This is a genomic window from Streptomyces sp. NPDC006235 (assembly GCF_040613735.1).
Taxonomy (GTDB): Bacteria; Actinomycetota; Actinomycetes; order Streptomycetales; family Streptomycetaceae; genus Streptomyces.
This window is the reverse complement of the sequence record NZ_JBEXSR010000030.1, coordinates 1-57671: the sequence shown is the minus strand read 5'-3', so window position 1 is coordinate 57671 and position 57671 is coordinate 1. Positions and strand designations below refer to the sequence as shown.

Annotated in this window: 44 protein-coding genes and 1 pseudogene (1 of these 45 running past the window's edge); 17 read left to right on the top strand and 28 right to left on the bottom strand. The window is 67.4% G+C overall.

The window, feature by feature from the left end; genetic code table 11:
- Positions 1–631: the 3' portion of a nucleotide kinase domain-containing protein gene (locus tag ABZ192_RS29035; protein WP_356927434.1), read on the top strand. The gene continues 401 nt to the left of window position 1, outside the view; 631 of the gene's 1032 nt are visible here — the last part of the coding sequence; its start codon lies beyond the left edge, outside the window; its stop codon occupies positions 629–631.
- A gap of 36 nt (positions 632–667) precedes the next feature.
- Here ABZ192_RS29035 and ABZ192_RS29030 read toward each other — a convergent pair whose 3' ends face one another.
- Genes ABZ192_RS29030 through ABZ192_RS29015 form a run of 4 tightly spaced genes read right to left on the bottom strand, consistent with a single transcriptional unit; the run spans position 668 to position 3057 of the window.
- Positions 668–1456 (bottom strand): hypothetical protein, encoded by a 789-nt coding sequence (locus ABZ192_RS29030; RefSeq protein ID WP_356927433.1) that lies wholly within the window; start codon positions 1454–1456, stop codon positions 668–670.
- A gap of 43 nt (positions 1457–1499) precedes the next feature.
- The gene (locus ABZ192_RS29025; protein WP_356927432.1) at positions 1500–2396 is read right to left on the bottom strand and encodes an ImmA/IrrE family metallo-endopeptidase; all 897 of its coding nucleotides are present in this window, start codon (positions 2394–2396) and stop codon (positions 1500–1502) included.
- Positions 2393–2800, bottom strand: coding sequence for a helix-turn-helix transcriptional regulator (locus tag ABZ192_RS29020; RefSeq protein ID WP_356927431.1), 408 nt, complete (start codon positions 2798–2800; stop codon positions 2393–2395). Before ABZ192_RS29020 ends, ABZ192_RS29025 begins: the two co-directional genes overlap by 4 nt.
- The gene (locus ABZ192_RS29015; RefSeq protein ID WP_356927430.1) at positions 2797–3057 is read right to left on the bottom strand and encodes a phosphopantetheine-binding protein; all 261 of its coding nucleotides are present in this window, start codon (positions 3055–3057) and stop codon (positions 2797–2799) included. The genes ABZ192_RS29020 and ABZ192_RS29015 overlap by 4 nt, the downstream gene beginning before the upstream one ends.
- A 117-nt stretch (positions 3058–3174) precedes the next feature.
- Here ABZ192_RS29015 and ABZ192_RS29010 point away from each other — a divergent pair, with 117 nt between their 5' ends.
- On the top strand, positions 3175–4059 hold the full coding sequence (locus tag ABZ192_RS29010; protein ID WP_356927429.1) for a nucleoside triphosphate pyrophosphohydrolase family protein: 885 nt from the start codon (positions 3175–3177) through the stop codon (positions 4057–4059).
- Positions 4060–4477: 418 nt separating this feature from the next.
- On the opposite strand, the gene ABZ192_RS29005 is transcribed toward ABZ192_RS29010, so the two are convergent.
- The 5 genes from ABZ192_RS29005 to ABZ192_RS28985 all read right to left on the bottom strand — a co-directional run bounded on the left by ABZ192_RS29005 (position 4478) and on the right by ABZ192_RS28985 (position 10483).
- Positions 4478–5398: a hypothetical protein gene (locus ABZ192_RS29005; protein WP_356927428.1), complete on the bottom strand. Its 921-nt coding sequence runs from the start codon at positions 5396–5398 to the stop codon at positions 4478–4480.
- Positions 5399–5610: 212 nt separating this feature from the next.
- Positions 5611–6285: a hypothetical protein gene (locus ABZ192_RS29000; protein WP_356927427.1), complete on the bottom strand. Its 675-nt coding sequence runs from the start codon at positions 6283–6285 to the stop codon at positions 5611–5613.
- Between the two features lie 150 nt (positions 6286–6435).
- Complete coding sequence (locus tag ABZ192_RS28995; protein ID WP_356927426.1) at positions 6436–7464, bottom strand: ATP/GTP-binding protein; 1029 nt, start codon at positions 7462–7464, stop codon at positions 6436–6438.
- 74 nt (positions 7465–7538) lie between these two features.
- Positions 7539–9764: a Mu transposase C-terminal domain-containing protein gene (locus ABZ192_RS28990; RefSeq protein ID WP_356927425.1), complete on the bottom strand. Its 2226-nt coding sequence runs from the start codon at positions 9762–9764 to the stop codon at positions 7539–7541.
- Complete coding sequence (locus tag ABZ192_RS28985; protein ID WP_356927424.1) at positions 9764–10483, bottom strand: hypothetical protein; 720 nt, start codon at positions 10481–10483, stop codon at positions 9764–9766. The genes ABZ192_RS28990 and ABZ192_RS28985 overlap by 1 nt, the downstream gene beginning before the upstream one ends.
- A gap of 429 nt (positions 10484–10912) precedes the next feature.
- Between ABZ192_RS28985 and ABZ192_RS28980 the strand changes: the two genes are divergently transcribed.
- Positions 10913–13081 carry a helix-turn-helix transcriptional regulator gene (locus ABZ192_RS28980; RefSeq protein WP_356927423.1) on the top strand — a complete coding sequence of 723 codons (2169 nt, stop codon included), beginning with the start codon at positions 10913–10915 and terminating at the stop codon, positions 13079–13081.
- A gap of 53 nt (positions 13082–13134) precedes the next feature.
- On the opposite strand, the gene ABZ192_RS28975 is transcribed toward ABZ192_RS28980, so the two are convergent.
- Positions 13135–14187 (bottom strand): TniQ family protein, encoded by a 1053-nt coding sequence (locus ABZ192_RS28975; RefSeq protein WP_356927422.1) that lies wholly within the window; start codon positions 14185–14187, stop codon positions 13135–13137.
- Between the two features lie 103 nt (positions 14188–14290).
- On the opposite strand from ABZ192_RS28975, the gene ABZ192_RS28970 reads away from it, so the two are divergent.
- From ABZ192_RS28970 to ABZ192_RS28950, 5 genes are all read left to right on the top strand, one after another.
- Positions 14291–14860 (top strand): hypothetical protein, encoded by a 570-nt coding sequence (locus tag ABZ192_RS28970; protein ID WP_356927421.1) that lies wholly within the window; start codon positions 14291–14293, stop codon positions 14858–14860.
- Between the two features lie 19 nt (positions 14861–14879).
- Complete coding sequence (locus ABZ192_RS28965) at positions 14880–15848, top strand: hypothetical protein (protein ID WP_356927420.1); 969 nt, start codon at positions 14880–14882, stop codon at positions 15846–15848.
- Positions 15849–15945: 97 nt separating this feature from the next.
- Positions 15946–16569: a DNA-binding protein gene (locus ABZ192_RS28960; protein WP_356927419.1), complete on the top strand. Its 624-nt coding sequence runs from the start codon at positions 15946–15948 to the stop codon at positions 16567–16569.
- Positions 16569–18614 (top strand): hypothetical protein, encoded by a 2046-nt coding sequence (locus tag ABZ192_RS28955; RefSeq protein ID WP_356927418.1) that lies wholly within the window; start codon positions 16569–16571, stop codon positions 18612–18614. The genes ABZ192_RS28960 and ABZ192_RS28955 overlap by 1 nt, the downstream gene beginning before the upstream one ends.
- Positions 18614–19366 carry a helix-turn-helix domain containing protein gene (locus tag ABZ192_RS28950; RefSeq protein WP_356927417.1) on the top strand — a complete coding sequence of 251 codons (753 nt, stop codon included), beginning with the start codon at positions 18614–18616 and terminating at the stop codon, positions 19364–19366. The genes ABZ192_RS28955 and ABZ192_RS28950 overlap by 1 nt, the downstream gene beginning before the upstream one ends.
- Before the next feature lie 1241 nt (positions 19367–20607).
- Here ABZ192_RS28950 and ABZ192_RS28945 read toward each other — a convergent pair.
- The 4 genes from ABZ192_RS28945 to ABZ192_RS28930 form a co-directional block, all read right to left on the bottom strand.
- Complete coding sequence (locus ABZ192_RS28945) at positions 20608–21267, bottom strand: HNH endonuclease family protein (protein WP_356927416.1); 660 nt, start codon at positions 21265–21267, stop codon at positions 20608–20610.
- 145 nt (positions 21268–21412) lie between these two features.
- Entirely contained in the window at positions 21413–22483 is a 1071-nt protein-coding gene (locus ABZ192_RS28940) for a Dyp-type peroxidase (RefSeq protein ID WP_356927415.1), read from the bottom strand.
- Between the two features lie 336 nt (positions 22484–22819).
- Complete coding sequence (locus ABZ192_RS28935; protein WP_356927413.1) at positions 22820–23323, bottom strand: SUKH-3 domain-containing protein; 504 nt, start codon at positions 23321–23323, stop codon at positions 22820–22822.
- Positions 23324–23328: 5 nt separating this feature from the next.
- Positions 23329–30345, bottom strand: a complete 7017-nt coding sequence (locus ABZ192_RS28930) for an RHS repeat-associated core domain-containing protein (protein ID WP_356927412.1) — start codon at positions 30343–30345, stop codon at positions 23329–23331.
- Between the two features lie 931 nt (positions 30346–31276).
- Here ABZ192_RS28930 and ABZ192_RS28925 point away from each other — a divergent pair.
- From ABZ192_RS28925 to ABZ192_RS28910, 4 genes are all read left to right on the top strand, one after another.
- Positions 31277–31543, top strand: coding sequence for a hypothetical protein (locus ABZ192_RS28925; RefSeq protein WP_356927411.1), 267 nt, complete (start codon positions 31277–31279; stop codon positions 31541–31543).
- Positions 31544–31841: 298 nt separating this feature from the next.
- A complete protein-coding gene (locus ABZ192_RS28920) occupies positions 31842–32834 on the top strand; it encodes a helix-turn-helix transcriptional regulator (protein WP_356927410.1) in 993 nt (330 codons plus the stop codon).
- Between the two features lie 32 nt (positions 32835–32866).
- The gene (locus ABZ192_RS28915; RefSeq protein WP_356927409.1) at positions 32867–33409 is read left to right on the top strand and encodes a hypothetical protein; all 543 of its coding nucleotides are present in this window, start codon (positions 32867–32869) and stop codon (positions 33407–33409) included.
- Between the two features lie 179 nt (positions 33410–33588).
- Positions 33589–34401, top strand: coding sequence for an SAM-dependent methyltransferase (locus ABZ192_RS28910; protein ID WP_356927408.1), 813 nt, complete (start codon positions 33589–33591; stop codon positions 34399–34401).
- Positions 34402–34417: 16 nt separating this feature from the next.
- Here ABZ192_RS28910 and ABZ192_RS28905 read toward each other — a convergent pair whose 3' ends face one another.
- Entirely contained in the window at positions 34418–35326 is a 909-nt protein-coding gene (locus ABZ192_RS28905; protein ID WP_356927407.1) for a helix-turn-helix transcriptional regulator, read from the bottom strand.
- 91 nt (positions 35327–35417) lie between these two features.
- The gene (locus ABZ192_RS28900; RefSeq protein ID WP_356927406.1) at positions 35418–35654 is read right to left on the bottom strand and encodes a DUF397 domain-containing protein; all 237 of its coding nucleotides are present in this window, start codon (positions 35652–35654) and stop codon (positions 35418–35420) included.
- Between the two features lie 218 nt (positions 35655–35872).
- Here ABZ192_RS28900 and ABZ192_RS28895 point away from each other — a divergent pair, with 218 nt between their 5' ends.
- Entirely contained in the window at positions 35873–36415 is a 543-nt protein-coding gene (locus tag ABZ192_RS28895; protein WP_356927480.1) for an ATP-binding protein, read from the top strand.
- Between the two features lie 690 nt (positions 36416–37105).
- Positions 37106–38347: an IS110 family transposase gene (locus ABZ192_RS28890; RefSeq protein WP_356927479.1), complete on the top strand. Its 1242-nt coding sequence runs from the start codon at positions 37106–37108 to the stop codon at positions 38345–38347.
- 5 nt (positions 38348–38352) lie between these two features.
- Here ABZ192_RS28890 and ABZ192_RS28885 read toward each other — a convergent pair whose 3' ends face one another.
- The 7 genes and pseudogenes from ABZ192_RS28885 to ABZ192_RS28855 all read right to left on the bottom strand — a co-directional run bounded on the left by ABZ192_RS28885 (position 38353) and on the right by ABZ192_RS28855 (position 44334).
- The gene (locus ABZ192_RS28885; protein WP_356927405.1) at positions 38353–39054 is read right to left on the bottom strand and encodes a hypothetical protein; all 702 of its coding nucleotides are present in this window, start codon (positions 39052–39054) and stop codon (positions 38353–38355) included.
- Between the two features lie 89 nt (positions 39055–39143).
- Entirely contained in the window at positions 39144–39359 is a 216-nt protein-coding gene (locus ABZ192_RS28880) for a DUF6207 family protein (protein WP_356927478.1), read from the bottom strand.
- On the bottom strand, positions 39292–39447 hold the full coding sequence (locus ABZ192_RS28875) for a DUF6207 family protein (RefSeq protein WP_356927404.1): 156 nt from the start codon (positions 39445–39447) through the stop codon (positions 39292–39294). The genes ABZ192_RS28880 and ABZ192_RS28875 overlap by 68 nt, the downstream gene beginning before the upstream one ends.
- Positions 39448–39679: 232 nt before the next feature.
- A pseudogene (locus tag ABZ192_RS28870) lies at positions 39680–40920 on the bottom strand (IS3 family transposase).
- A gap of 76 nt (positions 40921–40996) precedes the next feature.
- Positions 40997–43054 carry a hypothetical protein gene (locus ABZ192_RS28865; RefSeq protein ID WP_356927403.1) on the bottom strand — a complete coding sequence of 686 codons (2058 nt, stop codon included), beginning with the start codon at positions 43052–43054 and terminating at the stop codon, positions 40997–40999.
- A 143-nt stretch (positions 43055–43197) separates the two neighbouring features.
- Complete coding sequence (locus ABZ192_RS28860) at positions 43198–43887, bottom strand: ABC transporter ATP-binding protein (protein ID WP_356927402.1); 690 nt, start codon at positions 43885–43887, stop codon at positions 43198–43200.
- Between the two features lie 81 nt (positions 43888–43968).
- A complete protein-coding gene (locus ABZ192_RS28855; RefSeq protein WP_356927401.1) occupies positions 43969–44334 on the bottom strand; it encodes a hypothetical protein in 366 nt (121 codons plus the stop codon).
- Positions 44335–45881: 1547 nt separating this feature from the next.
- Here ABZ192_RS28855 and ABZ192_RS28850 point away from each other — a divergent pair.
- Both ABZ192_RS28850 and ABZ192_RS28845 read left to right on the top strand, forming a co-directional pair.
- Entirely contained in the window at positions 45882–50960 is a 5079-nt protein-coding gene (locus ABZ192_RS28850) for a DUF6531 domain-containing protein (RefSeq protein ID WP_356927400.1), read from the top strand.
- Positions 50957–51472, top strand: a complete 516-nt coding sequence (locus ABZ192_RS28845; protein ID WP_356927399.1) for a hypothetical protein — start codon at positions 50957–50959, stop codon at positions 51470–51472. Before ABZ192_RS28850 ends, ABZ192_RS28845 begins: the two co-directional genes overlap by 4 nt.
- 307 nt (positions 51473–51779) lie before the next feature.
- Here the strand turns inward: ABZ192_RS28845 and ABZ192_RS28840 are convergent, their stop codons facing one another.
- The 5 genes from ABZ192_RS28840 to ABZ192_RS28820 all read right to left on the bottom strand — a co-directional run bounded on the left by ABZ192_RS28840 (position 51780) and on the right by ABZ192_RS28820 (position 56257).
- Positions 51780–52415 (bottom strand): hypothetical protein, encoded by a 636-nt coding sequence (locus ABZ192_RS28840; RefSeq protein WP_356927398.1) that lies wholly within the window; start codon positions 52413–52415, stop codon positions 51780–51782.
- 487 nt (positions 52416–52902) lie between these two features.
- Positions 52903–54372 (bottom strand): UvrD-helicase domain-containing protein, encoded by a 1470-nt coding sequence (locus ABZ192_RS28835; RefSeq protein ID WP_356927397.1) that lies wholly within the window; start codon positions 54370–54372, stop codon positions 52903–52905.
- 91 nt (positions 54373–54463) lie between these two features.
- Positions 54464–54952, bottom strand: coding sequence for a hypothetical protein (locus ABZ192_RS28830; protein WP_356927396.1), 489 nt, complete (start codon positions 54950–54952; stop codon positions 54464–54466).
- Positions 54949–55833, bottom strand: coding sequence for a DUF6083 domain-containing protein (locus ABZ192_RS28825; RefSeq protein WP_356927395.1), 885 nt, complete (start codon positions 55831–55833; stop codon positions 54949–54951). Before ABZ192_RS28825 ends, ABZ192_RS28830 begins: the two co-directional genes overlap by 4 nt.
- Before the next feature lie 160 nt (positions 55834–55993).
- On the bottom strand, positions 55994–56257 hold the full coding sequence (locus tag ABZ192_RS28820) for a helix-turn-helix transcriptional regulator (RefSeq protein WP_356927394.1): 264 nt from the start codon (positions 56255–56257) through the stop codon (positions 55994–55996).
- Positions 56258–56877: 620 nt separating this feature from the next.
- Between ABZ192_RS28820 and ABZ192_RS28815 the strand changes: the two genes are divergently transcribed.
- The gene (locus ABZ192_RS28815) at positions 56878–57498 is read left to right on the top strand and encodes a hypothetical protein (RefSeq protein ID WP_356927393.1); all 621 of its coding nucleotides are present in this window, start codon (positions 56878–56880) and stop codon (positions 57496–57498) included.
- Positions 57499–57671: the final 173 nt, after the last annotated feature.

Below are 57671 nucleotides of genomic sequence, written 5' to 3'. Positions count from 1 at the left end.
GGCCTTTGACCGGGTGCTCTCCACGGCCTTCACCGCGGGGCAGCGGTTGTACTCGGCCGCCTACATCGTGCCCCCGCCGCAGCTCGGCCAGCAGCGCAAGCACCAGAACCATCTGCGGCTGCTGGAGATGATGATGACCGCAAACGCGCCGCAGCGTGTGCTCTCCGCGCCGACGCTGCAGGACGCCTACCAGGTCCTGCTGGGCTTCCCGGCGATCGGCCCATTCTTGGCCTACCAGTTCGTGATCGACCTCAACTACGCGGCCGAGATGCCATTTTCGGAGATGGACTTCGTCGTCCCCGGGCCCGGGGCTCGCGACGGGATCCGCAAGTGCTTCGGGCCGGCCGCCGACGGCATCGAGGCGGACGTCATCCGCTACATGGCCGACACCCAGGACGAGCACTTCACCCGCCTGGGTCTTTCCTTCGCGGGACTGTGCGGGCGGCCGCTGCAGCTCATCGACTGCCAGAACCTGTTCTGCGAGGTCGACAAGTACGCCCGGGTCGCCCACCCGGACATCGCCGGGATCAGCGGCCGCAGCCGCATCAAGCAGACCTACCGGCAGCAGGCCGATGCGATGCCGGCCTGGTTCCCGCCCAAGTGGCAGCTCAACGGCCCGCCCGGGCACTGACGTTGCCGCAACCACCGCCCGCCGTGCGGACGCCCGTCATGCCGCGAGGCGGCCGGTGCCCGTCAGCAGGGGGCGCAGCTGGGTGATGGGGCCGTCCAGTCGGGCGTGGCCGGCCACCACGGTCAGTGTCCCGCAGGCCAGTTCGGCCTGCCGGGCGACGTAGGCCAGCAGACGGCCCAGGCCGAGGTAGTTGCCGTAGGCGCGCTCGAACATGAAGTGGCTGCGGTACAGGACCGCCGCGTGCACACGCCGGTCACGGTCCAGCTGGAGGGAGATGTGGCTCAGGCAAGGGAAGCCGATGTAGCTGTTGTCCTTGCCGGCCGTGTGCACCAGCAGGTCCGCACCGGCCTCCTCCGCGTCCGTAGCTGTGGCCACGTCGATCTCGTAGGCGGCGGCTATCTTGGTGCCCGCGGTCTGGGCCCGCAGTCGGCTGATGACCGTGCCGAGCTGGTCGACGTCGCTCTTCGACGCCGCAGGGTAGGACACCAGTCGGCCAAAGTATGTGCCGCGGTGGTTCCCCGGATACCGCTTGATCACCGGGTACATCTGCCGGTAGCGCTTGGCAAGGTCATCCGGACCGGCGCACCGTGCCGCCAGGGCCGTGGGGAAGAGCGTGCTGGCCACGGTCTCCAGCGGCCACAGTCCGCGAGCGGTGCGCAGCCGGTCCAGTTCGGCGCGGAACACCGGGTCGTCGCTCGTCGGGTCGGCAATGCGCACCACGGTGTGCAGGCCGGTCCGGTCAGGGTTGTCCTTGCGGTCCAGCTTGTTGCAGGCGGCGACCCAGGCCTGAGTGACGTCGCGTTCGGTCACGGTGAAGGTGTGCATCAGTCCTCCTGACACATGCAGTGTGATCCCGGGGTCCCTGTGCTTACAGGGGCCAGGTGTCGTCGACCCCGGCACGCGGGGCTTCGCGCACCACTGTCAGCCGCAGCGCGGCGTCATGCATCGGCAGCGCGACCTCGATCAGGCCCTGCTCGCCCGGGGGGAGTTCGTCGGTCACCACGGCGCTCGCCAGCGGCGTCGTGCCATCACTGGTCCATCGCTCCAGTCCCTTGGGCAGCACGTCGAAGACTGCGTTGGCCAGGTGCAGCACCAGCACATCGCCCGCGTCGGCGTACACCGTCTGCCCCTCGGAAGCCGTCGTGATCACGTGCACCTGGGCCTGCCCGGGCAGAGAGGCCCCTCCCGCAAGCGAGCTACGCAGACCGGCAGGAGGGATCTTGGCCCACCGGCCGGCTCGGCCGGCATCCAGCAGCCGGAGATTCACCAGGTGACGTACCGTCCCGGCGTACGACGTACCCAGCTCGCGCGCCACCCGGTAGACGTGCTCGGGAGACGACGGGCGGCCGCCACAAATCCTTTCCAGGGCCGCCCGCACCGCCGGCAGAGGCATCAGGAACCACGCCGCGAACGCCTCCGCCGCCTTCTCCTCCTCGGGCCAGCTGCCGTTGCCCCAACGCAACGCGGGATCGAGCTCCTGGTCCGCCGCCGTGCGATGGCCCAGCCGGTGATGCCCCAACTCATGTGCGGCCGTGTGCCGCTGGGTGACCGCGTTCAGCGAGGCATTCAGCATCACGGCCGGCCCCCGATCGGCGGGGGAGAAGTACACGCCGAACAGCCGCGGCATCGGCTGCGCCATCCCGATCACGTCCGCCGCTGCCAGCGCCCGGTGCACGTGAACGTATTGCGTGCGGTCGATGCCCAGGTCGCGGTGTGCCTGGACGGCTGCGATCGACGCGATCCGGTGTGCTAAGCCCCAGTTCACGCCGTCGGACTCCCGCCGTCGGCGTCCTGTTCCTCGCGTTCTGCCGCGCGTCGGAGCGTGAGGTATTCGGCGAACTCCAGCACGGTCTTGGCATCCCCGTCGGTGAGTTGGGCCAGCGCGCGCGGCAGACCCGCCAGCGAGTACTCGCTGGCGTCGGCGTCCTTCTCCTCGGCCAGGAAATAGGCGACCGGCTGCCGGTACAGGCGCGCCAGTTTCTTCAGCTCCAGGCTGTCCACACGCCGCTCGCCGCGCTCGATGTCACTGATGGCCGAACGGGGGATGCCGGTGGAGTCCGAGACGAACTGCTGGGACATGTTCAAGTAGTCGCGGGTCTTCTTCAGTCGTTCACCGAGCCGCACCAGCTCGGGATCGCGGTCACGGGTATCGGAAGGGGGAGGGGTCATGACTGCTGCCTTTCTTCGATCGCGTCCAGGACCGCCGCGGCGAATGCCTGCACCGACCCGGTCGCCTGGGCCGCTTCCCGGTCTGCGGGAATGGCGACCTGGTAGCGCTCCTCGATGCGTGTGAGAATCTCGACCACCAGAAGCGAATCCACGGGCAACTCCCGGCCGCCCTCCTCCAGTTCGGAGCGGAGCTCGTCTGGCGACACGCCCTCATGCTCGGCGAGGAAGCCGATGACGACCGAGGTGATGTCGTCCATGCTTGGTGTGCCTGTGTTCGACAACTCTCCCCAATCGTCTGCATTTCCAACGACGCTGTCGTAGCATACGACACGCTGTCGGGAAAGCCAACGGGGTTGTCCCAAGATCAGACAGGTATGAGTGTGGATTTCAAGCGCTACCAGGAAGCGGCCCTCAAAACCCTCCAGCCGCCGGCGGACGGCACCGATCCCGTCCTCGTCCCCCTCCTCGGCCTCGCCGGTGAAGTCGGATCCCTGACCACCGCCTACAAGAAGTTCCTGCGCGACGGGCCCGCCTTCGAGCAGGGCAAACACCAGTTACGCGAAGAACTCGGCGACGTCCTGTGGTACGTCGCCGCGCTCGCCCATCGCTTCGGACTCGACCTCGACGACGTCGCCGCGGCCAACCTGGAAAAGACCAAGGACCGCTGGCGCCCCACCCCCCGCGACGAGCACACCCCCTTCGACGCCAGCTTTCCCGCCCACGAGCAACTCCCCCGGCAGACCTCACTCACCTTCACGCCCACCAAGACCGACGCCGGCCGCACCGTCATCATCCTCACCCGGGAAGACGGAACCCCCGCCGGTGACCCGCTCACCAGCGCATCCCACGTCGAAGACGACTACCGCTTCCACGACATCTTCCACCTCGCCCACGCCACCGTGCTGGGCTGGTCCCCCGTCACCCGCTTCCTGCTGGGCCGCAAACGCAAAAGCAACCCCCGCACCGACGAAGCCGAAGACGGCGGCCGCGCCATCGCCATCGAAGAAGGCATCTCAGCCCTCGTCTTCTCCTACGCCGCCCGCCACCGCTACCTCGCCGACATCAAGCACATCGACCACGAACTCCTCGCCACCATCGGCCACATGACCGCCCACCTGGAGGCCAGTACCTGCCGCGCCGCGGACTGGGAGCACGCCATCCTCACCGGCTACACCGCCTGGCGCCAGCTGCGCGAGCAGAACGGCGGCGTCGTCCACCTCGACCTTGACCAGCGCACCCTGACCGTCACTCGGAACTGACGGCACGGCAATGGGGAACGCCCCGGTCGAGGGCGTTCCCCACACGAGCGCCGGGCGGCGCGATAGCGCGCGGGCGCTGTCGTTGCCCAGCCGACGGCAGTACAGCCAGCGACGCCCACTCGGACTCGTCAGTTGCGCCCCGGTGAGGTGCAACGGCCAAACAGATCGTCGAAGGAGAACGTGCCAGCGGGGGCACCGGAACGCCCGATGGCCCTCTCTCCGGCTCGCGGCTCCTCAACGATCTTCGTGATCACCGAATCCCAGCAGGGGCGGCACAAGCAGCCGTCTTCTTGCCGGTGCTCCCCGCCAGCACGATCCGCAGCTTCCCGCACGCGCTCGGCCAGCGCATCGAACCTTGCCTGCCTGTAACGACCCGCCGGCATGGGGCGGCACGACCTACTGAGCAGGGGGATTCGCCCTACTGGTGGTCGTGCTGACGCGCGGCCCTGGGTGGCTGCAGCAAACAGGGTGCCTGCGCCAGGGACGGTTTGGGAGTGATCCGTACCTGGCCCCATTGAGCGGGATCCGTCGGGGCCAGGTCGGACGCCGTCGCCGGGCGGCCGCCGCAGGTGACTGCGTAGTGCTCGGCCAGGAGCTGCAACAGCGCTTCGGCGTCGCGTACGCCGTCCTTGTACCCCCACCAGTCGTCGTCTTCGCAGTTTTCGTACCCGTAGTGGCCGTCGCTGCGGCACATCTCCTCGTAGTTGATTTCCTGCTGGAATGAGGTCCGCAGCAGGACAAGGACAGAGTTGGTCCTATCGACCATCACTGCTGCCCGATCCTCCGGGTCCTCCCAGCCGGCGATGACGGCGCGGGCGGCCTGGGCCAGCCGGTCAGCCTCGAACAGGGCGTGGATTTCGGCGGCTTCGATCCGTCCAGCGGTCTCACGGATGAGCTCGTCCGCAGCGACACCCGCCTGGTATGCCCGCAGCAGCCGCCAGCGCAGATCGTCCCGTACGTCGTCGTAGCCGCTGAGAGCTGACTTCAGATACGCCCGGGCTTCCTGCTCGGGGGACGGGGTGTACACGGCAATGACCTTGTCAGGGCTGCCGCCGGAGCCTTCTTCCACGAGCCGGACACGCACATCCATCGGACCATCGCGTACCACGCGCGCGAGATACTGCTCGTCGATGACGGTGTCGAGAGCCTCGTTGAGATCGTCCTGGGCACATTCCTGGACAGTGCCCGGAAGCCACTGACTGTCGTCCTCATACAGCTGCTCGCTGCGGGGGGCCTGCGAGTAGTAGGGATCCATCACCTGGTCGTAGCGCTGCCAGGGGCCGTCCTGGCCGCCGTCATCTCGGAAACGCACTTCCAACCATGTGCGGTACTGCTCCATCAGGCATTCCCTGTTCTGAGGTGGGGCGCGGCACGCCAGTGCGGCGCGCTGCGCCGGGGGGAAGGGAAGAGAGACATGAGGGGGGCGTTGTCCGGCCCGGGGCCTAACGGGCCGCAGCCCCACCGGGGGACCGACCTGATCGGCAGGCAGCACGGCCGGCCTGCGCGCTACCGCGACTCGCGAGGACAGGCTGGGCGGCTGTCCGGGTCCATTCAGTGCTCCTTGAGGAGCGGGGTGCGGCGCAGGAATTGGCTGCGCAGCCCCGTGATGACCGTCTCTGCCTGCTGCTGGGTGGGCAGGACGACCGGGTGGCGCGGCCAGGGGAGGGAGGACCATTCGCGGTGCGCCGCGGCGAGCCGCTGCACTGGGTCGGCTGTGGCGGCCAGCGGGCTATGCCGTGCCCGGTCGGCGGCCTGCCGGAACACTGGGGCCAGCCGGTGGAGTTGCAGCGGGTCGAAGATGAGCAGGTGAGGGGTGGCCGCGTAGGGCGGAGCTGCGACGACGGCGACGTGTCCGACGTAGTCCATGAAGAACAGACGATCGCTCCGCTGGCCCAGTACCCGCCGCATCTCCTGCTGCCAGGGCTGGGAAAGAAGCCACGTCTCCTTGGCTCTTGCCAACTCGGTGCTGTCCTCACTGGCGGCCCCAGCTCGGAAGGCGGGCAGAAGGCCCCAGTACTCCTCTTCTGCTGCGCAGGCTGCCTTTTGCAAGGTCGACACGAACGAGTCGACGGTCTCGGCGGGCAGGGTGAGGACCGTGGGGGTTTTGGTGAGGGGACCAGTTCTAACGATGAGGACGCCTGGCGAGGTTCCGATCTCGGTTGCGTCCGCTACCACGATGGTGGGCGCCTGGCGGGGGCGGGCGGCTTTGGCTTTGCGCTTGGCCACGGGGAGAAGGTTCCTTCGGGGAAGTGGCGGCAGGTCGGCCGCCGACGGGGGCGGGGTGTCTAGCAGAGCGCGGCTGCCGGGGCCTGTCGCGCTGCCGTAAGCGGTGCCTGACATGGAGTGCAACGAGCGGATGATCTGAACGGATGCGTGTCAGATCTGCAGAATCGGATCATCATTGAAGCGGCCCACCAGTTGGCTGTCGAGCAGCTCCTCGGTGATGGCCTCGATGCCGGTCTCGATGGCCTCCTGCGCGGCCTGGCACACCAGGTACGACAGCGGCTTCATGTAGCCGCCGGTACGACGGTGCAGGTGGGCGGCGAGCTTGAGCAGGTCGCCCGGACGGTGCTGGTGCAGGCGCAGGTCCTGATCGAGGGCCTTGACGACCTGGTGGAACAACTCGTAGTCGTCGGCGCTGTAGGGGATCGGGGTGACAGCCAGGGTGGGGATGCCGCCTGCACCGCCGTCGGGCGGTGCGGGTCGTTTGCCGCGCCGGGCCTCGTTGACGATCTCGCGGGCGCCGGGCCCGCAGTAGACGAAGGAGACGTTGCACTCGGCGGCGAGGTAGCCGAAGTAGTCGAAGGCCGTCTTCAGTTCGCAGTTGTCCAGCCGGTCGATGCCGTCGACGAGGACCAGGCGGGTGCCGCGGGTCTTCATGACGTGGCAGACGGGTCCGGTCATGTCGGTGCTGCGCTGGCTGGTCTCGGGGTCTTTGGTGTGCTTGTGGCCCAGGAACTCGGCGAACGGGACCGACATGTCCAGCCTGCTGCTGGGGGCCAGCGGGGTGTTGATGTGGATGACAGGGATCCGTTTGGGGTCGGCGGGCAGCCGGTCGCGGATGAGGCCCTCGTAGGCCCGGCCGATCTGCCGCAGCACCGTGGTCATCCCGGTCTCGCCCGGTCCGTCGACGGCCAGGTGCAGCGGCCCCTCGCTGCGGGGGCCGCCCACCAGCCACAGTCGCCGTGCGACGGCGACCGCTTTCGTCAGTGCCGGTGTCTGCACGGTGCGCATGGTGGCGTGGTAGAGGATGCGTGGGTCGTCGAGCCCGAGAGGGTGTTCCGTTTGCGGGCAGGCTGCCAGGTCGGGCGGGTCGATGACACGGTCGAGCTGGTCCAGCCAGCCCGGGTGGGTCGTCGCCGGCAGGAACCGGCCGGTGGCGTCAGGGGTTTGGGGGAAAGCCATGGCATGCGTCCTTGAAGACAGTCGGCGGTGGCCGGCGCTCGGTACCTGCGCCGGCAACCGCTCACAGACGGGGACTAGGACCGTTCGGCGGATGGGCAGTCGTGGCCGTGGTCATCGCTCGGCTGGGGTGGACCCGACGGGCTGGCCGGCAGCGCGAGACGCATGGCCGGCGCGTACAGCTCGCGCGGGTCGACGTCCATGACGGGCAGGCTGGCCACGCTGTGGTAGGCGGGGGCGGGGATGCCGCGATAGGGGTCCTGCAGCGGCGCCGGTGAGACCTGCATGCCGCGCTCGACGGGGGCCGGCTCCGGTGCGGCGGTGCGGGAGGGGCCGCGGCCGGCGCGCTCCAGCAGGGAGCGCACCAGGCGGGCGATGGCGGTCTCGTCCCGGGTGTGGCCGCCCTTGTCGAGGTGGGCGGCGGTGGCCTGGTCCCAGATGTGTTCGGTCCAGGCGTCGCCGATCAGCCGCTGGTAGACGAATTCGGCTTCCGCCCAGGCGCCGTTGTGGTGGTCTTCGAGCCAGACCTTTTCCGGCTGGTGGGGGTGGTAGCGCACCGGCCACCGCTGTCCCTTGCCCGGCCAGCCGGAGCGGGCGTTGCGGTAGCCGTTCAGGGCGCGGCTGTCGTAGGTGCGGTTGTTCAGGCGGATTCCCTTGTCGGTGACCTGCGCCCAGGCGGTGGGCAGCAGCCGCAGCCGGTCCTCGGCGCTGAGACGCAGGGGGACGTAGCCACTGCTGGCGACGTGGGCGGCGAACATCTGGTTGGGGGTGCGCGGCGGCATGGACGGCAGGAACGGGTTACGCAGTTCGCTGTGCGGGCGCTGCTGCCAGCCCAGGGCGATCCACTGCTGCAGGAAGTCGTTGATCTGGTCGATGCGCCACAGCCGTTCCTTGGCGACGTTCTTGCCGCGGTGGGTGAGGTCCTTGCCGGTGTAGCCGGGCAGGAACTGGCTGAAGAGGCTTTTGATCGAGCCGAAGGTCCGCTCGATGATCGCCTTGTGGGTGGGGGAGTAGGCGCAGGCCGGACGTACGGAGATGCCGAGCTGGGCGCAGGCGTCCATGAAGGCACGCCCGGCGAACACCTTCCCGTTGTCCATGATGATCATCTCCGGGATGATCACCGGCCGGGCGGCCGCGCCCTCCATCCGCTCGTCGGCCTCCACCAGCTGGGCGTAGGGCAGGTCGGATTCCTTGGCGCCCGCCTTGAGCGACCAGTGCGGGCGCATCGGCTGCGGGGTGCACATCTCGGCCAGCAGGAACAGGGCGTCCACGGCCTTGGTGGCCCGCCCGCCGTGACGGCGGGAGGTGGTACCGGTCTTGGTGCCGCTGGACTTGGGCCGGATGACCGCGGCCAGGACCGACCGGCTGGCCACGTCGATGGCCGCGGTCAGCTCCAAGGAGACGATGCGGCCGGTCTCGTCCACGCCCAGCATGTCCAGCGAGGTGGTGTCGATCTGCACCTGCTCGCCCGGCGCCGTGGCCATAGCCAGCGTGAACGGCGGTTCGGGGCGGTGGCTGCCGTCGCCGCGCCGGGCGGCGGCCTGCTTTCCGCAGACGATCCCGAGCCGGTCCAGCAGCCGGTAGAACGTCGCCCGGGAGGGCATCAGCTGCTCCGCCTTCTTCTTGAACTTGCGCACGCATGCCCTCCTGAGCAGCTCAAACAGCCGTGACCTGGTCCCGATGGACTTCTTCTCGTGCCGCTTGTGCACCTTGCGCAGCAGCTTGACGACCTGTTCGTCGACGCGGCCGTGCCGGCTTGGGCCGCGCACCCGCCTCTTGTCGACCAGCCCCCACACGCCCTGTTCCAGCCAGGCCAGCCGCTTGCGTTCCACCGTGGCCGCCGACACCTGGTGATGCGCGGCGCGCAGTTCGGCGGCCTTGGTCGCATACCGGTCCCGCAGGGTGGTGTGCTCGGGGTCGTAGCAGGGGCGCGGAAGCGTGCCCGGGGCGGCGAATCCGGGCAGTCCCGTGTGCACTTCCAGTACATGGTCGAGCCAGAAGTCGACCTCCGTGCGGGCCTCCTTCGTCAGCCCCTCCAGCAGCTCCGCGCCGCCCAAGGGCCGGCGCGCGGACGCCGACGGCGGGGCAGGGCCGTCGTCTGAGGCCGGCGCGTCCAGCACGCGGAAGCCAGGGGAGCGGTGCAGCGTGTCCAGCAGCACGACGGCGTCCTCGCCGTCGGCGTGCTGGCTGAGCAGGTGCACTTTGCTGCCCTGCAGCGCCGTCACCAGATACGTCTCGCCGTGCCAGTGCACGGCGCTGCCCACCGCCACGACCCCGGGCCGGCCCGGTGTGTGCACCGCCATCAGCGCACCCCCTGCGGCGACCACACCAGGGAGCGCGCCGGCACGAACGGGGTGCTCCAGTCGATGAGAAGCTCGCGCATCCAGACCAGATGCAACGCCCGTGCCACCGTGGCCAGTTCGGGCAGGGCACTCGCTGTCACCCCGTCGGTGAACGGGCGCGGCCGGGCGAACACCTGGTGCAGGACGCGCGCGGTGTCCGCATCGGCCAGCCGCGCATGCCGGTAGCGGGCCAGCCGCTGCCGATTCGTGGCCGCGGCCGTGTCATCGGCGCCCGGATGCACCCGCACCTCCCAGCCGGCCTGCTCGCCGGCCGCCTCCAGGAGCCTCGATGCCTCCTCCCCGCCGCCCGCGGCCCGCTGCGAGGTCTGGCACACCAGCAGCCGCGCGCGCCCGTCGGCCAGCCGGGCGAAGAAGTCCGGCACGTACCCCTGCTCACTGTCCGCCCAGGCCAGCCGCACCGGCCAGCCCGTGAACGACACCACCTGCTGATCGAACTCCAAGGACAGCGCCGCCTCCAGGGCACCCAGGGTGGCGCAGCCCGCCAGGCGGGCCTGCCCGGACAGCCGCCACCAGGTGGCGATCGCCCGCCGGCCCCGGTACCGCGTCGGTCTCCACACCTCGGCCCGCTCCTCCAGCCGCTCCTGACGGACCTGCCTCACGGGTCTTTTCAGCAGCCGCCCAGCGGGGGACAGGAACTGCGCCCACACCACCTCAGCCACGTTCAACACCTCTCACAACGCGACAGCACGGATATCGCCCGTGTGATCGATCGGGGCGATGCCGATCACCGTGGCCGCCCACTGCGCCTGGAGAAAGCGATCCGGGTCGAACACCCTCGAACGAGCGAGCGCGCGCCGCGCCCGCGCGCCGTTCGATCACACGGGCGAACCGGCCGTTGTGCCAGGTGAACCCGTACCGACAAGGCCGGGAAAGGGGGGCGCAGGACAACATCCGGCGCGCGCCTCGCTCGAACGGAGCAGATCTCCGGCCCACTTCCGCGGCATCTGTGCAGGTCGGCGTCCAACGGAACGTTCTTGCGTGTGACGCATGTCCTTTGCGGATTCCTGCATGCTGCGCTGCCAAGCGCATCTGCAGTGACCAGCAGTGCCGCATCCGGACCAAGCACCAGTGGGGGAGCCGACCCAACCGTGGACGGACTGTTCGACCTCGACGCCATCTCAGAGCCCGGGCAGCCGCCCGGCGGCCTGCCCCTGCCAGCGCAACGGCGCAGACTGCGCTGCCAGTCCGGACTCTCCCTGCATCAGATCGCCGACGCCTGCGGCGTGAGCGAGGACACCGTCCGCGCCTGGGAACAGGGCCGTACCACCCCACGCGGCGACACCGCGGCCATCTACAGCCATCTGCTGGCTGCCCTGGAAGCCCGGCAGGAAGGTACTGCCGGGCCTCACCCCCAGCCGGCCCAGGCACCCGACTGGGCCGCGCTGGGCGTTCTCCGGCACGAGATCCCCACCCAGGCGGCAGCCCACGCACCGTGCCGCCGCTGCCAGCAGCCCACGCAACACCGTGTCGGCGGCCACCCCCAGCACCTGGGCACCAGATGCCCCGCACCCGACACCGACCGGGCCCTGCCGGCCTCACCCGCATCCCGGCCAACGCCTGCATGGCCAGGAGCCAGCACTCCTGCGCCACCGCAGCAGCAGCGGCAACCGCTCGAGGCCCGCCCCACGGTGCGGCTGGCCTATCCGCCGATCAAGGCCAGAGGCATGTCCGACGGCCCCCTGACCGTCCTCGAAGCCGGCCCGTCGGGGCTGATCGCCCACCTCGCCGACGGCCGCACCCGAACCTGTCCCGCCGATGACCTGCACGGGCTGCTGGCCTGGGCAGTGAACACCCCGCTCGGCGCCGCCCCCGTCCGCCGCGAATCCCTGCCACCCGGCCCGCTGCTGGTGCTCACCGCCACCGCCCGCGCCCGCCTGACGCTGCCCGCCGGCCTACCCGACCTGCCCGCACGGCATCCGCGCAGCGACCACCCGCTGCTGCAGCAGGCCCGCACGATCGGCTGGCAGACCGACGCCGACGGCCTGGGCCCCTGGACGCGGCTGCACCCCAGCGCCGGTGACCCCGCCTGCGACAGCATCCACCTCGCCATCACCGACTGGGGCGCCCTGCACCACGACGCCTGGAACCTGCCCGAACGGCTCACCCCCGGCGAACTCGCCGCCACCCTTGGCCAGTACGCCTCGCTCGTGCGCACTCCACTGGGCCCCCCGGGCGCCTGCGGCCACCAGCTCATGCGCGACCTGCGCCCGCCCGCCCACCGCCACACCGCCACCGGCGCCCAGCTGACCGCGGGCGTGCGCGGAGCCCTGACGATGCCCGTCGACCCGGCCCCCTGCGAGGCCCCGCCCGGACACCAACTGGCCAGCCACCGCGCCGAGCAAGACGCCCTCGCCGACGCCGACATCGACTGGTGGCGCCATCCCGCCCCCGACGAAGCCGACCGCGCATACGTGGTGTGCCTGGCGGTGAACCTGCTCCACCTCGCCGGCAGCAACGAGATCCGAGTCGCCGACGGGCCGGCCCACCACGTCCACCACCCGCCCTTCGACCCCAAACGACCCGGCAGCTGGCTCGTCGACCTCTCCGCCGTCCCCCAACACCCCCTGCTGCCCCCGGCCTTCGCCGACACCGGCCTCGCCTGGCACACCACACCCGCTGTCGCCTACGCCGCCCTACGGATGGGCGCAGCACAGCTACAACCCGTCCAGGGCTGGCTGCGCCCCGGGCCGACCGGCCCCTACCTGGCCCCCTGGTACGACCACCTGCGCTTGGCCCGCCTGACCGTCCTGGAACGCCTCGGCATCACCGCCACCCTGGAGATCCCCGGCCTTCTGGCCGCCCTCACCGACCTGCCTCGGGCCGACCCTCTGCAGCGGTCCCTGCTGCACGTCCTGCACACCACCGCCCAGGACGCCTTCGAGGCCCTGGCCCAGCCGCCCGCCCAGCCCGACCAGGCCGCACTGGCCGCCTGGCCAAGCCCCAAAGAGCCCTCCTGGCGTCCCGACCTGCGCGCCGCAGCCGTCGCCAACGCTCGCGCCAACCTCCACCGCAAGCTCGCCCGAACATCCCGCAGCGGCTACTGGCCCCTCGCGGTCGCCGGCGGCCACATCGTCTACGCCACCCGCACCCCGCACCTGACCGAGATCACCGACACCCCTTACAGCGACTTCCGGATCGGCATCTCGCCCGGCCACGTCCTTCCCGTCGCGGTGCGCCCGCTGCACTGGTACACGGCCCGCTGCGCCGAGGGCACCAACCCCGCCCAGCTGTTGAAGGACACCTGCCTGTCATGGTGAGCGCCCAGCCTGCCCACGGCGCCCCGTGCCCGCACCGGGCGGGCGCCTCCTTCTCACTCCGCGGCAGACACCGGCCGGCCCAGCCGCCAGTCAAGGCACGAGGCGTCCTCCAGCGCCCCTCGTTCCGGCAGGCCGCGATGCGGGTCCATCACCGGCAGACGCTCCCTCCGGTAGCCGGGCGGCGGCGCCGGCTGGGCCAGCCGGTCCACCACCGGTGCGGTGATGCGATGCTGCAGCGTCCACTGGCGCAGCATCCGGTAGCCACCGTGCTCCATCGGGCCGGGCATACCCAACCGCTCGCCCACGAAGGCGATCCAGCGCTTCGAAACCCAGCCCGGTGCACCGCCTGCGAACTCCCGGCCCCAGTGCCGCTGGCGCTCGTACGCAGCCATGGCCTCGGCCACGATGACGGCCTCCGGGTAGACGACCAGCGGCACCGCCCACCGCTGCCGCCCCGTGCCCAGCACCGCCTCCCGGTCGGCCCAGAGCGTGTCCGAGCCCATCTGACGAACCTGCCACCAGGCCGCGGCCACCTGCAGCGCATCGGCCAGCAGCGCCCGCGCGTACGGTCCCACCCGCCGCTGCAGCCGCACCCGGCGCCGATGCGCCCGCACCACCTCCTCAAGCCCGGCCAGAGAGACCTGGGCCGGGCCACCGTCGCCAGGGCTGCGCAGCCACCGGCCGTGGCGCACGCACACCTGCCACGGATCGCCGCCGGCCAGCACCACCGGGGTCACGAGGTCATCGTGCCGGGTCAGGCACGCCGCGCACGGCTCGAGCGGCGTCCATTGCCCGGGCCAGGGCTCCACCCGCACCGACGGGCGGCGGCCGCCACCGGTGCCGGCGGCCAGCGTGGGCAGAGCGCGGCACAGCTCCCGCGGCGTGCGCCAGGCCATCACCGCCAGCCGCGCGGCGGCCTGTTCACCAAGGAACACCTCCTGCGCCCACGGATCCAGCTCCCCAGGCGGCCGGTGCGCTCCCGCCTCCCGCAGCACCTCCTTCACAGGCAGCTCGTTGAGGTGGGCCAGCCGCCGGATGAAGGAGGCCGCCGCCTCACCCGGCACCGGCTGCACCCCTACGAGTTTCGGCACCGCCTCCGTGTCCATGCCCGCCTTCCACACCCCCGGACCGGGCCCCCGCCTGGCCCCTTCACCGCGGACAACGACCAGCCCCGACCCCGGTAACCCCCGGCAGGAGACCACCCCCACCGTGCCGCTGCCTAACACCTCCATCGCCCACGCGCTCGACCTGGCCGACGCCCGGCACTGGACACGACAACCCCCCAAGCGCCCCGCCACACGCCTGCGTCACCTTCTGCGCCAGACCACCCCCAGCGCCCTGGCGCTACGCCTGTTCGCCTATCCCCACACTCTCACCAGATGGGCCGAGGGCGACCTCGACGGCCTCACACCCGCCCAGGCCACCCTCATAGAGCGCGAGATCTACCGCACCTGGCAGCCGGAGGTCCGCCGCCGCGCGCACCAGCAGATCCTCGACCACGGCGGCTGCGTGACCGCCCAACTCCACGCCCGTTTCGCCTACACCACCCGCAGTGGCGAATTCCACGACCCCCGCCTGCTGAACGTGATCGAGGACCTTCCCGCCCTCCACGCCCGCCATCTCTTCGACGCCCGCCATCGCGACGCCGCAGATGACGAGCTGCGCCGCATCCTCGCCGACGGCATCGGCGAAGCCTACTTCTTCTGTGCCCTGCCTCCAGATCAGCAGCAGGCCGCCCTGACCATCAGTGACCTGCACCTCATCCACTTCCACTACTGACCTTTCCCGGAGCCCTCCCGTGACCCTCATCTACGCCTTCCAGGACATCAGCGGACGCTGGCACGGCGATCCTGACACCGTGCTGCTCAACACCAGCGAAGAACCTGGCCGCGGAACTCTCACCTACCAGCCCGTGCCCGGCACTCCCGAAGCTCATAGCCCCTTCGCCGGGCAGCAGCTGACCGTCCTGTACGGCGTCACCGACCTCGACCCAGGCCCCGTCACCTACCAACTCGACACCGGCGGCCACTTCCAGGCCACCTGGCATGTCCACACCCTCCTCGCTCTGCCCATGGGCACCGCCCCTCTGCCTGCCTCGCCCGAGGCGCCGGCGTCAACCGCCCCCGCACCGATGCCTTGCCTGGAGTCCGCCTTTACTGAAGCCGGCCGCCGCTACGTCCTGACCGGAACCCGATGCGACAATGGACAGCTCACCCTGGAAGTCACCATCAGCAGCAGGCAGGGCGCCGTCCAAGGAGACCTCTGCGGCGCAGTCACCGATGACGACATCGAACCCCTGGCACGCCTTTTGGACGCCGCCGCCCGCACCCTCGCTAGCTCTGCGCGCATCCCGCCGCCCCGCCAGGGCACCGCATGGGCACCGGCGGACAGTGCCCGACTCGCGTCCCGCTTCCGCCAGGAACGCGACTTCGGCGTCCTGTCCGCAGAGTTCGGCTGCACCCGTGGCTCCATCTACCAAGAACTCCAACGCCAAGGGCTGATCCGCACACCGGGTTCCGAGCACACCACGCCCGCCAACCGACCCCTCTCCGAGGCCATGCAGCAACGACGCATGGTCCACCGCAACTCCCACATTCGCTGGAATGACGAAGAGGAACGACAACTGGCCCGGCGTTGCGCCGAAGGGGTGCTGACCCCTGAACTCAGCACAGAGTTCGGCCGTAGCGAGCAGGCCATCGAAAGCCGGCTGCTGAAGATCGCAGCGGTGGGACCTGCGGCTGACGAAGCCCGACTCAACGCCCTCTGACTCCAGCTATGCAAGCCCGATCAGATATCTGATCGGGCTTGCATAGATAGGCGGTGAATCGCTAACGTCCACCACGACGCCGATCGAGGAGAGGCTCATGGCCGTGCTGTTGACCACGGGGCAGGCCGCCGCCGAACTGGACTGCGCCATCACCACCCTGCGCCGCCTCATCCGTGCCAATGTCCTGCCCGGACTGACCCACCGCGGCGTCCGCGTCATGATCCCTCTGCACGTCGTCCAAGCACTCCACCAACGCGCGCACGCCCCCCTGCACCGCCTCAACACCACCGAAATCGCCGTCCTGCGCGTCGACGCAGCACGCCGCGTCGACGAGGCCGACCGAGCATGGATCGGCTACGCCCCCCACCTCGGCGCCGACAACCTCCTCAAAAGCCTGCGCGGCTGGTGGCGCTGCGACCCCGACAGCATTACCGCCGCAGGCATACTTCCCGTCACCCTCTCCGGCTACGTCGTGGCAGTCCTGACCGGCCTGGACACCTGGCAACGCAACGACAAAGGCCGCTACGCCTTCCCCGACGCCCGCCTGGCCGGCTACATCACCGACCTCGCCGCCCCCACCATGGAACTGCCCTCCGCCCGACAAGACGACCGCGCCCTGGCCACCCCACTGCTCGGAACCAGACTTCAATCCCACTCCGGCGGAGCCATCGCCTACGTCACCCCGACACCACCAGCTGACGACGGCCACGAGGAACCCTGATGGACGCACAGACCTACACCGACGGCCTCGCCAAGCTGCGCACACTGCGCGACGACATCAAGAAAACCGCCGCCGCACTGACCCGGATGGAAACGCAACGGGACAAGGCCGTCACAAGCCTGGCCGCCCACAACAAGGCCACAGCCGAGCGGATCGCCCCCGCCGCCGGGCTCAGCATCGCCGAAGTCGTCGCCCTCGCACCCCAGCTCGCCCCCCAGGACATCGCCACCACCCCCGACCCGCACCCGGCCCCCCAAGCCGCCGAGCAGTGCCCCTCGGCCCCCCAACCCGCCACCCCCACACCGGACCCCACACCTCCTGCGCCGCTCAAGCAGCCAGCCGATCCCGGCACACCCCGCGAACTTCCCTCCCTGCCCGCAGAGACCGACAACCGACGCTGGCTCACCCCCACCCCGGGCCTGGCCTCCCAGTACCCCAACTTCATCCAGCAGGCCCGACCCACCGTCTTCCTGGACACCGCCACCGGGATCCTCGTCCACCGCGACCAGACCGTCCGCCTCGACCTGGGTGACCGGTCGGCCGCAGCCATCCTGACCGCCGTCTTCCACACTGTCCCCGACAGCGTCCAGCGCATCTACATCACCGCCGGTGCCCCTTGGCACCGCGACGCCGACCGCTACCCCTACCTCAAAGATGCCGTCGCCGCCTGGCTGAACGCACCCACTCCCGGCTGGCGCACCGACACCGGCCGCGGCCGCGACCGGATGGCCGGACATTTCGTCCACGCCCGCAACCCCGTCGCCCGCTACCAACGCGACAACGGCGACCACCACGTCGAAATCCGCAGCGTGGGGGAGTGGTTCGACCTCGATGACACGGACCATCCCGGCATCGTCCGCGACGCCTTCCGCCTGCTGTGGGAGGAACTGCGCCGCCACTTCAGCGACGCCGTCATCATGGGCTCACCCTCCCAGACCGGCCGCGACCTGTGGACCCGCACCATCCCGCGCAAAGGCAAACACGCCGACGGCTTCCCCGTGCTGTCCGAGGAACTGCGCGGACTGCTCCACGCCACCGCAGGACAGGGACGCAACGAACTCATCACCCCACCCCGCGTTCCCGAGCAACTGCCCGCACTGATCGAATACGACCGCACTTTCGCCTACGCCAAACACACCTGGAAGTCCCCGATCGGCGCACCCCGCCGCGTCACCGGCACCACCTTCGCCTCCTGGTCGGCAAAAGAACAGCACGACGCCCTCTACGGCTGCGGCCACTGGCACATCCGCGTCACCGTGCCCGACGGCTGGAACCACATCGGCCTCCTGCCCGCCCCCGCCCCCGGCGAGCGCGCCTGGCACTACCCCCACACACCCGGAACCACCTTCACCACCTGGGCCGGAGGACCCGAAGTCCACGCCGCCCTCACCAATCCCATCCAGCCGTGGAAAGTAGAAATCCTCGACGGCATCCTCTGGGAAGCAGGCAAACCCCTCGACGAATGGTCCAAAAAACTCAAAGAAGCTTGGACCAGCCTCTCCGCCCAAGCCCACTTCCACGGTGACGCCCAGCAGGCCCGCGCCGCCCACCTCGCCTCCCGCGCGGTGCGCTCCATCCTGCTCTACGGCATCGGCTCCTTCGCCCAACGTCCCCGCATGGTCACCGGCACCACCCCCCGCACCATGGAACGAGACGTCCCGCCAGACGCTGAAATCATCGGCTTCGACGACGAACTGATCACCTGGCAACGCCCCACCGGCTTCGCCCGCGACCCCAACGCCCACCCAGAATGGGCCGCTGCCATCTGGTCCGCAGCCCGCGCCGCCCTGCTCACCCAGTACCACCGCGACGACGACACCTACGCCGGAGCCCTGCACACACCTCCAGGCACCGTCGTCGCCTTTCGCACCGACGCCGTCTACCTCACCACACCGCAGAACTGGCCCTACCGCCACCGGCCCGGCGACTACCTCATGAAGGGCCACCTCCCCGGCCCCGTCGAAGCCCCCACCGACGAAGAACAACTCCTGACACTGCGCGACGCCGGCCGCCAGGCCCCGAACAGCACACCGGAAGAGACCTGATGCCGCCCCGCCGCCGACCCGCCCCCCAGAACGCACTCAACGAAGCTGCCCAACTCGCCGACCGAATCCAGCAAGCCGGTTACACCAAACGCGACATCGCCCGCATCATCAACCGCGACCCCTCCCTGGTCTCGCAGTTCTACACCAAGAACAAAGGCGCCGCCTTCGTCACCGCACTACGCGAAGTCCTCACCGCCATCGAAACCGCAGGCATCACCGAACTGCCCGAACTCGCCGCCATCGCAGCCCGCCACACCCAAAGGCGCACCACCACCTCCGGCTCCCGCGCCCGGGTCCGCGGCAAAGCCGTCCTCATCACACCCAGCGGATCCGGCACCGGCCGAGCCGGCGCCCAAGCCATCGCCTCCGGCTCCGCCCGCCTGCGCCCACTGATCGCCGAGGCCGCCCGCCGCGGTCTGCGCCTGGCCTTCACCGTCCGCCTGGCCAAGACCGGCTACCTGCTCCCCTCCGGCAGCCGCACCGACTCACCCGGCATCCGCCGCGACGTCATCCAACGCGCCGACCACACTGAAGAGCGCTCCTACGGATCCGCCCAGACCGGCGGCTTCGACGCCGCCGACTTCGCTCGCCGCGTCAACGCCGCAGCCGGCGACGTCACCGCAGCCGTCCACCAATGGCTCGTGGAAACCGGGCGCATCCGCGCGGACGCCCACATCCTCCACCTCGAAATCCGCACCTGGCGCCCCGCCAACCGACCCCGAGACACCGCACCGGGCCCCATCCGGGCGTGACCTAGTGCGGACGCACCCTGGCACGGACAGCGGTAGGTTAAACGCCATGGTGTTGTCGTCGGGGGAACGAGTACAGGCCGCGATCGCCGCACTCGTGCGGATGACAGGGGAAACGCAAGCCGACCTCGCCGCCGCGCTCGGAATGAGCCAAGCACAGGTCAGCCGACGCCAATCCGGCACGGCAGCATGGCCCCTGAAGGACTGCGACCGCGTGGCAGCGCACTACGCCATCGATGTACTCGACCTCATCGCCGGGCCCACCCGCGCATGCGAACGCCTCCCACCAACCCGCCGACGTACCCCGCAGCGCCAGTAGATACTGCTCAGCTGAGACGCCCGGCATCCGCGACGGCAGCGACGTTACCGCCGACGCAGCAGCGATGGCCTACTTTGCGGAGCACGGAAATCCTCCGGAGGCGGGGCAGCACGCGAACCGACCTCGTGATGCAGCAGCTGCACGGCCGCCCGTCAATGAGCAGGCACTGCTGCAAGGCATGATCACGGCGGAGAAAGCAGGAGCGGGCTTGCTGGTCTGCTGCACCGCTTGCACTCGCTTCCGGCGCGGTGCCCCGCTGATCCCGCTAACCGGGTTCTCCACCTCGACCTCCCCCCGGACCACGTGAACCTCACCTCGGGAAGGCCAGTGGTGATCGACTGGCGCAACACCAAGAAAGGGCCACCTGGACTGGGCTCGGGGACGTCGGCTCCTGGGGCAGGTCGCTGCCGGCGACACAGCCGGACGGCGCCGGACCAGCATCCGGCATCCTTCCATCCGAAACGCCCATAGAAGCCGGCCAGGCCGACGCCACCGCGGGCGACAAGTCGGAGTCGTTCCAGGCCTATCTCTGCCCTCGCGACCCTGCACGCCTCCTCCGGGGGAGAGCGCGCCCGATGCCGAGCCATCGGGGGCCAGTTCGGGTCTGGAGATGGTGTGAGCCCGTGCGCCGCCCCGGCGAGACGGTGGTCCGAGACCGCTCCTCTCCGTGTGCTGGACGCAGGTAGACACCGTGAAGATCGCCGACTCGCCGACGTACGGACTAACACGACCTATGGGAGCCCTCCCCGAACTGCTCCACACCACCGACAGCCGCATCTGACCTCCGCGTAGGGCGAGTCCGACACGGTTCCGGTCCGGACCCTGGGACACGGCAGCCCCGACGGAGCTCGTCGGGGCTGCCGCACAGCCACGTCGTCCCCTCGCTACCAATGCCCTGCGATGGCACAACTAGCAGGCCGGTGGGCTAGGCGGCGGGTGTGTAGGCGACGGTCTGGTCGGGGCAGGCGGCGGCGAGGTCGTTCAGGGCGGTGCGTTCGGTGTCGTCCACGGTGAGGTTCCAGCGGAGCTTGGTGCCGGTCCATTCGGCCGCGTACCGGCAGTGGACGTCGGAGGCGGGGGGCATCCACTGGGCGGGGTCCTGGTCGGCTTTGCTGCGGTTGGAGCGGGCGGTGACCGCGACCAGGCTGGCCTCGGCCCCCTGGTCATTCGCGTAGGCCTCGCGGCGTTGTGCGGTCCAGGCCGAGGCGCCGCTGTCCCAGGCTTCGGCCAGGGGCACCATATGGTCGATGTCCAGGCCGGAGGCGGACGTCACCGCGGTCTGGTCGTAATACGACCACCAGCTGCCGCCGGTGATCCGGCACCTGGGCCCCACGGCGGGCGCTTCGACGGCTTCAGCGATGAGGACTTCGTTGCGGGTGGTGCAGCTGTCGGCCGGATCATCGCCGGCATTCCAGTGCTTGAACGCCTCGCGGGTGTAGCCCTCGCGGGACTCGTTGGCCAGCGGCAGCCTCGCGACGGCGTCGGCGAGCGGCACGGTCTCAGCCGCGTGCACGGGCGTAGCGGTGGCGAGGGACAGGACGGTGAGGAGCACGGCGGGCAGGCCGCGCAGCAGAGCGGTACGCATGTACCTCTTGGTAGCGGCCGGTCTGGGGCGCACGTGCCGGAGACGGCGGTTGCGCCCCTCGTGTGAGTGCAATGGTCGTACCAGAAAAACGACACAGCTCGGCGGCAGCTCACGAGTGCAGTCCAGTGCGCTGCTGGGCGGAGAATCAGCTCTTCGTCAGCGCGTCGAGCCAGGAATCGCCGGGCGGCGGGACGAAGAAGTAGCCGCCTCCCGTGGTGAGGGTGTACTTGGCCATGGCCTCGCCCTGGAGCCTGCGCTGTACCGCCTCGAAACCCTTCTCCAAATCACTCTGGAAGCAGCAGAAGATCAGCCCTTGGCCGTCCGGGGCCCGGTGGTAGTTGTAGCTGCGCCGGACCATCGGGGGAGGGGTGCGCGGGTTTGGTGCTGCTCTGCGGACATGTGCGTCTAGTGGGGTGATCTTGCCGTGAGGGTCAGTGGTGAAAACGGCTCGTTCGGTGCTGGGGGTGCCGTCCAGCCACCGGCCGTTCCGGCGTCGGCCGGTGATGCGTTCCTGTTCGTCGAGGGTGTCCCGGTCCCAGAAGTCGGTGGCAAGCCGGATAATGCGGATCACCTGGTAGCTGCCGCCTATAGCCCAGGAAGGTTCGCCCTGACCGCTCTTGATGGTCGCTCGTTCGGTGGTCTCGGCCGCCGTGGCGGGGTTTCCGTGCCCTTCGGTGAAGTGGAACGGGTTGCGGGACAGACCTCGGCCGTCCTCGGTGCGGTTCTCGGGACGGGTGCCGTCCATGCGCCAACGCACCTGCTGTTGTGGCAGCGCGCGAAGTGCCTGCTCGGCGGCCTGCCGTACGGCGCGGGCTGAGGATCCGGTGATGTGGAGTAACAGGTCGCCATGTGACTGGACAGGATCCAGTACGTCACCTGCAAACGATGGCATCTCTCTGAGCTGACTAGGCTTGTCTGCACGGGAGGGGAAGGCGCCTTCGCCGAGTGCCAGCCAGGCGGCGACGCTACCGCCGTCGATCGCCATGATGGCTTGATGTGCGGCGCGCAACGTGTCCGTGCGTTCGCTGCCCAAGGCGAGGTCGAGGCAGACAAACTGCGCGTACGGCAGCGGCGCCGCTCCGCGTAAGTGGGCTGGTGCTTTCTCCTGCAGTTCCGGTGAGCCGTTGCGCATGACTGTCGCGCCGACAGCAGTGAGACCGCCGGCCCCAGCGGCCATTGCCGCCGAGGTGGTCAGGAGTCTGCGTCTAGTGGTCATCGTCCTAAGGCACCTTCTGGCGTGGCGGAGCACAGGTTCGAGGTGTCTTGCCGTGGTCCGTGTCCAAGAACAGTCGAGTTGGCTTGCTGGCCTGGGGGACAGCGGCAGACGCTGTTACCTCGAAGGCCTTCCGGTCCCCAGGAAAGCGGTATTGAGGAGTCGATCGAACCAGCCACAGCGAAGCCATAACCTGTGATGGAGCAACTCGACAAGATACCGGGCTGGTCCGGGTCGTGTGCCACACCGCTGGCGTCGAGATTCACCGCCAGCCGGATGGCAACGTCTGCTATCAATCCGACGGGCCCCTCAAACCCATACTCGGAGAGCCGGGATTCGCTATCGGGCATCAGCTGGCGGCCAGGGAGCGAGTCCTGGATCGGAGTACAGGCAGATCAATGGGCGGTTCGCGCAGACCGCGAGCTCCAGAGACTCTTCAAACGTTGAGCCAAGCTCCCAGATCCAGCCCATACCAGCAGCGACCACCCTTCCGCCAGATTCGATGAAGACGCTTGAGTAACTGAGCCACTCGCCGATGGGGAAGTATTCTCCACCCAGAACTCTCTCTACCTCCGCAGCCAGTTGGCGCTGCCCTGCCCCAGCCGCGAAGGGATCGAAATTATAGGGCTCGTCATTGCTGAAGTTCGGGCCAACTCGATTGATCGGCTCGATTGAGAGCCCTCCCAGCGTCGTGAGGACTTCTTCGGCCCATGGGTGGCACCGGTACCCTTCCCTCTCCAACGGATCCACCCATTGACCAGCAGCAACCGATCTCTCTGCGCTCCATCCGGACGCTGCAAGAGCACCAAGTAGCTCCTGACTGAGTGAGTCGAATCGGATCATGGGCATCAGCCGATTCCCAGGTCGTCCAACAACCGGCTGCAACGGCCGCAGGGGTGGGCCGGATCGCCATGTCCAGCCGTATTCGACGTCGGCATAGAATTGTTCCGTGTCTTTACCGTACGCATGGTTCCTCCCCTGATGGCCTCGACGCCCTCCGCTATCTGCGCTTGAATCAGGCAGTGAACCTCCGCGCATCCTCCATGGTGACCTGCCCGTTGGAGTGCATCTGCCAACGGCCCTTCCGCCTGCTGCCCATGCTTATTGCGACCGTAGTACTTCGCGCCTGAAGGGGATGTGTACTCGGAGACGAACTTCACTCCGGGGTCGTTGCGCACCCTGTCGGCGTAGTCTGCGAGGCCGCAGTTGTGAACCAGGACCGGGGTTGCCCCCGCCAGGGCATAGTACGTGTGCAGGCCTTCGACGGTGAGGTTGTAAACCGAGTCGGACCGCGTGCGGTGGTGGATGGAAGCGACCTGGACCCAGGTGCCGGCGCTGGTCTGCAGCCATTGGCCGGCTTCGAGGTCGCCGGCTTCGGTCCACTTGCCGAGTTGGGGAACCCAGAAGGGGTGGCCGTCTGTGGAGGTGAGTACGCTGGTTGCGCTGCCGGTGATGCCGTCGGTGTCGACGGTGACGTCAACCAGGCGTTTATCGCCGCTGCCCTGAATCAGGGTGGTGACCTTGCGCGGTCCGCTCTCGCCGGTTTCGGGGTCGGAGGCGATGACGGTGTCGCCGACGTTCACGTCCTTGATGGGTTTGCGGGTGCCGTCGGCCATGAGGACGGGGGTGTCGCCGGTGAAGCTGTTGGGGGAGGTGCAGCCGACTCGGCTGCCTACCTTGGCGCCGATGCCCGCGCCGAGCATGCCGCCGAGGCAGCCGAGGGCTGCGGATTGGCCGACTTGGCCCCAGTTGACTTTGCGGCCGGACAGGCGCTGGGTGAGCCAGTCGAGTCCGCCGTCGACGACGCCGCCGATGATGCAGCCGGCGATCAGGGGATTGTTGCCGGAGGGGTCGGTATAGGTGGTGGGGGAGGACAGTGCGTACTGGTAGAGGTTGGTGCCACCGGCGTGGCCGATGGGGTCCTGGGAGATGAAGCGGCCGGTCTGGGGGTCGTAGTAGCGGTTGCGGTAGTAGAGCAGGCCGGTGCCGTCGTCTTCGCGGCCGGTGAAGGTGTAGGGGTTGGAGGTGGCGGTGCCGGAGGCGGTGGGGGTGCCGTTCGGGTCGTAGGCGTAGGTGGTGGCGATGGTGCCGTCGGTGTTGGCCAGGCCCACGACGGTGCCGAGCGCGTCGGTGAGGTAGACCTGCGTCTTGCCGCCTTCGGTACGGGTGAGGAACTCATCCAGGCCCGAGGTGGCCACGCTGGCTGTCGTTGCCCCGGAGGCGTTCTGTTCGACCAGGGGGTTGGTGCCGTCGGTCAGGTACCGGCTGGTGGCGGTGCCGGTCGTCTTGGAGACACGGCCGCCGAGCGGGTCGTAGCCGAACGAAGAGGCGGTGCCTGCCTTGGCCAGGCCGGTGAGTTCCCCGCGGGCGTTCCAGGTGTAGGTGCGCAGACCGTCGCTCTTGAGCTGGCCGACATCGTCGTAAGTGAAGGTGCGGCCGCCATAGGTGCTGATGCGGTTGTCCTTGCCGAACTGCGTGCCGCTCTCCGCAGCGGGCAGAGCCACCTTCGTCAGTGAGCCGGTCAGGCCGGCCTGCAGGCCCCGGACGTCCCTGGTGTACGTCAAGTCACCGACAGCCTTTGTGCCTTGGGCGTAGCCGATGGACTTGATGACGCCGGTGGTGTCATAGCCGGTGGTGCGGGTGATGCCGCCGGGCAGGGAGGCGGTCTTCTCCCGGCCCACTGCGTCCAGGCCGAAGACGACTTCCTGGGTGCCGGTCTTGACCGACTTCAGGATGCTGGACTTGTCATAGCCGTAGCTGGTGCTGGTTCCAGCCGCGGTCATCAGAGTGCGACGGTCGGCGTCGTCGTAGTCGTAAGCGACCTTGCCCGTGGGGCCGGTGGTGGAGTCCAGGCGGTCGTGGACGTCGTAGGTGAAAGTCTGATTGCCGGCCTTGCTGTCGGTGATCTGCTTGAGCAGGTCACGGGTGTCGTAGTCGTAGGTGACGGTGGATTCGGCCTGGCCAGCAGCGTCCACGCCGTATTTGGTGTTCTTGGGCCGGCCGAGCAGGTCGTACTCGGCGACGGCGGCCTTGCGGGATCTGCTGGTGGCCTTCCTCAGGAACCCGGCCGCGTCGTATTCGAACAATGCCTGCGCGCCCAGTGGGTCGGTCGCTGTTTTGGGGCGGTCGGCGTTGTCGTAGTCCCACTTGGTGGTGTTCAGGCGGGCGTCGGTCAGCGTGGTGAGATTGCCGTTCTCGTCGTAGCCGAGCACGGTAGTGTGCCCCAGCGGGTCGGTGATCTCTCTCGGCTGGTTGAGTTCGTCGAACAGGACCGTGGTCTGCGACCCCGCCTCGTCAGTGAGGGAGCTGATGCGACCGGCCGCGTCGGTGAACTGCCGGGTGATGCGCCCCTCGGCGTCCTTGACCTGGGTCAGGTCACCGTGCTGGTAGGTGTATTCGGTGGTCGTGTCCGCGTTGTCGGTGACCGTCTTGACCTGGCCGTCACTGGTGAAGGTGAAACCTGTTTTGCGGCCTTCGGGGTCGGTGACCGTCTCGAGATCACCGGCGGTGTTGTAGCCGAAGACGGTGGCGTTCTTCAGCGGGTCGGCGGCTTGGGTCGGCTGGTCGTAGGGGCCATCGAAGGTCGTCTTGCCCGTGGAGCGGGCATCGGCCGTGCCGGCCAGCTCGAGCGCCGAGGTGACGTGCCCGTTCGCGTCATAGGACAGTTCGGTGCGCCGGCGGTAGGGATCCACGACGGCGGCGATGCGGTGCTTAATGCCGCGCTCGTAGACAGTCTTCCGGGCAAGCGTCGTGCCGTACGCCTGGGTGTCGTTGACGGCGAAGCCACTGTTGTCGAACTCCACCCGGCGTACCGAGCCACCCGGTTGGGTGACCTCCGTGGCCGTGATCTGGCCGGTGCCGGTCTGGGTATAGACGAAGGAGTACTCCTGCCCCTCGGTCAGCGTCTGCTTCTTGACCCGGCCGTCGGCGTAGTAGGTGTTGGTCATGTAGACGATGCCGCGGGCATCCTTGGCGGTCTCGATCCGGTTGGAGGCGCCGTCGTAGGTGAAGGAACTCGCCTTACCCGCCGGGTCAGTGACCGTCTTGAGCCGGCCCGCCTCGTCGTAGGTGTACCAGGCGCTGCGGCCGGTGTTGTCCTGCGCCTTGGTGATGCGGTGGGCGCTGTCGTAGCTGAAGGAGATCCAGCGTCCCCCGGGGGCGGTGATGGACGTGATGTCGCCCTTGGAGCCGTTGGAGCGGGTGATGCGCACCGCGTTGCCGTGGCGGTCGCGGATCTCTTTCAGCGGGCCGTACCAGGGGAAGACGTAGTCGGTGCCATCCCGGAGCCGTAAGTGCCAACCCCCCGACTCCTGGCTGATCTTGGCGCCGTTCAGTGCGGTGGGGGTGCCTTCGGGTTCGAAGACCGCGTCACCGTAGCTGGTCCCCGGTGAGGTGCGGACGAAGTGGACCTTCTTTCCGCCCGGCAGGTACAAGTCCACCTCTGTGTAGAGGCGTTTGGAGTGCAGATACAGGTTGTAGGACAGGTCGCGGCCGATACCGAAGGCGCGGGGGCGGGTGTCGCCCTGCCAGTAGGTGCGGGTGACCTCGGCCGAGCCCAGCGGACCGGACACGCCCAGGTCGGTGCGCGAGTCGGTGAGCAGGCCGGTCTGCAGGTCGACGGGGTCGCCGGAGAGCCAGTCGAAAATGTCCGCGACGGCGGAGAGGTCGAAGGGGATGACGTCGGAGATGCTGAGCATGGCGCCGTGGAAGGCCCATACGCGCGTCTTGGCGTCGGGAACGACCTGTTTGCCGTCGCGGGTGACGGTGCCGTGCCCGTAGGTGTGCCAGCCCTTGCGCTCGGGATCGTAGGCGAGGAAGTCGACACGGGTGCCGGGAGCTTCGTGCGTGTAGTTCGGGTAGATGATCTGCGCGCCCTTGGGGAACAGGTACGTGCCGCCCGGCTGGACGGTGAAATACACCGGAACGGCGCTGTTCTCGGGCAGCGGGAACGGGGGCCGGTCGACGGGGATCGCGGTGATGCCCAGCTCGGTGACCGGCTTGCCGTGTTCGTCGCGCACCACCGAGCCCTTGGGGATGCGCACCTCGAGCCCGGGAATCTGCGGGGTGGTCAGGGTGACGTCCGTCTTGGCGGGGGTGTCGAAGGCGACGGTGTGCTTGGTGTCCAGCGGCGTCATCCAGACGGGGAAACGCAAATCCGTGCTGCGGCCCGCCACCGGCCGGATGCGGATGTCGTAGCGTCCGTAGGTGCGCTTGCTGGAGTTCGCGCTCGCTCCATCCACGACCAGGGTGGTGGCCTCGGGGCTGATGCCGGACAGCAGGAAGCGTCCCCGGCCGTCGGTCTCCGTCGTCTTCGAACCGATGCGGACGGTCACCCTGGGCAGCGGTTTGCCGTCCAGCTTCAGCACGTGCCCGGTCACCGCCGTGCTGCCAGGCGGGGCACGCAGCGCGGCCGGTACTTTCGGCCCGGCGCCCCGACCGGTGACCCAGTCACGGCCCTTGAGGTTGTGCGTGCTCGGACGCCAGGCATCGCGCCCCTTCGGCACGATGCCGGCCGCCTTCTTCGCCTGCTCCGCCTTGGCCTTCGCTTGCTGCTCGAGCCGGTCACACTGGTCCGACCGCACCTCGAGCCAGTCCGGCACAGGGACACGGAAGGTGCGGGCCAGTCGGTCGGCGCGGCAGGCGCTCTTGACCGACACTCGCGGAACGTCCTTGGTGAATGCCTCTCGCTTGGCTGCCGCGGCCGCCGCTTTGAGGCTCAGGTTGAGCGAGCCGGTGGCCACATTGGTGGGGTTGAGCCGCACCTTGTAGGTGCCGGCTTCGGCAAGGTCGGTCAGGGCGATCGAACCTGAGGCGCCGGCGGAGATCAGACGGGAGCTGACCACCGCAGTGCCGGACGGGGCCAGCACGTCCGCCCACAGGCTGCTGGTGAAGGTGTTCGCTGCCACGTCCAGGGACAGGTCATCACCCACCTTGGCGGTGAACGAGGCATGGATGTTCTGCCCCGGCCGGGTCACCGTCGCCTTCACCGCAGCGCCGCCGCGCGCCAGCACGCCTGCGTCGGCCGGCTTGGACAGGGTCAGCGTCACCTTGCCGGTGCCCAGCCTGCGGTCCGCCACACGCACCGTGTAGGTGCCGGCGGATAGCGCTCCGCTGTCCCAGTCGGCGTTGCGGCCGGGCGCTGCAGTGAAGCTGGAGACGTACTTGCCGTCCGGCCCGGTGATCGTGATGGTCGCGTACGACGGCATCGTCGCCGCTGTCGCGGCGAGGCTGACATGCTCCCCGGCCAGCGCGGCAAAGGTGGCAATGCCGTCCTGCCCGGGACGGGCAATATTCAAAGTCGGGGACGCGCCGGTCGGGTTGAGCGCCCCACCCTGGACGTAGTGGGAGACGGAGACCTTGACCGTTCCTGTGCCGCCGCCATCGGGGTCGCAGCGCAGCGTGTACTGGCCGCTCTGCGGCAGCGAGTCGACGTCCAGGGAGTGGCTGTCACCGTTGGGGACGGGCAGATACTCTCCCTGCGTGCCGTCCGGACGGTACACGTAGCAGCGCAGGTAGCCGCCCATCGCCGTTGCATCCACGCCGACGCTCAGCGACTCGCCCTTGGCCGCGGTGAACGTCCAGTTGCCGTCCTGCCCGATCCTGGACAACGCCGTGGACACCGTCGGCCCGTCGAAAGATGCCGCCGCGCTGGCAGGCTTGGACAGCATCACAGCCACCGAGCCGGTGTCGGTGGAGCGGGGGTCGATGACGAACTGGTAGGTCCCCGACTCCGGCAGACCGGTGACCTCCCAGTCGGCCGCCGTACCGCCGAAACTGCTGGAGGCTACCGTCGTGCCCTGGGGCGAGACGAGACTGATCGAGCTCTGGGAGGTGAACGAGGCTCCCTGCAGACCGAACCCGACCGCATCGCCCCGCTCGGCGTCGAACAGGATCCGCGCCTTGTGCTCGGCCGTCACCACCGCCACCTGCGAGGGGTCCGCATCCGTGAACGAGGCCCGCATCGTCGTGTCGTACAGGGCACCCTCACCATCGGCGGTGACGGTGAAGTCGCCCGGTGCCGACGCTGAACCACTGGGGGTGTCCACCTCCACCCGCCCGGTACGGGCGTGCGGCGGCACCTCGACGGTCAACGAGGAACCGGACGCCTTCTTCACCTGGGCGACCAGGCCGTTGAACCGCACCACGTTGTCGGTGACCGCCGAGGCGAAACCGCCGCCGGACAAGGTGACTTCGCTGCCGGGCGCGCCGGAGGCTGGCTCGACCTTCGAAACGCTCGGCCCGGACGACGCCACGATGAACGCCTCCGCCGCGTCGGCGGACGCACCGCCCACGGCCACGGTGACTTTTCCATTGACCGCCCCGGACGGGACCGTGACGACGAGACGGGTGGCGGAGGCGGAGGTGACGGCCGCCGCCTTGCCACCGATCGTCACGGTGTTGCCGGCGGCCGTGGGGGAGAAGCCGGTACCCGACAGCGTGACCTTCGCCCCGGGGGCTGCCCGGACAGGTACGACCGACAGCACCGACAGCGTGCTGGAGGCGTACCGGTCGATGCCCAGCCGGTTGCCGACCTCGTCGTAGCGGTAACGCGCCGTCTGACCACCCGGATCAGTGACACCGACTAATCGTCCTGCCGCGTCATAGGCGTAGACGGCGTTGTTCGTCGTGGGCTCGGCGGCTGCCGCTGCCTTCGGCTTCGCTGCTGCGGGCCCGGCCAGAGCCTGGTCCTGGTCCTGGGAAGACGTCGCGTCCGCCGACGGCGTGATCTTGGCAGGCGGAGGCTCCGGCGGAAGGGCCTCAGCCGACACCGTCCCCGCGGCCAGCGCCAGGACGAGCACACCGACCGTCGCCAGCCGATGCCGACCCCGCCTGATCACACCGAAGAGCCCGACCCGCGACCGCATGCGCCCTCCCCAGAGCACTGCACAGGGCACCTTGACCCCGTGAACCCCACCCACATCCATCGCAGGAGCGGTCACACCATAACCACGTTGCGTCATGTACGTGACAGAAGATTCTGCATGTGGCCGAGATTGGGCAGTCGCACGTGTCGCACGTCTCGGGATGCGGCCGGAAGCGGCCCCGAGGTCAGCCGTGGCTAGTGCCGCTGAAGGTCAGGCGTCAGTGATCTTGAGTATGAGGCTGCTACCCCGGGGAGGGCACGCTACAACTCCCGGACCCCCGGCACGGCGAGCGCCGACCATGTGGCCGCGCCGTGACGGCGGAGCCGAATCGCCGATCAGCGGTTGGCACGCCATCGACGGAGGGGTCGCCGTCATGGGCTCGAGGCCCGCGAGGAGCTCATCGCCCCGACGTCCCTGTCTTGGTGCCTGCGAGGGCAGGGCCAACGCAACCCCCGGGACTATTGCGCGCCGAAACCGCGTGCATTTGCAGCTGCACGGCACTCCATGAGTGCGCCGGAGTGAAAGAGGGGCGCGGGAGTGTACCTCATAAAAAGTGCGGATCGACGTGCGTTGCCCGGGGGGTAGAACCGGCCCGGCAACGTATGCGATTACGCCTTCGCGTCTTGAACTCGCCGACGATGTGGGGCAACAGCCCCTTGGTTGGTGATTATCCGGCGCATCATGATCGGATGTGACCGTTTGGATGCCGGTGGTGGGTCCACTGCAATTGCATTCGATTCGCGAGCGCCCGCACCCACTTCGTATTCGTCTTCCCGGGCGCCGAAGCTTTGCTTAATGAACTCAACCGGATGGCGGAAGGGCGTGATGAGGCGCTAGCGTCCTTTGACACGAGAAGACCCCGGGCGGGCTACCAACCAACTCCGGGGTCCCTCATATGTGTTGACCGACCACGAGAAACGCGAGGTCCTTCGTGAACGATCCACTTCCCGCCTCCAACTGGCATCAGCTGGGAACGGGTTACGACGCTAACATTCCGCACGGTCTGAGCGGCCAAACCCGCATCGTGAGTGCCTGGGCTGGCACGCTGCAGCTCAGCGCATTCATTGCACTGGTCATCCTGCCCATCATTCTTGTGACCGAGGCGTGGCAGGCCCCCACTGGCGCCGCGGCGACGGCTCTGGCGTGCGCCGGGGCCCGCCGCTCCTTCCTCCGCTACCTGCGCATTCGCGTTAGCTGAGAGGAGCGTGCCCGCCGACGGCAGCATCCGGGCCGTCGGCGGGCACGGCGCGACGCACTGAACGCCGCAGTACGGACGTCCCTGTTCCTCTTTCATGGGGCGTTGAAGTTCTGCGGTGAACCGGAGAGAAACGCCCGCGTGCGTTCTGGGAGGAACCATGCCGAGCAGCGGCCCCCTGTACGGCAAGTGCCGTCACTGCAGGCAGCGTTTTGAACGGACCGGCAAGCCGGGACGAAAGCAGGAGTACTGCACCGCCACCTGCCGCCGGCGGGCCCAGCGCGAGCGCAGTCGCACCACCGTGAGTACCGCGCAGACCACCGACCCTCCACTGCCGCTGGCCCGGAACATCGCCGAGTCGGTGCAGGCGCTCGCGGAGGGGCTGCTGGCCGCCGAGTACGACGAGCAGGACCTGGCGGTGTTGCTGGGCCGTGCAGCCGAGCTCACCAGGGAAGTGGAGTACTACGTGTGCGCGGCGGTGCACGACGCGCGCCTGAAGGGGGCCAGTTGGGACACCGTTGCCGAGGCCGCCGCAGTCAGCCCCGCCACGGCGCGCTCCCGGTGGGCGGAAAAGACCGTGCGACGCCGGCTGAAGCGCCGGGCTTCGGAGCGGTCCACGGCACGCCAGCGTGATCTCGCAGGGCATGCGGCTCAGCCCCGCCCGGACGGTCAGGAACCCGGACAGCCAGGCGAGCGCCCCTCCGGCAAACTGGCGGCGGCACTGTCCCATCTGCACCGCGGAAGCGAGCTGACCATCCGGGAGGTGGCCGACAGGACGGGGCTGTCCGCCTCCTACATCTCACGCATCCTCTCCGGGGAGCGTGTACCGGCCTGGCCCGTGGTGGAGACGCTCGCCACCCTCTTCAGCGGGAACGCGAACGACCTCGCTGTGCTGTGGGAAAACGCCCAGGGCCTCACCCCGCCACCGCGTCAGGCCCTGCCCGACGCAGTGGCCCGCCTGAACGCAGCCCTGCGGGGCCTGTACCTGGCGGCAGCCTCCCCCTCGCCCGCGCGCGTCCACCAGACCAGCGGCGGCGCACTCAGCGAGTCCATGGTCAAGGAAATGCTCGCCGGGCGAGTCGTTCCTGACTGGAGGACCACAGTCGCCTTCGTCCGCGCAGTCGGCGGGACCCCCGCAGACGTCCGTCCGCTGTGGGAGGCCGTCCACTACGCCTTTCTCGTCTTCCTCGACCCAGTCGAGGAAGACACCTCTGCCGCCCTGCCCCCGGCGTCGGATCAGAACACCGCCCAAACCAGCGAGACTCACCCGGACCAGGACAGACGACACCCATGAACCGGTCCCGCTCAGCGATCAGGAGCACTGCGATGGCCGAACTGCCAGGCCCGCAACGCAAGCCCACTGCCTCCCGCCCCCGGCCGAGCCGGTGTGCCCTGGAGCCACCCGACCAGACCTCGGGCCTGATCGTCAGCCTGCCCATGGACTACATCGCCTTCTGCCTGCTGTACCAGGACCACTACCTGCGCTACACCCGCGCCCGGGTCGCCGATCCCGACCTGAGCAGGGAACTGGTCGAGACAGCGCTCGGCAGCGTGGCCATCAACTGGGCCACCGTGCTGGCCAGCCGCCGCCCCGCGGCAGAGGCGTGGGACATTCTCGGCTCCCTCATTGCGCAGGCCTTACACGGTCACGCAACGGCGACCCTCTGCAACACGGTCTACCGTGTACTGCCGCCCCTGCAGGCGGACGTCGTCATTCTGCGCCACCGCCTGTCGCTCAGCGACGGGCAAGCGGCCGACCTGATAGGCGTGGAGGAGTCCGTAGTGGCCAGCCAGCTGCGGATGGCTCACCGCACTATGGCCAGGCGGACAGCGCCCTCACAACCGACTGCTCTGCGCATGCACGCCTGATCCGCCCGGCGCTGTGCCGAACCGCGGTGGAGGCTTCAATCCGCAGACGGCAGGACGACCTACCACTGTACTGCTCTGGCTGGCGCCTCCACCGGATTCTGGCTCAGGTCGCTGGCGTTTCCCTACGATGGCTTCTGCACTTGTCCGCGAGCCGCGTTGACGCGGCGGTGAGGGGCCGGATGAATCGCCACACGCCGCTCTCTCACATCATCGACGTCACTCGGCCCAGTGTGGCCCGTATGTACAACTACTACCTCGGCGGGAAAGACAACTACCCCGCGGACAGACGAGCGTGCGAGCGGCTGCTCGAGTATGCTCCCAGCGCCCAGATTTTAGCCGTCAACAACCGCCGCTTCCTCCAGCGCGTCATCCGCTGCCTTGCGCTGGAACAGGGGGTGCGGCAGTTCCTCGACATCGGCGCAGGCCTGCCCACTCGGGACAACGTCCACGAAATGGCCCAGCGCTACAATGCGGATGCCCGCGTGATCTACGTGGACAACGACCCCATGGTTCTGGCCTACGGCCGGGCGCTGCTGGAAGACAATGCCAACACGGCCGTTATTCAGGCCGACCTGCGTCAGCCCGACGCCATCCTGGACAACCCCCGGCTCGCAGAGCTGTTCGACCTGGACGAACCGGTAGCGGCCCTGTGCATTTCCGTCTTGCACTGCATCCCCGACGACGACGTTCCCGCCGACCTGCTTCGCCGTATCACATCCCGCTTGTGTTCCGGCAGCTACCTGGCGGCCAGTCAAGCCGTCAGCGAGGACGCAACGGTCCGCCGCGCCATCACCGGCCTCATGCATGACAGCACCGCCGGCAACTGGGGAGCGGTCCGCCGATCAAAAGACGTCGACGGGTTCTTCACCGGCCTGGACCTCCTTGAGCCCGGTCTGGTGGACGTCTCCGCATGGCGGGCCGATCCACGCTTCGGCCCCCGGCCACGCACGCGGGAGTGGATCGAATACGGAGGAGTCGGCTGTGTTCCATGACCCGCTGGCTCCTCGCTCAGCGGTAGCGGCGTGCAGCGTCCTGCAACCGCTCCAGCGAGGCCTGTGGGCACTCCGCCGCGTTCAGCAGGCCGTCGAGGATCGACCGGTACTGCTCCGTCTCCTCTGCCTTGTCCAGGTAGACCGCATCGCGCACGTGTTCCAGATACACGATCTCCGGAAGTTCGGGAGGATCGAAGCGCAGGTGCGTGATGGGAAAACCCGACGTGACACACTGCGGAGCTGTGAACGGAATGATCTGCACCCGTATGTTGGGCCGCTGCGCGACCTCGACCAAGTGGTGCAACTGCCCGCACATCACCTCACGAGCGGCCACCTGGCGATGCAGGACCGCCTCCTCCAGCACCACCCACAGCTTCGGGGCATCGGGGTAGTCCAGCAGCTCCTGCCGTGCCAGGCGCAGCTCGGCCCTCCGCTCGGCGACCTTCCGGTCCTCAGCCGGCTGACTGCCCGCAGCCGCCACGGCCCGCGCATACTCCGGCGTCTGCAGCAGCCCCGGCACCAGCAGCACCTCATAGGTGCGGATGACGGATGCCGCCTCCTGCAGCCCGATGAACTTGTCGAACCACTTGGGAAGCACATCGCCGAACTGGTGCCACCAGCCAGTCTCCTTGGAGCGGCGCACCAGCGCGAGGAACTCCGCGGCATCCTCCGCTCCCAAGCCGTAGAGCCGCAAGAGATCAGCGACGTCACGCTCCTTCAGCTGAACCTCACCTCGCTCAAGACGGCTGATCTTCGAATCGGAGCACCGCAGTGCATCACTTGCCTCTATCGGGCTCAGCCCCGCCGCCAGACGCAACCGACGCAGCTGGGCCGCAAGTATCAAGTGCAGCGCCGTGGGATTGTGCCGGGGGGCAGAAAGGTAACGCTCCAGCTTGGGCAACCGATTCGGCTCGGCAGCGGACATGCGGGCTCCTGCAGGGGACCATGAAATGAAGGCCAGTTTCCCACCATGGAGCCCGCAGTGCGTGCCAAGAGCGTTATGTCTCGTTAGGGTGCTATTTGACCAGTGCGTCGAAGTCGCCCCCCCGCGCCCCGGCGAGGAATGCGACTATCTCGTCGCGGGTGTAGATCAGTGCAGGCCCTTCAGGGTCGCGCGAGTTGCGCACGGCCACCGCCCCGTCAGGCAGAGCGGCCATCTCCACACAGTTGCCCTCCATCGCGCTGCGTCGGCTCTTGACCCAGGTGACGTTCTGAAGCGTGCCTGCCGGTACCCCGTTGAAGATCTGATGCATTACCGCCTTCTTTCGCTAACGCGTCCGAATGCCCCGCTTGTTGACGGCGTGAGGGATAGTCACCGTGGGTACATGCGTTCCTCCGGGGGTGTTGGGGATGCAATTTCAGAAGCAATTGCATCAGTGGGTGGTTGGCGAGGATACTGGCCTGGGCCAGGCATTCTTATAGCTGCCGACCCTGGCAGCGTGCGGGGAGATGAGCAGTGCCGACACATGCCATGACTACAGCGTGTCACGCCAAGGATGTTGACGATGCATCTGAACCGGTCGAACCTCCGGCATTCGCAAGAGGGCTGCCTGCTCAATCCGAGGAGGGTGATTGGGGGCTCCTCATGGGCATCAGCGCAGCTGAATTTGCCGCCCGCAAATTCAGCGCCGACTCCGCCGGCCTACAGTACGCCCGCCACTTTGCCCGAAACGTCATGGACGAATGGGGACTTACTGCCTATGTCGAAGACGCCGTCATCGTCATTGGAGAGCTGATCGCCAACGCCGCCCGGCACGCACTGGAATCAGACAGCCGCGACGAAACCCGCGCGACAGCTTGGCTAGGGCTGGTACGCAGGCAGCAAGCCGTCATATGCGCGGTGGCGGATCCGAGCCCTTGCGCCCCCACGCTCCAACATCCAGGGCACCTCAGCGAATCAGGACGAGGCATGCAGATCATCGAAGCGCTCAGCGCATCCTGGGGCTGCTCACAGCCCCAGAGGTCGGGAAAGATGGTGTGGGCCCGACTCCCCACACCGCCACAGCAGCCCTAACGGATTTGGTTTGGAACCGCCGAGCTAGCCGGGGAACGTGGCCCTCACTGGGCGTTGAGTCGGCTCACCCCGGCCGCAGTTGGGGGATCGGATTGACGGAACCCAGTGATCGTGTGCAGCTAATCCGTAGTTATGAGCGATCCGCAGGAGCGGGGTGCTTCTCGGAGCGTTCGAGTACCAGACCGTGACATCCAGGTGCAGCCGGCCCGTGGAGGCCTCAACGTAGATCGGTGCACGGTCTGGTGCGAGTGGTGGCGGTCACGTAGGCGCTGGGCGGACGCCTTCTAACGCCCAGACCTCGACGTCTCCAGGCAGAGCGGCGGCGCCCGGCGTCTCCGTGGCCGCCACCACGAAGGGTGTTGGCGCCCGTCGGCGCTGGACGCACGCCTATAACTCACCCGGCATCGATGCCTATTAAGAGAGCGGCGGGGTCCAGGGCCGTCGCGCGTCAACACCTCTCGACTTGACCCCTCGTTTGTGTTGGTGGTGCGAGCCCATCGCGCGGTGACCTCTCGATACGCCCGAGCCGTCTGAGCTCCCGCATAGACCGAGGCCCGTGGGATGCGCTGGTGCCACGAACGGCTAGTGAGGTGGCGGCCCGACCGTGTTGCGGTCGAGGCCTGGGATTAGGTCGCTGCGTGGCCCGCATGCGCTCGTGACCAGCGCAAACGCCGAACTCTGGGGAGGGGAATCTTGATCTACTGCGGAATCGACTGGGCGGAACGAACCCACGACGTCGCCCTGGTCGACGACACCGGTCAACTGCTGGCCAAGCGGCACATCACCGACGACGCGGCTGGCTACAAGATCCTGCTGGAACTGCTCGCCGAGTACGGCGATACCGAGGACAACCCGATCCCGGTCGCGATCGAGACCTCCCGCGGCCTGCTGGTCGCCGTCCTGCGGACCGGCAGGCGCAAGGTGTTCGCGATCAACCCGATGGCCGCCGCCCGCTACCGCGACCGGCACAGCGTCTCCCGCAAGAAGTCCGACCCCGGCGACGCCCTGGTCCTCGCCAACATCCTCCGCACCGACATGCACGCCCACTGGCCCCTGCCCGAGGACTCCGACCTCGGCCGCGCGATCTCCGTCCTGGCCCGCGCTCAGCAGGACTCTTTGTGGAACCGGCAGCAGCTCGCCAACCAGCTCAGGTCCCTGCTGCGCGAGTACTACCCCGCCGCCCTGGCCGCCTTCGCAGCCTGGACCAACGGCCTGTGCAGGCCCGAGGCACGCGAACTCCTCAAGACGGCGCCGACCCCGACTCGGGCCGCCCGGCTGACCCGCACCCAGATCCAGGCCGCCCTCCAGCGAGCCGGCCGCCAGCGCGGCATCGAAGCCGAGGCAGAGCGCCTCCGCGAAGTCTTCCGCGGTGAGTGGGCCCATCAGCCTCCGCTGGTCGAGGACGCGCTCGGCAAGCAGATGCTCGCCCTCCTCATCCAACTGGACGCGGCCTGCATCGCCGCCGACAACCTCGCCGAAGCAGTCGAAGAGACCTTCCCGCAGCACCCGGACGCCGAGATCCTGCTGAGCTTCCCCGGACTCGGCATCCAGCTTGCCGCCCGCGTCCTGGCCGAGATCGGCGACGACCGCGCCCGCTGCGCCGACGCCCGCGGCCTGAAGGCCTACGCCGGCTCCTCGCCCATTACCCGCGCCTCCGGCAAGAAGTCCGCCATCACCAGACGCTGGGTGAAGAACGACCGGCTCAACCACGCCGGCTACCTCTGGGCCTTCGCCTCCCTTCGGGCATCCACTGGGGCCAACGCCCACTACCGACGCCGACGAGAACAAGGCGACTGGCACGCCGCCGCCCAGCGCAACCTCTTCAACCGCATGATCGGACAGCTCTACCACTGCCTGAAGCAGGGCAGCACCTACGACGAGTCGCTCGCCTTCGGCGCCCCTCCCACCGAGGCCGTTGTCACTGCGGCTTGAGACGGTCAGCGGGGAATGAGGCAGGCTTCGAGGGCGGCTCGCTGTTGCGGCGGCAGGTGATCGCCGAGGGGGACTTTGCGGGGGCTGTGCTCGCCCTCGCAGAGCCAGCTCTGTTCGTCATCGTCGAACCACCAGTCCTCGGCGCCCCACATGGGGTGCCCCTGAAGCAGGTGTCTGGCCAACGCCTCGCTCGCCTCAGGCGCCCCCTGAGCGACTAGAGCCTCGACCACCGCCATGACGGCCTCCTCTGGAACCGCCGCGTCGCCGAGCACAGGCAGAAGAAGGAGAAGCCGGGCGTGAGGATCGGTGACGCCTGCCGCACCCAGTGGTGCCTTCAGCACGGCGGCGAGCTCGGGCCAGCACAGCCCGGGGCCGATGCGGTCCTGATCGTCGCTGGCCAGGACGAGATCCTGGCTCCAGTCGGGATGCGTGAGGAAGTAGTCCGTGGTCGTGAACTCCTCGCCGCTGTTGAAGTGCACGACGATCGCGAAGCCGCCGGCCAGCGGCACCGTGAACATGGGCCACGCCGACCGGTCGTGGAGCGTCTCCAGCACGGCCTCCGCATCGCCCGCGTCCGATCCGAAGGACTCAGGCGCGAACCCCTCAGCCAGGTCCGCCAAGTACGCCGGCCAGAAGCCCGGCTCGTCCAGGAGCGGGTGCCCGTCCACGACAGGCGACGAGGAGTACCAGTGCCGTGCCATCACCATGCCGGGATTCTCTCCCAACCCGGACAGAACTGTTCGAAGACCCCGGCCCTCACCGCCGACCGACTTGACGGCTTAGGAACGTGAGGTGTCTACGTTTTGCTCAGCTGCTGCAGCTCCCTCTGTCCAGCGCCCCCGTCGCCCGCACGTATGATCACAATTCGGCATGAAGGCCGCCACCCTCCGTATCGGCCGAGCTCCTGACGCCCGTCCAGGTAGCAGCGCAGCCGCACGCCGGACTCACCGGGGATTCGTGTAGTACCGTCCGCCGTGGCGGTCGCCCACCGCCCGGCGAGAGCCTCCTGGATGGCGAAACCGGGTCTGGTCGTCAGCCGCTGCGACTTCAACCACGGCCAGACCTGGCTGTGCCACATGTGCTTCGTTGATCAGCCTCATGTATGGCACTACGCCCAAGCGCCCGCCAAGGTTCTTTAGATTCCGGCTTCTTCACACGACCGGGTAGAGGGGGCTCGGGGCATGGAGAGCGATGAGGCGCTGCTGGCAGCCTGGCGACGCCAAGTGGTGCTGGACCGGGGGGCAAGTCACCGTGGAGGCAAGCAGTTGACGAACCGCCTTGGGCCCTTCCTCGCGGCTCACAACCTGAACCGCTCCGGGATCGGTGGAGGCTCTATGCGTTGACTCCAGCCGCCGGTTGGGGCTGGTGTTGAGCGTAGTAGTTGCTCTCGTGCTCGTGGGGCGGGATGTTGCCGATCGCTGTGTGGAGGCGCTGGTTGTTGAACCAGTCGGTCCATTCCGCGGTGGCCAGTTCAACGTCCGCCAGGCCGTGCCAGGGCTTGCGGGGCTTGATCAACTCTGTCTTGTAGAGGCCGATCTGGGATTCCATGAGCGCGTTGTCCAGAGCGTCGCCGACGGTGCCGATCGAGGCGTCGATGCCGGCGTCGAGGAGGTGCGCGGTGAACGCGAAAGACGTGTACTGACTGCCCGCATCGGAATGGTGAACCAGTCCCGGCCCAGCGGGAGTTCCAGCCCAATCGCGCCGCCATAGGGCCATGTCGAGGGCGTCGACGACGAGCATGGCCCGTTTGCTGGTGGCGGCGGACCAGCCCACGATCGCCCGCGAGAACACGTCCACGACGAACGCCACGTAGACGCCCCCGGACCAGGTGGCGACATGGGTGAAGTCAGCCACCCACCGCTCGTTCGGACTGGACGCGGTGAAGTCGCGCCTGAGCAGGTCCGCGGCCCGCTCCTGCCCGTCGTCCCGGATGGTGGTGCGGATCTTCTTCCCGCGTCGCACGCCCTCCAGGCCGAGGTCGCGAATCAGCCGGGCGACGGTGGCGCGTGCCGCCGGTATGCCTTCGCGGTGCAGTTGCCGCCACACATTCCGGACCCCGTAGACGCTGAAGTTGTCCGTGTGGTCGCGGCTGATGTGCGTCTTGAGTTTCGCGTCGCGGATCGCCCGGGTGCTGGGGGTGCGGTTTTTCGCCGCGTAGTAGGTGCTCGTTGCGGTCTTGAGTCCGTGGCTGGTCAGGACCCGGCAGATCGGCTCGACTCCGAACACCTGGCGGTGTGCGTCGACGAACGCTACGAGCGTTTCGACGGCCGGTCGAGCTCGGATGCGAAGAAAGCCGACGCCGCCTTCAAGATCTCGTTGGCCCGTCGCAGCTCGGCGTTCTCGGCCTGCAGCCGCTTGATCTCCGCAGCGTCTCGGACGTGACGCCGGGCCGCTGGCCGGCGTCGACTTCGGCCTTGCGGACCCAGGTCCGCACCGTCCGCCGCACCGCCCCCCAGCTTGGCTGCGACTGCCTTCATCGCGGCCCACTCGGTTGGGTAGTTGGGACGGATCTCCGCGACCATGCGCACCGCGCGCTCACGAAGCTCGGCAGGGTAGGGGGACGGACGCGCCATGACTCGATCCTCTCAGGGAATCGAGCCTCCATCAGACGCGGAGCGGATCACTCAAACGCGGTTTCGTTAGCCGCGGCTAGAACTCTCCCTGGGCGCGCCATGAGAGTGCGATGCGTGTCATGATTCGCCATCCAAAGAGACAGAGGATGGAAGTGGTCAAAATTCCGGCTGCGCAGATTGTGATGTACAGCCCAGATGAGACTGGGTTGTTGAACCCAACAATTACCGGCGTCGTCAGCCAAGCCGAGACTATGGCGCCGCTGATGGACGCGAGAACTGATGGGAGGAAAAGCGACCAAAATGCCATTGAAGCATACACTCGCCTCTTCCCTGTCATGGCGGTGAGAGGTGAGGCTTCGCGACCAAATCGAACAAATTCCCCAACTGAACTCAATCCAGCTGAGATTACGGTAAGTGCAACTCCCGCAATCCCGAAGAGGCGAATCCAATTCGCCGAGGAAACGAGGTCTTGGACTCCAAGTGTCCAAGTATTCCCGAGGGGTTCAACGTTTGCCCTCATTGCGAGAGTACTTCTTGCGGTTTCGCGCAACTGAGGAATGGAGAGGTTGCCACCGGACCGCGAGAATGCGAAAAGATGCCCATTCTCGTTGTGATTGCTTTTTATTGCCGAATGGGATTCAGGCTCGATCTTGATGCTGCTGCTCGTTTCAGCTCCGCTCCAACGGATGAGTTCCGCGATTCTGCGATCCAAGTGCTGTGACGAAATATCGGTTGCTTTGCAGGGTGCATTGAGGGAGCGTAGTGCCGTACATGATCCGTGTACCGTCAAAGCTCCAGCGGCATCGACGCTAGGCGCCTCGATCTGAAGGGCCGCGACTTCTACGCCAGTGGGCAATGCTTCTGCGAAATCATGTACCTTCGATGTTGCTGCGTAAGGAGTGACTGTCACGAGGGAAGTACCGATTTTGGCCTGGGACTGTCTCGCCAACGCAGCGTTGGCGCCAAGCAGTCCCATCCAGAGTTGTGCCTGCACGACAACGAACATAGCCGCCATGAGAGCTGCTACGAATCTAGCCGTAGAACGACTCTGTGTTGCAGCCCGCCGCCCGGCGAAGATCATGCCTGGGCTACCAACTATTTTTCCTGCCTCTGCGACCAGGGCCCCTCCCCGGGCCACTCCCAGGCCAACAAGAGAAGGCAGGGAGCTGAGGGCTCCCAATGCTCCGATCACATAAATCGGCAACCGCCACTCTTCGCTTGCCAGCCCCGGCCCGCGGACAGCCAGAAGGAAGGAAAACGGAAAGATCCAAGGCCACCAGCGAGTGTGTCCGTGCAAGCGAATTCGTATGTGTTTGAAGCGAGGCTTCCTTGTTCCGAGCGTCAGGACCACGGCCAGGAAGATGACGGCGGCGACGGAGGATGCGAAGGCCGCAACTAGCGGCCAGAAAGACTGCATGACATCCGGGGCGTAAAGGATAAATTCAACACCAGGAAGCGGAATGTCCCACTTGAGTGCCGGCGCCACAAGGGCGAACCCGAGAGAGCATCCGATCATTACCGGGACTGCACATTCACCCATAACGAACAGCGTTCTGGCAGAGGAGCCTGCGCCGAGAATTTCCAGTAGTGCGACACGGTGCTCACGCGCAGACGACCCGGTACGGGCGGCCGCTATCAGCAGAGCGGATGCCGGCAGCAGAAGAAAGCCGACAAGGCCGGCGAGGAGCATATTTAGGCTCGGCAGTGATCTGCTTTCTCCCCAGTAAATCTCTTGCTGCTTTCCGAAGCCCGAGATCGCGTCCATGTCGTCACGGTCAAGCATGTCTCGTGAAGGACGTACATACGCGAATCGCTCCGACGGAGATTGCAATCCTTCCGGAGAAATGAGCCCTGCAAATTCTCCGTATCGGGAGCCTATTTTCTCCTTGTTTCCAGCTGTGAGCAGAGCAGGGGAGAGCACAGCCTCGCCGGGCTTCGGCCACTCTTCAAGACCAGGCGGAAGGGGTGAGTCGTCAGACAGAGGTTCTATATAGACCAAGAAGTGCTGGGTTCCGTCAACATCGTCGGTATCAGGCGCCCAAAGGGCCACCGCTTGTTCTCTGCCTTGGACGACCGGAACAGGACTTCTTGCAGCGCCGCGGATGTCGCGCCCCTCATACGTCGCTGCGGCCACGACAAGCGAGCATACGGCAAGAGTGAAAATGCAGGAAGAAAGACAGAGCGACCAAAGCCTCACTCGTCCGCTTTCAGCTGAGAAAGATGCCCTCCGGCCGGCAGCCAGCAACTGCAGGCTCAACCGCCTTCTGTTTAGCTCTCTCACCTGCACGCCCCCGCGTTCTGAGGTATGTCTTCTGTTAGTCGCCCGTCTCGTAGACGCATTTTCCGTTGGGCGTGCGCAGACACCTCGACGTCGTGGGTGACCACAATCAGACCACAACCCCACTTCTCGGGGAGGCTGTACAGGAGTTCCGAAACACTTTCCTTGTTGAATGTGTCCAAGGCACCAGTGGGCTCATCCGCCAGAATCAGGGAAGGCTCGTTGATGAGAGCGCGCGCGACAGCCACTCTTTGCCGTTCACCACCCGAGAGAGCTCCGGTTAGTTTCAGGTCCGGCGAGATACCGAGTTCTCGCAGCAACTCAGCGGCGCGAGAAAACGCATTCTTTTTGGGGAAGCCATTCAATAGCCCAGCTATGGCAACATTTTCTAGCGGGCTCAGTTCTGGAAGGAGCTCTCCGAATTGGAAGACCATGCCAATTTTCTCGCTCCGCAGGCGAGCCGCCTTACGAGATGAGAGACTTGTGATCAAAGATCCGGCAACGGTGATCGTCCCCCCTGATGGCCTCTGCAGACCGAGAATACATGACAGGAGAGTTGATTTACCGCTACCGCTAGGTCCTGAAACAGCAAGAGACTCAGCACGCCCCAATTGAAAGCTCACACCATCCAGTATCCTCCGACTATCGACTTCGTACGACAGTCGGTCCAGCTTGAGGACTGGCTCCATGCTTATATCCTTGCCTTAATCGCAATATGACGAGCAGGTCCCCCTGCCGGGAGGCGGGAGACCTGCTCAAGAATTTAGTTACTACGAGCGGGACCAGCCGCTGCAGTCGTCCGGCCAGTTATTGATGTACTCGCAAGCCTTGATGGCGGCAACGCCCAGCTCAATATCCTTGCTCACGTTCTCATTTCCATTTCCCCGCTTCTCCCAGAGCACGTCCACGTCTCCGGTAAGTCTCTTCTCATACTCGGCCTTTACCGGGTGGCCGTCAGCCTTCCGGTCCTTGACCCAAACGAATACGTAATCCACGCCGCATTTGGTGCGATTGCAGTTGTCCGTCCAAGCGGCGGCCCCATCGGTGCTTGCCGAGATCGCGTAGGCAGGGCTGGCACCAAGAAGTAAAAGGCCGCCGATGATCGCACCGGCTGCCTTTTTGATTCGCTTGTTCATCTATTTCCTTTCATAGGGCGGAAACGGATTGTTGATTCATCCCCGGGTGGTCAAATGGAGCTAGCCCGAGAATGGAGCCCTGAGCGCAGTTGCACCTCAAGAAAAAACTGAGCGCCTACCCTTTGGTTTGCCTACTTCGGCAGTTCCGCGATCAGTTCCCGCAGGAGAGGATTAGACCATGCACAGCAATCTCTCAGTGCTCAGTGGTTGCTGCGGTCGTGCTTTCTGTGGGGCTGCACCGTGAGCTGCTGAACACGAGCACGAAGCGCCTCTACCGAGAGTTTCGGCGGTGGTCGCGACCTGGTAGAACTCTGCCAACCAGATCACGTGAATATTAGCCCGCAGGTCGCGCAGGTTTCGAAAGCCCCCGTGTGATTGGCCGCAGCTGAGCACTCAGTCAGAACCTGGGAAAACTTTGCCGTCGGCGTCAACTGAAGAGCAAGGATGGAAAGGTCCGAATAGTTGCACTTGAGGGTCAAATGATCATTGCGTCGTTGCTGACTTGTTATCTAAATCGATGGTGGCGGGTTCTTCCTTTGGCGGACACTGTACCTTTGATCCGTTTCATGCATTTACGGTCAAGATTCGACTTTCATCCCTTATTTGCACCGGTGCCTCGCGCATCTGAGTCGGCGTGTTGTAGCCACATTGGTTGTTGTGCCGCCCGCTTTGAGGGTGTACGACGCGCTGGAGGTGACGGCCGATCAGGACCCGAAGTGCGGGGCTGGCCTTGGGCCGCACGCCGGCTTCTGGGCATCGCCGCCCGCGATTGGGTGAACTGCTCCTCCCGCCAGCCTCGTTGGTCGCGCTCTCCTTGCGGCGGCGGGGTGGAGGCTTCCGGCGATGCGGGGCGTCGGCCTCAGGCACATACGTGCTCTGAGTAGGCGAATTGAGCCATGGCGGTGACCGTGCGTGCAGGCCGGTCGCTATCGGAAGCCGTCGAACTGCCTTAAGCGTGCTGCGAGTTGTTCTGAGGGGACTTGGATGGTTACGGACATGACAATCAGCCAACTTTGATCCCCCCTCTTGATCAGCTCTCGCTGAACCAGTCATGATCTTGCACTTGTGCGCAAGGTGTGTTGCCTTATGTGCTCAGTGTGAAAAGGGGTGGGGGAGTGCTCGCGTCGGTGTCTGCGCGTGTGCGGATGTTGATCGTGCTGGTGGCGCTGTCCGTGATCGCGGGCGGCGGCTGGCTGGTCAAGATGACTGCCGGTGACGCCCCTAGGCAGGATGATTACGCCTACCGTGGGCCTCAACCCGCCGCACAGCAGAATCCGGTGACGCCGCAGCAGCGGCGAGCGCAGACCAAAGACAAGGCGAAGCCGGTCAAGCCGCACGCGTTGCCGGCGACGAAGAGCAAGCCGGCCACGGCTGCGCAGATCGAGTTGCTGAAGCAGAATCAGCGGCAGTTGCGCGCAGCGAGCCCCAAGCCCCCGCACACCCCCGGCGGTTCTCGGGCAGCTGGCCGTACCGTTACTCAGACCTCCTTCACTACCCGGGTTGAGGCGGCAGCTGCAGCCTCGTACAACAGCGGTGCGCTATACCAGGTGAGCACCGATCCGTTCGGGAACGCCGCCGCGCAGCAGGGCGGTTGGCTCATGGCACTGGGCAACCACATCGGGGCCGCAGTCCCGGGAGAGCCGCTGCAGGTCAAGGCGTCAATCTGGCAGTCCGGTGGCACCAACGATGAGGTGCACCCGGTGAAGGTGCGTTGGAAGGTCGACTACTACGGCTGTCGCCTGAGCAACGACGACGTGCAGTGGTTCGACTTTGGGCAGACCGTCCAGGCCCCCACCCTGAACACCGACAAGGTATTCCCTGAGGTCAACGCGTCGTTCACTGTGCCGACGACGGAGTGCACACAGCAGGTCCCCAGCTTCACCATCTGGGCATGTACGACTGTGACGGATGACCCAACGGACACGGAGTCCTGCGGCTCGCACAACATGTTCTACATCGTGCCGTCCCTGCCCGAGGGTGCTGAATGCGCTGCGTTTTGCGGTGACGCGAGCGGCGCGGCCGGTACGACGGTGATGCGGGCAGACCCGGTGAACACGGCGACCGGCGCGTTCACGGAAGCCTTCACCGACGCCCAGGTGCCAGCTCCCGGCGTGCCGCTGCGGGTTGGACGGGTCTACTCCTCCGACAACACCGAAACCGGTGCGCTCGGTAAGGGTTGGCAGCTGCCGTGGGAGACGCGGCTGAAGATCGAGGCCGACGGTGATGCAGTGCTGGTCGGCGAGGGCGGCACCCGGCACACATACACCAAGAACTCCGGGGGGACGTTCACCACTCCCGGCCAGGCACGTTCCAAGCTGGCCGCCGAGGGCAGCGGCTACAAGCTCACGACCGCCGACCAGTCGACATATGCCTTCAACGCCTCTGGCCAGCTGACCGCGGTCGAGGACCGCACCGGCCGGGGCCTCTCCCTGACCTACACGGGTGGCAAGCCCACCACCATCAGGGACGCCGTCGGACGTGCTGCGAAACTCGCCTATGCAGGTGACCGGCTCGACACGGTGACGCTGACGGACGGCCGGGTGGTCGACTACAGCTACACCGGCGACCGACTGACCGGCGTGACGGCTCTGGACGGGAAGACGGAGACGTACGGTTACGACGCCTCTGGCCGCGTCAACAAGGTGACGGACGCCCGGAACAAGCAGGTCACGTTCAACACGTACGACACTCAGGGCCGGGTCGCATCCCAGACGGACGCCCTGGGGCACGACACGAAGTTCACCTACTCCAAGAATGGTGTCTTCGACCAGGTCGACGTCACGGCCCCGGACGGCGGCGTGTGGACGGACGTCTACTACAAGAACGTCCTGTTCACTCAGATCGACCCGCTGAACAACAAGAGCTACTACCGCTACGACAAGTTCTTTAACCGCACGAGCTCAATCGATGCCGAGATCCGCAGAACCGAGTGGGATTATGACAATCAGGGTCGCTTGAAGCGCCGGTCCAATGCCGCCTCGGACGAGGAGTGGACGTACGACGCCAAGGGCAACGTGGCCACGTACACGGACGGCGAGTACAACGACTACACCTTCGGCTACAACGCGGCCAACCAGGTCAGCACCGTCGAAGACCCGCTGGGCAAGACGACGTCTTACGGCTACAACGCCACCACCGGCCTGCTGGAAACCGTCACCACACCGCGCGGCAAGACCACCAGGTACGGCTATGACGCCGACGGCAACCTGACGTCGGTCACCACCCCAAAGGGCAACAAGACCACCTACACCCACTTCCCGTCGGGACAGGTGAAGACGGTCGTCGACCCGCGCGGCAACGTCACCGGCGCGGACCCGGCAAAGTACATGACCTCGTACACCTACGACCCTGCGGACCGGGTCAAGACGGTCACCGACGCGCGTGGCAACACGACCTTGTATGACTACGACGAGGTCGGCAACCTCACCACGGTCACCGACGCCGCCAAGCGCGTCACGGTCTACGGCTACAACGACGCGGGCCGTCTGAAGACGATCACCGACCCGGCGCTCAAGCAGACCATCCTCGACTATGACCCGGCCGGCCGCCTGAGCAAGGAGATCAACCGCCGAGGCGCCACGGTCGCCTACGAGTACGACAAAGCTGGCAACCAGGTTCAGGTGGTCACCGCCCGCGGTAACGCCACCGGCGCCGACGCGAAGCAGTACACCTGGAGGATCGGCTACGACAAGGTCGGCAACCGCAAGACCGTCACCGACCCCCTCGACAAGACCACCGCCTTCACCTGGGACGCCGACAACCGGCCGCTGTCGGTCACCGATCCGCTCAAGCACACCCGCAGCGTCACCTACGACGACAACGGCAGCGTCGTGAAGACCACCGACGGCCTCGGCCACGGCATGACGCTGGACTACGACGAGAACAACCGGCTGAAGTCGTCGAAGACCTGGGCCGGCTACCTCACCACCTACGAGTACGACGACGACAGCCACCTGTCGGCCGAAGTCTCCCCGGAAGTCGAGCGCACCACCTACACCTACGACGACGACGGCAACCTCGCCACCGCCGTCGACCCGCGCGGCAATGTCACCGGTGCGGACCCGGCAAAGTACACCTGGAAGTACGGCTACGACGCGGCGGGCAACCCCACGTCCGTCACCGATCCCCTCGGCCACCAGCGCAAGACCGGCTACGACGCCGTCGGCAACGTCGCCTCCATCACCGATGCCCGCAACAAGCAGACAGTCTACGAGTACGACGAGCTCAACCGGCCGAAGAAGGTCACCGCCCCGGACACCGGAGCGACCGCCTTCACCTACAACAAGGCCGGCTTCCTCGAAACCAGCACCGACGCCAACACACACACCAGCGTCTACGGCTACAACGACGAAGGCCAACTGACGTCGGCCAAGAACCCGCTGGGCAAGACGGTCGCCTACGAGTACGACCTCGACGGCAACCGCACCAAGTACACCAACGCCCGCACACAGACCATCACCACTACCGTCGACGCGCGCAACCTGCCGACGAAGATCACGTACTCCGATGGCACCCCGGCACAGACATATGGCTACGACGACGCGAGCCGCCTGAAGACCGTCACCGACGCCACCGGCACCCGCACCCTGACGTACGACGACGACGACAAGATCCAGACGATCACGTCGCCTGGCGCGACCAAGCCGTTCACCTACATCTGGAACACCGACGACACCCTCAAGTCGCGTGCCTACCCGGACGGCCGGACCACCAGCTACGGCTACGACAAGGTCGGCCGGACCAAGACCCAAACGACCAACTCCAAGGCCGTCTCCTACGGCTACGACAAGGCGGGCAACCTCACCTCCGTCACCCTGCCCACCACCACGGCCCGCACCGAGACCCGCACCTACGACGAGGCCGGCCGCCTGGCCACGCAGACCACGCCCACCGTCAACAACACCTTCACCTACGACGACAACAACCGCCTGGTCAGTGACAAGCCCGGCTCCGGGTACCCGACCCGCTACGCCTACGACGACACGGGCCGAATGGCCCGCGTCTGCACCGACACCTCCGCCACGTCCTGCCTGACGGGCACTGCCGGCACCACATACACCTACGACAAGGTCGGCAACCTCAAGACAGCGGCCAGCTCGGGCTCGACGACCACCTACGCCTACGACGACGGCGACCAGCTGCAGTCGGCGACGAGCGGCACGACGACCACGAGCTTCGGTTATGACGCCGACGGCGACCAGACCAAGGACGACGACGGCACCTACGCCTACGACCCGGCCGGCCGCCTCAAGTCCGCCACCATCGGCAGCAACACGTACGGGTTCACCTACGACGCCGACGGCAACCGCACGACGGTCAACAAGAACAACGCGCTCGCCGGAACGTCCCGCTGGGACATCAACAACCCGCTCCCGCAGCTCGCCACCGACACCAACGCATCCGGCGCCCTGCTCGCGGACTACCACTACGACCCCGACGGCACGGCCCGCTCCATGGACCGCACCGCCGGCACCTACTACTTCACCCAGGACCGCCAGAATTCCACCAGCGCGGTCTACGACGCAGCAGGCGCCGACAACTACCGCTACACCTACAGCGCCTGGGGCTCCCCGACCGGCAAGGCCACCATCACCGGCGGCCAGACCAGCCCCTTCGGCTACACCGGCCAGTACAAGGACCAGCACCTCCCCGACCGACTCCAGCTCCGCGCCCGCTCCTACGACACCGCCCAGCGCCGCTTCACCACCCAGGATCCGATCCCGGCAGCCGCGGACAACCCCAACCAGTCGCCATACAACTACGCCGACAACGACCCCGCCAACCTGGCGGACCCGTCCGGCCAGTGCGTGATGTGCGTGGGCGCCCTCATCGGGGGTGTTGTCGGCGGTGGCGTCTACGCCCTCACCCACCAGGACGACTTCGACTGGGGCGATTTCGCAGCCGCCACGGGACAAGGAGCCGTCGTCGGGGCGGTCGGCGGATTCCTCGCCCCGGCGGGTACCGCCCTAGCAACCCAGCTCGGCCTGCAGGGCGGACGGGCCCTGGCTGTCACGGTTGCCACAGACGCAGCGATAGGAATGGGGCTCACCTGGGCCATCAACACCGCCCAGTGTCAGCCCACCACACCCACTGATCTCCTCATCGGTGCACTCACCGGGGGTTTGGCTGGCCTTGCTAAACCCGCCTGGGGAGCCCTCAAGGGAATATTTGGGACTAAGGCAAACCCGTTCCCCAGTATTAATGTCAACCCCCGCGCCATCGTTTCTCCGCGCACGGTGTACCGGGGAGACACGAGAAATCCCGCCGATATGTTCGCTTCTGGTATCACGCCGAGGCCCGGTGCAACAAACACTGATCTGCTGCAGTACGGAGTTCACAACACTCCGTCTGTGTGGATCGGTACGAGTGCGAAAGCGGACCGTGCGATGGCTTTCCCGAAGGGGCGAAAGCCCGGGCAAGGCGCATGGGTTTATACGATCAAGCCGCAAGGTCCTGGGATCAGCATGAATAAGGCGTTGAGCTTCATGTATCCACACCGTATCGAAAAGGAGATCGTATATCCCGGCGGTATAACCCCATCTGAAATTCTTGGTGCGCAATGGTATGTGAACGGAGTTCCTAGGGGTGACTTCGTGCGCAACCCCGGCTACGGTGGTCCGTCGTGACGATAATAGACCTGCAGGTTGTGTCCACCAGTGGTGAGACGCGGAATGTTCGTGTCTCGCACTCGGAAGAGCCCCCGTGGACCCTCCTGGTAGTGGATCCGCAGGGTCGCGACTATCGCGGGAGGGGGCAGGACCTCTATGAAGCCCTACGCCAAGTGCGTGAGGAGATGGAGGCAGACTCCCTGATGCTCTGCTGTAATGGAGCAAGGAAGAACGCTCATCCGTCCCCGTCCATGTCAGCTGCGGGAGCAGATTTTGTTTACCTCATGCCTGCCTACAGGTTGCTCACGCTGAGGGATATATTCCCCCTTCTTGGGCCTGCCCCGCCAGGAAGCGTCGTTAGCGTGAGAGAGCAGTCGAATTACTATAGGGCTAAGCTGATGTCGAGGAAGTACTTGATTCAGTGGTGCAACCCTGTCTCATGGGTAAAGGTCCTTGAGGCGGCTCTCAAAGGGCCCAGAAACTGGCAGCCGGAGATTTCGCAAGACGGGGTTCTTACATGGCACTGTTGATTTAGGCTGACGTCTACTGCGGCAGACATGAACATTTGTCCGGCTTGCTGGCCCTCCACTCCGTCCAGCGCCTGCCGATTTCGGGCTGGGTGCAGTAGCGGTATACCTGGCGCGCCAGCATCAGCGGCCCCGGGCTGGATCTTCACCACATGCAGCTCGACGGAGTCCGGTGCTGCCGACGGACGACAGCGGGCCGCATCCCGGAAGACGGAGAAGACCGGGCGCACGCGTCCGGACGTTCACATCATCCAGTTGAGGTCGGCGCTTGTGCCCCTCCGACCGGGTCCGAACAGTGCGCCGCGCGCCGTCAGCGGCCGGCGTCCTGGGGCTGTGCCCCGGCTTCGGCCGCAGCGGTCGGCTTCGGAGCAGGCGCGGTGTAGAAGACGGACCTGCCCTGCTTGGTGCGTTCGGCCTGGCTCTTGGCCACGAGTCCCTCGAGGGTGACGCGCACGACCTTGGCCGCGATGTCGCGATCGGGGTGAGCCTGGTTGAGTGCTGTGGAGATCTCCGCAGCGGAGCGTGGTTCCTGCTGCTCGGCGAGGTGGCGGCGAATGAGCTCGACCAGGGTGGGCTGAGCCGCCTTCCCCGCGCCCGCAGTCTTGGCCGCGGACTTCCTGGCCGCTTGCCGTCCCGGCGCGGCAGTGGACGTTCCTCCCTTCTGCTTTCCACCGGGCGAGGCGGCAGCCTTCTTGCGTCGTGGAGAGGGCAGCGCGGCGGTCCTGGACTCCTGTGCAGGCTTGGCCGGTGCCGTCGTGATGCCGAGTGCCTGCTGCATGCTCACCAGCACGCTGTGGTCGTGCTGCAGAGCGGCAAGCTGCTCCTGCAGGGAGGCGATTTCCGCACTGATGCGTTCCTGTTCCTTGAGGTTCGTCTCGAGGTCGCCGGTCACCTGGGTGATGTACTGCGATGCCAGTTCAGTGGCGGGAGTGGTTGTCTCGAGCATGGCGCTGACCTTTCAAGGGCGTTGGAGGGGTGCTGCGGGGTGCTGCCTGTCTACGGGTGAGGTCTCGGCGGCCCGTGAGCGCACCGCATGTGCCGCAAGATGCGTTGGTGTAGGGATAGTACGGACAGGTGGACCCGATTGTTCCCGCCGAATCGTGTCCTTTGTTTGGCGCTGGCCTCAGAGCTGCGGTGTCGGGTGACAACGAGGCAGTAGGAGAGCAGGTGTTCGCGTCTGCGGCTGAGGCAGGTGCCAGAAGACTTCATCCGTCTGCCTGCTGTGATGCCATGCACTCAGGATGCCTGTGGCCACCAGCCGGTCGAGCAGGTCTCCGGTCTACTGCGGGGGAGTGGCCCGCGCAGGCCAGCGAGGATGTCCATGTCGGTGCTGTGCTCGGCCTGGGCGGGGGAGTGCGCGGCCAGTACGAGAGCGGTCAGTCGCAGGGCGGGCGCTGCGGCCGTCGTCCCAGTGATGTCGGCGCAGGCATCGTTCAGGCGGCCGGAGGCGAGGCGGGGTGGGTGTCGATCCATGACAGGCCGCCGAGGTCGAGTTGGTGTCGGCCGCGGGTGACGGCGACGTAGGCGAGGCGGGCGTCGGTGTCGCTGACCGGTTCTGGGATCGGGTGGCCGTGCGCGTCGAGTTGATCGGTGTCCTTGGGCGGGGGGAAGTCGTGGGCGATTCTGACAGTGGGCCATTCGCGGCCCTTCGCCGTGTGGGCGGTGGAGACGGTGACGTCGGCGTCCTTCTCGTCGGTGAGCTGGTTGATCGCGGCGAGGATGGCGTCGGGTCCGTGGGTGTCGACGAGATCCACGAAGGGCTGCAGGTCACCGCCGGCGGGGTCGTGTCCGGCGTACTCCTGCAGTTCGCCCCACGAACTGAAGAGGACGAGTTCGGGGTGGGAGGTCCGACGGCCGTCCTTGAGGTCGCGGGCCGCGAGCGCCAGGGCGGCCAGGGTGTGCCCGCCGCGGGTCAGCGCGACGCGGTGACCGTCGCCGAGCAGGCGCATGACCTCGGTCATGGCGCCGATGTTAGTGCGACACAGCACTGCGTCGGGGCAGTCGAGATCCCCGACTTGTGCGGGGATGGTCTCGGTGCCGGTGAGCCGGATGGGGGCGTCGGCGAGCGCCAGCCATCGGTTGGCCTCTTCGGCGATCAGTGAGCCGAAACGGAAGGAGCGGGTCAGGGTGAGCGGCATGGCGTCGAATCCGGTCATCACGTCCCTGGCGCCGCGCCAGCCGTAGATGGCCTGGGCGGAGTCACCGACCATGACGAGCTGGGCATGGGTGCGCTGGGCGGCGAAGACCTTCTCCAGCACAGGGTTGGTGTCCTGGGCCTCGTCGAGGAAGAGGAAGTCCGCTTCGAGTCTCGGTTCGGTCAGGGCCCACATCTTCAGGTAGTGGTCGTGCTCGAAGCGGACCACACCCTGCTCGGGGTCGTGCAGGTCGGCCCATGCCTTACGGGCGAACGGCAAAACCTGGTGAGCGAGTTGCGCGTGCTCGTCGGCGGTGTCCAGGCCGCGCAGGTTCGGTACGTGGTGGCGGGCCAGGGTGCGGTCGGCGGAGTAGCAGTAGCGGGTCACGGTACGCAGCACGGTGTGGGACAGCGCTCTGGGGCTGACGTCGTGGGAGCCGATGCGGACCGGGCGGGTGATGCCGAGTGCCTGGCCGGTCTTCCACGCGGGCTGGCGGGGGCTGTTGAGCCGGTTCGCGTAGCGGTGGCCGACGGCGGCGTAGGCCGTGGCGTGGGCGGTCTTGCACACCACCGTGCGAGGGAAACGAGTGGCGGCGTCCCGGGCGATGTCCTTGTTGAAGGCGAGGTAGCGGCCGCCGCGGCGGGTGCTGGCGGCGAGCAGGCCGAGCGTGCTGGTCTTCCCCGTCCCGGCGCCGGCCTGCAGGACGAGATGGTGGCCGGCTTGGAAGGCCGCGACAGCGTGGGCTTGTTCATCGGTAGGCGTGGGCAACGAGGCCTCCGTTAAAGAGAGGAGAGAGATCGAAGAGCGGCGGGAAAGGAGCCAACCGCCGGCTGCGGGCGAAGGGGAGAGAGGAGGACCGTTACGGCGCTATGGGTACGCGGTGGTGCTGACGGTCGTGCAGGAGGCCAGCCGCGCAGGCCAGGACCTCTTCTGGGGTATGGCGGGCGAGTAGGCTTTCGAGCTGTTCCTTCAGGCGGCGGGCGCGTTCTTGTTGGTCCCGGGCAACACCTGCGTTCACCCGCTGGCGCAGTACGTCCTGGGGGTGCTGGCCCATGGCGGTGGCGGCCTGGCGCAGGGCCTGGTCGGCGGCGTGGCTGAGTGCGATGTTGAGCACGACCTGGCCGTGGCGGTCGGGGTAGTGGGTGGTCAGCACGTCGATCGGCAAGCGCGTACCCAGCCGGCGCCGCAGCGTATGCAGGGCGCCGCCGGGATGGCGTGCGCGGTGGAGCGCCATCAGCCGGGTGCGGTCCGCTTTCGCGGCCAGAGGCACGCCACCGCATGCCTCTCTAAGTTCGCCGTGGTTGGCTGGTCGGGTCAGGGTGATCTCGACGGCGAGGTGCGGTGTCATGGTCGTACTGCCTGTCGTGCACGGCCTGCAGGGCCGGGGCGCCGGGCGGGGGCGGGCAGGCGGGTGTGGATGTGCGCGTGGTGGCGGATCGGGTCGAAGGGCTCGAAGTCGGCCACCGCCAGGTCGGCGGCCGTCGGGGTGGTGGCATGCTGCGGGCAGCGCTGGGCGCGCCAGCGCAGCTGCTCGGCGTAGGGGAGGCGATTGAGATCGTAGACCGCCATGACGTCGGCGGACAGAGCCAGTTGGCCGTCCGCCGCGGTGGCGGGCATCAGCCTCCAGGTGCCGGCAGGGGCGTCGGGGGTGAGCAGCGGGCTGGTGCAGCGGTGACGGCGCCGGGTCTGGGCGACGCACTGGATCTCGTCCACCGGCCGGGCAGCGATGTAGCGGACATACAGCAGCTGCACGATGGGCCGGGCCGGCCGACAGACGGCCGGCTGTGACGGCGGACTGTCCGGCGAGGCCGGGGCAGGGGTGAAGGTGCCGGTGTCGATCAGGCGGCGGGAGCGCACGGCCAGCGACCGGCGCAGGTCGGCCAGCTCGGGGTGAGGAGGGGGCGTATCCCGGGAGGGGCAGACGGCGGCATGCGGCAGACGGCACCAGTTGCTCCCGTCCCCGGCCGGGTGGGCGACGCCGGAGCTGACGTGCCAGCGGCACACGGCCGGGACCTGAGCGGTGGGCAGTTCGTGGGGATGCAGACGCACCGGCCGGCGGTCGCTGCGGTGGTACCACTCGATCCGGTTGCCGCACTCGCGGCACCGGTCGCTCTGGCCGCAGCGCAGCAGCCGGCTCGCGCCGCCGGGGGTGACCTGCAAGGAGCGGCGCACGCGATGGGTGATGGGGCTGCCGTCCCAGTGCCGGGACGGTGGAGGTGTGGAGCGCATGCGCGCGAACCTGCCAGCCAACACGCCGAACCCCCGGCAGCGCTGCCGGGGGATCACCTGCCCGGCCGCACCTGGTGCGACTGACATGCGAATGGCCGACCGTACGTTCGAGTGGGTCTCGTCGGTTCGGGTGATCCGCGGTGGCCGCTCGGACGGGACCTCAGTCCCCGCCCGTTCCCGGCAGATCGTGCCCGCGGCACAGCGTGCCGAAGAGCTCGTCGAACGGGATGCCCAACGCATGGGCAAGCGCGTGCCAGGTCTTCAGTGTGCCGATGGTGCGGCCCTGCTCGATCTCGATGACGGTGCGCCTGGCCAGGCCGCTGCGGGCGGCGAGCTCGTCGTAGGTCCACCCGCGCGCGGCCCGCAGACGCGCGAGCTCCAACCGCAGCGCGTCGAGGTCCGGATCGGGTGGCAAGATCGTCACCCGTCCATCCGACGGTGCAGAACCCTGCCCTGTCAGTGCAGACCTCTGCCCTATTTCTGCAGGTGACGGCAACGGTGAGAGGGCAGACGTCTGCACTATGGTGGGCCGCCGCCCCACAGCCCCCGACGAACCCGGCGCGCACGCAGCAGGAGGAACACGCGCCCATGAGGCTGCGCACAGCATGCCCGGCGACACCACGCGCCTGGACCGTGGAACTGCGCCCGCACCCCAGCGGGCTCGTCCTCGTATGCCGCCAATGCCCGCACGGCAGCGGACAGGTCACCGCAGGCTCCGCCCGCTCGGCCGCCCTCGCCCACCTCGCACGACACGCACGCGGTGACCTGCTCCCACCCCACCTGCGCACCTGCCAATGCCACGAGCGCGGCTGTCACTGGCACCCCCGCCACCGCGGCTGCGCCGGCCCCATCCACCTCCTCCTCGCACGCGAACGCGGCGGACGCCTCTGGCGACTCGCCGACACCTGCAGCGCCTGCGCCGCAGCAACAGCACACGCCGCCGTCGTCCCCGACACAGCCCTCGCCCGCGCCCCGCACCCAACAGTGCCCCGGCGCCGCAGACGAAGCCCGAGGGGGCCGGGTGAGCGGGTCCGAGTCCGCGAAATGCTCAGCTACCTGGCCGCCGCCCTCCCCGAAAGCACCCCGGCCCCATCACGCCTGCTCGCCTTGCAGTGTGCGCTCCGCGTGGACACAGCCATGCAGGTCCGACTGCCCAAAGGCATGCTGCGCAGCCTCCGCCTCGACACACCAGACCTGTGGCGCGAGCTGGAACACGCACGATGGCTACGCATCGGCCCGGCAAGCGCCGCCAACGAAGTTGAGGCTGAACTACTCGATGCCGCACTGCTCAGCCAGGCCCCCGCCCGCCCCGACCGCACGCAAGCAGCAGACTGGGCACTTCGTGTCGCCAGCTCCTCGACGGCAGGGACAGCGGCGGGGCCACTGCTGCAGCTGGCCTGCCTCTACCTCACTGCCCACGCCGATCCGGATTCCGGCACCGGCTTGACCGGGCTCGACCAGATGGCCCGCGCCTGTGGGGCCCAACCCGCTGACGTGCCCGACGCACTTGATCAACTGGCCGGGACAGGATTCCTCCAGTCCTGGCAGACCTGCCGGGAATGGGGAGACCTGTACTGGACTCTGACGGGCCTTGAGGGGAAGACGCAGTATCGAACTGCAGCCTGTCCTGGCATTCCACGAGGCCACGCACCGTCAACCTGTTGAGGTCGCCGCTCAGTTGACGCGGGACCTTCACGGCCATGAGCAGCAGGCACAAAAGGATCAACACCTCGTGGTGCTAGGTGTATTGATCACGAGCGTTGTTAACACTGGCCGGGCTTGATCATGGCGAAGGCCCCCGTGTGTGGTGGAGGTGTCGAATCTTCACCGCACGGAGG

Excerpts from the sequence above, each read along its gene's own strand:
- ABZ192_RS29030 (WP_356927433.1), bottom strand. The coding sequence starts at position 1,456 with ATGCACACCTTCACCGTGACCGAACGCGACGTCACTCAGGCCTGGGTC.
- ABZ192_RS29020 (WP_356927431.1), bottom strand. The coding sequence starts at position 2,800 with ATGACCCCTCCCCCTTCCGATACCCGTGACCGCGATCCCGAGCTGGTG.
- ABZ192_RS29015 (WP_356927430.1), bottom strand. The coding sequence starts at position 3,057 with ATGGACGACATCACCTCGGTCGTCATCGGCTTCCTCGCCGAGCATGAG.
- ABZ192_RS29010 (WP_356927429.1), top strand. The coding sequence starts at position 3,175 with ATGAGTGTGGATTTCAAGCGCTACCAGGAAGCGGCCCTCAAAACCCTC.
- ABZ192_RS29005 (WP_356927428.1), bottom strand. The coding sequence starts at position 5,398 with ATGGAGCAGTACCGCACATGGTTGGAAGTGCGTTTCCGAGATGACGGC.
- ABZ192_RS28995 (WP_356927426.1), bottom strand. The coding sequence starts at position 7,464 with ATGGCTTTCCCCCAAACCCCTGACGCCACCGGCCGGTTCCTGCCGGCG.
- ABZ192_RS28990 (WP_356927425.1), bottom strand. The coding sequence starts at position 9,764 with ATGGCGGTGCACACACCGGGCCGGCCCGGGGTCGTGGCGGTGGGCAGC.
- ABZ192_RS28975 (WP_356927422.1), bottom strand. The coding sequence starts at position 14,187 with ATGGACACGGAGGCGGTGCCGAAACTCGTAGGGGTGCAGCCGGTGCCG.
- ABZ192_RS28960 (WP_356927419.1), top strand. The coding sequence starts at position 15,946 with ATGGCCGTGCTGTTGACCACGGGGCAGGCCGCCGCCGAACTGGACTGC.
- ABZ192_RS28955 (WP_356927418.1), top strand. The coding sequence starts at position 16,569 with ATGGACGCACAGACCTACACCGACGGCCTCGCCAAGCTGCGCACACTG.
- ABZ192_RS28950 (WP_356927417.1), top strand. The coding sequence starts at position 18,614 with ATGCCGCCCCGCCGCCGACCCGCCCCCCAGAACGCACTCAACGAAGCT.
- ABZ192_RS28945 (WP_356927416.1), bottom strand. The coding sequence starts at position 21,267 with ATGCGTACCGCTCTGCTGCGCGGCCTGCCCGCCGTGCTCCTCACCGTC.
- ABZ192_RS28940 (WP_356927415.1), bottom strand. The coding sequence starts at position 22,483 with ATGACCACTAGACGCAGACTCCTGACCACCTCGGCGGCAATGGCCGCT.
- ABZ192_RS28935 (WP_356927413.1), bottom strand. The coding sequence starts at position 23,323 with ATGATCCGATTCGACTCACTCAGTCAGGAGCTACTTGGTGCTCTTGCA.
- ABZ192_RS28930 (WP_356927412.1), bottom strand. The coding sequence starts at position 30,345 with ATGCGGTCGCGGGTCGGGCTCTTCGGTGTGATCAGGCGGGGTCGGCAT.
- ABZ192_RS28915 (WP_356927409.1), top strand. The coding sequence starts at position 32,867 with ATGGCCGAACTGCCAGGCCCGCAACGCAAGCCCACTGCCTCCCGCCCC.
- ABZ192_RS28910 (WP_356927408.1), top strand. The coding sequence starts at position 33,589 with ATGAATCGCCACACGCCGCTCTCTCACATCATCGACGTCACTCGGCCC.
- ABZ192_RS28905 (WP_356927407.1), bottom strand. The coding sequence starts at position 35,326 with ATGTCCGCTGCCGAGCCGAATCGGTTGCCCAAGCTGGAGCGTTACCTT.
- ABZ192_RS28900 (WP_356927406.1), bottom strand. The coding sequence starts at position 35,654 with ATGCATCAGATCTTCAACGGGGTACCGGCAGGCACGCTTCAGAACGTC.
- ABZ192_RS28895 (WP_356927480.1), top strand. The coding sequence starts at position 35,873 with ATGACTACAGCGTGTCACGCCAAGGATGTTGACGATGCATCTGAACCG.
- ABZ192_RS28885 (WP_356927405.1), bottom strand. The coding sequence starts at position 39,054 with ATGGTGATGGCACGGCACTGGTACTCCTCGTCGCCTGTCGTGGACGGG.
- ABZ192_RS28875 (WP_356927404.1), bottom strand. The coding sequence starts at position 39,447 with ATGAGGCTGATCAACGAAGCACATGTGGCACAGCCAGGTCTGGCCGTG.
- ABZ192_RS28860 (WP_356927402.1), bottom strand. The coding sequence starts at position 43,887 with ATGGAGCCAGTCCTCAAGCTGGACCGACTGTCGTACGAAGTCGATAGT.
- ABZ192_RS28855 (WP_356927401.1), bottom strand. The coding sequence starts at position 44,334 with ATGAACAAGCGAATCAAAAAGGCAGCCGGTGCGATCATCGGCGGCCTT.
- ABZ192_RS28840 (WP_356927398.1), bottom strand. The coding sequence starts at position 52,415 with ATGCTCGAGACAACCACTCCCGCCACTGAACTGGCATCGCAGTACATC.
- ABZ192_RS28830 (WP_356927396.1), bottom strand. The coding sequence starts at position 54,952 with ATGACACCGCACCTCGCCGTCGAGATCACCCTGACCCGACCAGCCAAC.
- ABZ192_RS28825 (WP_356927395.1), bottom strand. The coding sequence starts at position 55,833 with ATGCGCTCCACACCTCCACCGTCCCGGCACTGGGACGGCAGCCCCATC.
- ABZ192_RS28815 (WP_356927393.1), top strand. The coding sequence starts at position 56,878 with ATGCTCAGCTACCTGGCCGCCGCCCTCCCCGAAAGCACCCCGGCCCCA.